Origin of the sequence: Aeromonas sp. A04, assembly GCF_047780465.1 — a bacterium.
Taxonomy (GTDB): Bacteria; Pseudomonadota; Gammaproteobacteria; order Enterobacterales; family Aeromonadaceae; genus Aeromonas; species Aeromonas bestiarum.
Genome location: NZ_JBLNHP010000004.1, coordinates 282,306 through 337,678, shown reverse-complemented (window position 1 = coordinate 337,678; position 55,373 = coordinate 282,306). Strand labels below are relative to the sequence as shown.

Annotated in this window: 55 protein-coding genes and 6 tRNA genes (1 of these 61 only partly in view); 18 read left to right on the top strand and 43 right to left on the bottom strand. The window is 57.5% G+C overall.

The genetic code is table 11. The features are described from left to right. A protein-coding gene (gene glgB / locus ACM3N8_RS15210; protein WP_290019418.1) for a 1,4-alpha-glucan branching protein GlgB crosses the window boundary here: on the bottom strand, positions 1-138 show its 5' portion. Its footprint begins 2,040 nt before the window's first position; the window shows 138 of its 2,178 coding nt (coding positions 1-138); the start codon lies at positions 136-138; its stop codon lies off the left edge, out of view. Between the two features lie 82 nt (positions 139-220). After that, on the bottom strand, positions 221-2,410 hold the full coding sequence (gene malQ / locus ACM3N8_RS15205) for a 4-alpha-glucanotransferase (RefSeq protein ID WP_416016279.1): 2,190 nt from the start codon (positions 2,408-2,410) through the stop codon (positions 221-223). Positions 2,411-2,755: 345 nt separating this feature from the next. Between malQ and gap the strand changes: the two genes are divergently transcribed. Together gap and ACM3N8_RS15195 are read left to right on the top strand one after the other, a co-directional pair. Then, positions 2,756-3,751 (top strand): type I glyceraldehyde-3-phosphate dehydrogenase, encoded by a 996-nt coding sequence (gene gap / locus ACM3N8_RS15200; protein WP_043138590.1) that lies wholly within the window; start codon positions 2,756-2,758, stop codon positions 3,749-3,751. Positions 3,752-3,866: 115 nt separating this feature from the next. Continuing rightward, positions 3,867-4,733, top strand: a complete 867-nt coding sequence (locus ACM3N8_RS15195; protein ID WP_416016278.1) for a D-hexose-6-phosphate mutarotase — start codon at positions 3,867-3,869, stop codon at positions 4,731-4,733. Between the two features lie 69 nt (positions 4,734-4,802). Here the strand turns inward: ACM3N8_RS15195 and nadA are convergent, their stop codons facing one another. Beyond that, entirely contained in the window at positions 4,803-5,876 is a 1,074-nt protein-coding gene (gene nadA / locus ACM3N8_RS15190) for a quinolinate synthase NadA (protein WP_290019415.1), read from the bottom strand. Positions 5,877-6,017: 141 nt separating this feature from the next. Between nadA and ACM3N8_RS15185 the strand changes: the two genes are divergently transcribed. Further along, positions 6,018-8,123, top strand: coding sequence for a methyl-accepting chemotaxis protein (locus ACM3N8_RS15185; RefSeq protein ID WP_290019414.1), 2,106 nt, complete (start codon positions 6,018-6,020; stop codon positions 8,121-8,123). A 48-nt stretch (positions 8,124-8,171) separates the two neighbouring features. Here ACM3N8_RS15185 and ACM3N8_RS15180 read toward each other — a convergent pair. The 20 genes from ACM3N8_RS15180 to ruvA all read right to left on the bottom strand — a co-directional run bounded on the left by ACM3N8_RS15180 (position 8,172) and on the right by ruvA (position 20,481). After that, positions 8,172-8,247 (bottom strand) — tRNA-Val (locus ACM3N8_RS15180). A gap of 17 nt (positions 8,248-8,264) precedes the next feature. Next, positions 8,265-8,340: transfer RNA gene (locus tag ACM3N8_RS15175), tRNA-Lys, on the bottom strand. Between the two features lie 21 nt (positions 8,341-8,361). After that, a tRNA-Val gene (locus tag ACM3N8_RS15170) sits at positions 8,362-8,437 on the bottom strand. Positions 8,438-8,458: 21 nt separating this feature from the next. After that, positions 8,459-8,534, bottom strand: a tRNA-Lys gene (locus tag ACM3N8_RS15165). 59 nt (positions 8,535-8,593) lie between these two features. Beyond that, positions 8,594-8,669 (bottom strand) — tRNA-Val (locus tag ACM3N8_RS15160). A gap of 30 nt (positions 8,670-8,699) precedes the next feature. After that, a tRNA-Lys gene (locus tag ACM3N8_RS15155) sits at positions 8,700-8,775 on the bottom strand. A gap of 174 nt (positions 8,776-8,949) precedes the next feature. Further along, positions 8,950-9,750, bottom strand: a complete 801-nt coding sequence (gene ybgF / locus ACM3N8_RS15150) for a tol-pal system protein YbgF (RefSeq protein WP_043142335.1) — start codon at positions 9,748-9,750, stop codon at positions 8,950-8,952. A 234-nt stretch (positions 9,751-9,984) separates the two neighbouring features. Beyond that, positions 9,985-10,509 (bottom strand): peptidoglycan-associated lipoprotein Pal, encoded by a 525-nt coding sequence (pal, locus tag ACM3N8_RS15145; RefSeq protein WP_005304908.1) that lies wholly within the window; start codon positions 10,507-10,509, stop codon positions 9,985-9,987. Between the two features lie 49 nt (positions 10,510-10,558). After that, positions 10,559-11,884, bottom strand: coding sequence for a Tol-Pal system beta propeller repeat protein TolB (gene tolB / locus ACM3N8_RS15140; RefSeq protein WP_042865600.1), 1,326 nt, complete (start codon positions 11,882-11,884; stop codon positions 10,559-10,561). 82 nt (positions 11,885-11,966) lie between these two features. After that, entirely contained in the window at positions 11,967-13,133 is a 1,167-nt protein-coding gene (tolA, locus tag ACM3N8_RS15135) for a cell envelope integrity protein TolA (protein WP_043554540.1), read from the bottom strand. A 5-nt stretch (positions 13,134-13,138) separates the two neighbouring features. Continuing rightward, positions 13,139-13,585, bottom strand: a complete 447-nt coding sequence (gene tolR, locus ACM3N8_RS15130; RefSeq protein WP_042036135.1) for a protein TolR — start codon at positions 13,583-13,585, stop codon at positions 13,139-13,141. After that, positions 13,585-14,262: a protein TolQ gene (tolQ, locus tag ACM3N8_RS15125; RefSeq protein WP_216640196.1), complete on the bottom strand. Its 678-nt coding sequence runs from the start codon at positions 14,260-14,262 to the stop codon at positions 13,585-13,587. Before tolQ ends, tolR begins: the two co-directional genes overlap by 1 nt. A 1-nt stretch (position 14,263) precedes the next feature. Next, positions 14,264-14,671 (bottom strand): tol-pal system-associated acyl-CoA thioesterase, encoded by a 408-nt coding sequence (gene ybgC, locus ACM3N8_RS15120; protein WP_043554537.1) that lies wholly within the window; start codon positions 14,669-14,671, stop codon positions 14,264-14,266. A 105-nt stretch (positions 14,672-14,776) separates the two neighbouring features. Continuing rightward, the gene (locus tag ACM3N8_RS15115; RefSeq protein ID WP_043554536.1) at positions 14,777-15,088 is read right to left on the bottom strand and encodes a cyd operon YbgE family protein; all 312 of its coding nucleotides are present in this window, start codon (positions 15,086-15,088) and stop codon (positions 14,777-14,779) included. Further along, the gene (gene cydX, locus ACM3N8_RS15110; RefSeq protein ID WP_043142346.1) at positions 15,075-15,191 is read right to left on the bottom strand and encodes a cytochrome bd-I oxidase subunit CydX; all 117 of its coding nucleotides are present in this window, start codon (positions 15,189-15,191) and stop codon (positions 15,075-15,077) included. Before cydX ends, ACM3N8_RS15115 begins: the two co-directional genes overlap by 14 nt. A 14-nt stretch (positions 15,192-15,205) precedes the next feature. Then, positions 15,206-16,342, bottom strand: a complete 1,137-nt coding sequence (gene cydB, locus ACM3N8_RS15105) for a cytochrome d ubiquinol oxidase subunit II (RefSeq protein ID WP_098982327.1) — start codon at positions 16,340-16,342, stop codon at positions 15,206-15,208. A 12-nt stretch (positions 16,343-16,354) separates the two neighbouring features. Further along, a complete protein-coding gene (gene cydA / locus ACM3N8_RS15100) occupies positions 16,355-17,911 on the bottom strand; it encodes a cytochrome ubiquinol oxidase subunit I (protein WP_042865605.1) in 1,557 nt (518 codons plus the stop codon). 349 nt (positions 17,912-18,260) lie between these two features. Next, the gene (locus ACM3N8_RS15095; RefSeq protein WP_416016277.1) at positions 18,261-18,407 is read right to left on the bottom strand and encodes a hypothetical protein; all 147 of its coding nucleotides are present in this window, start codon (positions 18,405-18,407) and stop codon (positions 18,261-18,263) included. A 440-nt stretch (positions 18,408-18,847) separates the two neighbouring features. Continuing rightward, entirely contained in the window at positions 18,848-19,858 is a 1,011-nt protein-coding gene (gene ruvB / locus ACM3N8_RS15090; RefSeq protein WP_042865606.1) for a Holliday junction branch migration DNA helicase RuvB, read from the bottom strand. Between the two features lie 8 nt (positions 19,859-19,866). Continuing rightward, positions 19,867-20,481 (bottom strand): Holliday junction branch migration protein RuvA, encoded by a 615-nt coding sequence (gene ruvA / locus ACM3N8_RS15085; RefSeq protein WP_043142349.1) that lies wholly within the window; start codon positions 20,479-20,481, stop codon positions 19,867-19,869. Positions 20,482-20,720: 239 nt separating this feature from the next. On the opposite strand from ruvA, the gene ACM3N8_RS15080 reads away from it, so the two are divergent. Both ACM3N8_RS15080 and ACM3N8_RS15075 read left to right on the top strand, forming a co-directional pair. Then, positions 20,721-22,730, top strand: a complete 2,010-nt coding sequence (locus ACM3N8_RS15080; RefSeq protein WP_416016276.1) for a methyl-accepting chemotaxis protein — start codon at positions 20,721-20,723, stop codon at positions 22,728-22,730. Between the two features lie 136 nt (positions 22,731-22,866). Then, complete coding sequence (locus ACM3N8_RS15075) at positions 22,867-24,591, top strand: proline--tRNA ligase (protein ID WP_416016275.1); 1,725 nt, start codon at positions 22,867-22,869, stop codon at positions 24,589-24,591. 95 nt (positions 24,592-24,686) lie between these two features. Here the strand turns inward: ACM3N8_RS15075 and ACM3N8_RS15070 are convergent, their stop codons facing one another. The 3 genes from ACM3N8_RS15070 to ACM3N8_RS15060 all read right to left on the bottom strand — a co-directional run bounded on the left by ACM3N8_RS15070 (position 24,687) and on the right by ACM3N8_RS15060 (position 26,561). Continuing rightward, entirely contained in the window at positions 24,687-25,367 is a 681-nt protein-coding gene (locus ACM3N8_RS15070; protein WP_241326599.1) for an SDR family oxidoreductase, read from the bottom strand. A 31-nt stretch (positions 25,368-25,398) separates the two neighbouring features. Further along, a complete protein-coding gene (locus ACM3N8_RS15065; RefSeq protein ID WP_042865656.1) occupies positions 25,399-26,028 on the bottom strand; it encodes a TIGR04219 family outer membrane beta-barrel protein in 630 nt (209 codons plus the stop codon). Positions 26,029-26,120: 92 nt separating this feature from the next. Next, positions 26,121-26,561, bottom strand: a complete 441-nt coding sequence (locus tag ACM3N8_RS15060) for a copper chaperone PCu(A)C (protein ID WP_098982317.1) — start codon at positions 26,559-26,561, stop codon at positions 26,121-26,123. A gap of 89 nt (positions 26,562-26,650) precedes the next feature. Here ACM3N8_RS15060 and ACM3N8_RS15055 point away from each other — a divergent pair, with 89 nt between their 5' ends. Beyond that, a complete protein-coding gene (locus tag ACM3N8_RS15055) occupies positions 26,651-27,400 on the top strand; it encodes an enoyl-CoA hydratase-related protein (RefSeq protein ID WP_290018606.1) in 750 nt (249 codons plus the stop codon). 3 nt (positions 27,401-27,403) lie between these two features. Here the strand turns inward: ACM3N8_RS15055 and ACM3N8_RS15050 are convergent, their stop codons facing one another. Continuing rightward, complete coding sequence (locus ACM3N8_RS15050; protein ID WP_241326602.1) at positions 27,404-27,832, bottom strand: DUF2753 family protein; 429 nt, start codon at positions 27,830-27,832, stop codon at positions 27,404-27,406. A gap of 301 nt (positions 27,833-28,133) precedes the next feature. On the opposite strand from ACM3N8_RS15050, the gene ACM3N8_RS15045 reads away from it, so the two are divergent. Then, positions 28,134-28,796: a CatB-related O-acetyltransferase gene (locus tag ACM3N8_RS15045; protein ID WP_416016274.1), complete on the top strand. Its 663-nt coding sequence runs from the start codon at positions 28,134-28,136 to the stop codon at positions 28,794-28,796. A gap of 55 nt (positions 28,797-28,851) precedes the next feature. On the opposite strand, the gene ACM3N8_RS15040 is transcribed toward ACM3N8_RS15045, so the two are convergent. After that, positions 28,852-29,559 (bottom strand): ParB-like protein, encoded by a 708-nt coding sequence (locus tag ACM3N8_RS15040; RefSeq protein ID WP_241326604.1) that lies wholly within the window; start codon positions 29,557-29,559, stop codon positions 28,852-28,854. Positions 29,560-29,740: 181 nt separating this feature from the next. Between ACM3N8_RS15040 and ACM3N8_RS15035 the strand changes: the two genes are divergently transcribed. Together ACM3N8_RS15035 and ACM3N8_RS15030 are read left to right on the top strand one after the other, a co-directional pair. Beyond that, complete coding sequence (locus ACM3N8_RS15035; protein WP_416016273.1) at positions 29,741-31,345, top strand: peptide ABC transporter substrate-binding protein; 1,605 nt, start codon at positions 29,741-29,743, stop codon at positions 31,343-31,345. Between the two features lie 115 nt (positions 31,346-31,460). Further along, positions 31,461-31,760 (top strand): hypothetical protein, encoded by a 300-nt coding sequence (locus ACM3N8_RS15030; RefSeq protein WP_103472542.1) that lies wholly within the window; start codon positions 31,461-31,463, stop codon positions 31,758-31,760. A gap of 68 nt (positions 31,761-31,828) precedes the next feature. Here ACM3N8_RS15030 and ACM3N8_RS15025 read toward each other — a convergent pair whose 3' ends face one another. The 5 genes from ACM3N8_RS15025 to ACM3N8_RS15005 all read right to left on the bottom strand — a co-directional run bounded on the left by ACM3N8_RS15025 (position 31,829) and on the right by ACM3N8_RS15005 (position 34,762). Further along, the gene (locus ACM3N8_RS15025; protein WP_043142382.1) at positions 31,829-32,248 is read right to left on the bottom strand and encodes a DUF4426 domain-containing protein; all 420 of its coding nucleotides are present in this window, start codon (positions 32,246-32,248) and stop codon (positions 31,829-31,831) included. 18 nt (positions 32,249-32,266) lie between these two features. Then, a complete protein-coding gene (gene yggU, locus ACM3N8_RS15020) occupies positions 32,267-32,566 on the bottom strand; it encodes a DUF167 family protein YggU (protein ID WP_043554521.1) in 300 nt (99 codons plus the stop codon). Next, complete coding sequence (locus ACM3N8_RS15015; RefSeq protein WP_043142388.1) at positions 32,566-33,117, bottom strand: YggT family protein; 552 nt, start codon at positions 33,115-33,117, stop codon at positions 32,566-32,568. The genes yggU and ACM3N8_RS15015 overlap by 1 nt, the downstream gene beginning before the upstream one ends. A gap of 28 nt (positions 33,118-33,145) precedes the next feature. Next, positions 33,146-33,970 carry a pyrroline-5-carboxylate reductase gene (gene proC / locus ACM3N8_RS15010; protein WP_378081233.1) on the bottom strand — a complete coding sequence of 275 codons (825 nt, stop codon included), beginning with the start codon at positions 33,968-33,970 and terminating at the stop codon, positions 33,146-33,148. A 90-nt stretch (positions 33,971-34,060) separates the two neighbouring features. After that, entirely contained in the window at positions 34,061-34,762 is a 702-nt protein-coding gene (locus tag ACM3N8_RS15005; protein ID WP_290018599.1) for a YggS family pyridoxal phosphate-dependent enzyme, read from the bottom strand. A gap of 39 nt (positions 34,763-34,801) precedes the next feature. On the opposite strand from ACM3N8_RS15005, the gene tapT reads away from it, so the two are divergent. The 3 genes from tapT to yaaA are packed head-to-tail and all read left to right on the top strand — an operon-like array spanning position 34,802 to position 37,779. Beyond that, positions 34,802-35,836 carry a type IVa pilus ATPase TapT gene (gene tapT / locus ACM3N8_RS15000; RefSeq protein WP_005320466.1) on the top strand — a complete coding sequence of 345 codons (1,035 nt, stop codon included), beginning with the start codon at positions 34,802-34,804 and terminating at the stop codon, positions 35,834-35,836. A 28-nt stretch (positions 35,837-35,864) separates the two neighbouring features. Next, the gene (tapU, locus tag ACM3N8_RS14995) at positions 35,865-36,974 is read left to right on the top strand and encodes a type IVa pilus ATPase TapU (protein WP_043142397.1); all 1,110 of its coding nucleotides are present in this window, start codon (positions 35,865-35,867) and stop codon (positions 36,972-36,974) included. Between the two features lie 31 nt (positions 36,975-37,005). Beyond that, positions 37,006-37,779 carry a peroxide stress protein YaaA gene (gene yaaA / locus ACM3N8_RS14990; protein ID WP_043142400.1) on the top strand — a complete coding sequence of 258 codons (774 nt, stop codon included), beginning with the start codon at positions 37,006-37,008 and terminating at the stop codon, positions 37,777-37,779. Between the two features lie 190 nt (positions 37,780-37,969). Here yaaA and srmB read toward each other — a convergent pair whose 3' ends face one another. Further along, a complete protein-coding gene (gene srmB / locus ACM3N8_RS14985) occupies positions 37,970-39,193 on the bottom strand; it encodes an ATP-dependent RNA helicase SrmB (protein WP_043142402.1) in 1,224 nt (407 codons plus the stop codon). A 128-nt stretch (positions 39,194-39,321) separates the two neighbouring features. Between srmB and ACM3N8_RS14980 the strand changes: the two genes are divergently transcribed. The 3 genes from ACM3N8_RS14980 (at position 39,322) to brnQ (ACM3N8_RS14970) (ending at position 43,201) form a co-directional block, all read left to right on the top strand. Beyond that, the gene (locus ACM3N8_RS14980) at positions 39,322-40,032 is read left to right on the top strand and encodes a tRNA1(Val) (adenine(37)-N6)-methyltransferase (protein ID WP_378081230.1); all 711 of its coding nucleotides are present in this window, start codon (positions 39,322-39,324) and stop codon (positions 40,030-40,032) included. A gap of 191 nt (positions 40,033-40,223) precedes the next feature. After that, complete coding sequence (brnQ, locus tag ACM3N8_RS14975; RefSeq protein ID WP_290018594.1) at positions 40,224-41,531, top strand: branched-chain amino acid transport system II carrier protein; 1,308 nt, start codon at positions 40,224-40,226, stop codon at positions 41,529-41,531. A 392-nt stretch (positions 41,532-41,923) separates the two neighbouring features. Beyond that, entirely contained in the window at positions 41,924-43,201 is a 1,278-nt protein-coding gene (gene brnQ, locus ACM3N8_RS14970) for a branched-chain amino acid transport system II carrier protein (protein WP_052449149.1), read from the top strand. Positions 43,202-43,272: 71 nt separating this feature from the next. Here brnQ (ACM3N8_RS14970) and ACM3N8_RS14965 read toward each other — a convergent pair whose 3' ends face one another. The 9 genes from ACM3N8_RS14965 to mobI form a co-directional block, all read right to left on the bottom strand. After that, positions 43,273-43,503, bottom strand: coding sequence for a hypothetical protein (locus tag ACM3N8_RS14965; protein ID WP_043554511.1), 231 nt, complete (start codon positions 43,501-43,503; stop codon positions 43,273-43,275). A 4-nt stretch (positions 43,504-43,507) separates the two neighbouring features. After that, positions 43,508-43,969 (bottom strand): chemotaxis protein CheX, encoded by a 462-nt coding sequence (locus ACM3N8_RS14960; RefSeq protein ID WP_016351979.1) that lies wholly within the window; start codon positions 43,967-43,969, stop codon positions 43,508-43,510. Further along, positions 43,959-44,417: a zinc uptake transcriptional repressor Zur gene (zur, locus tag ACM3N8_RS14955; RefSeq protein WP_080741192.1), complete on the bottom strand. Its 459-nt coding sequence runs from the start codon at positions 44,415-44,417 to the stop codon at positions 43,959-43,961. The genes ACM3N8_RS14960 and zur overlap by 11 nt, the downstream gene beginning before the upstream one ends. 583 nt (positions 44,418-45,000) lie before the next feature. Further along, positions 45,001-45,249, bottom strand: coding sequence for a pyocin activator PrtN family protein (locus ACM3N8_RS14950; RefSeq protein WP_416016306.1), 249 nt, complete (start codon positions 45,247-45,249; stop codon positions 45,001-45,003). A 65-nt stretch (positions 45,250-45,314) separates the two neighbouring features. Then, entirely contained in the window at positions 45,315-46,997 is a 1,683-nt protein-coding gene (locus ACM3N8_RS14945) for a DUF927 domain-containing protein (protein WP_416016272.1), read from the bottom strand. A 12-nt stretch (positions 46,998-47,009) separates the two neighbouring features. Next, positions 47,010-47,198 (bottom strand): helix-turn-helix transcriptional regulator, encoded by a 189-nt coding sequence (locus tag ACM3N8_RS14940; RefSeq protein WP_416016271.1) that lies wholly within the window; start codon positions 47,196-47,198, stop codon positions 47,010-47,012. A 380-nt stretch (positions 47,199-47,578) separates the two neighbouring features. Further along, a complete protein-coding gene (locus ACM3N8_RS14935; RefSeq protein WP_416016270.1) occupies positions 47,579-47,926 on the bottom strand; it encodes a hypothetical protein in 348 nt (115 codons plus the stop codon). Between the two features lie 272 nt (positions 47,927-48,198). Continuing rightward, entirely contained in the window at positions 48,199-49,056 is an 858-nt protein-coding gene (locus tag ACM3N8_RS14930; protein WP_416016269.1) for a hypothetical protein, read from the bottom strand. Positions 49,057-49,717: 661 nt separating this feature from the next. Further along, positions 49,718-50,293, bottom strand: coding sequence for a conjugative transfer protein MobI(A/C) (gene mobI, locus ACM3N8_RS14925; protein WP_416016268.1), 576 nt, complete (start codon positions 50,291-50,293; stop codon positions 49,718-49,720). 1,222 nt (positions 50,294-51,515) lie between these two features. Between mobI and ACM3N8_RS14920 the strand changes: the two genes are divergently transcribed. The 3 genes from ACM3N8_RS14920 (at position 51,516) to ACM3N8_RS14910 (ending at position 55,358) form a co-directional block, all read left to right on the top strand. Beyond that, on the top strand, positions 51,516-52,046 hold the full coding sequence (locus tag ACM3N8_RS14920; protein ID WP_416016267.1) for a fimbrial protein: 531 nt from the start codon (positions 51,516-51,518) through the stop codon (positions 52,044-52,046). A 105-nt stretch (positions 52,047-52,151) separates the two neighbouring features. Beyond that, positions 52,152-54,581 carry a fimbria/pilus outer membrane usher protein gene (locus ACM3N8_RS14915; RefSeq protein WP_416016266.1) on the top strand — a complete coding sequence of 810 codons (2,430 nt, stop codon included), beginning with the start codon at positions 52,152-52,154 and terminating at the stop codon, positions 54,579-54,581. Between the two features lie 51 nt (positions 54,582-54,632). Next, the gene (locus ACM3N8_RS14910) at positions 54,633-55,358 is read left to right on the top strand and encodes a fimbria/pilus periplasmic chaperone (protein WP_416016265.1); all 726 of its coding nucleotides are present in this window, start codon (positions 54,633-54,635) and stop codon (positions 55,356-55,358) included. The last annotated feature ends 15 nt before the right edge of the window (positions 55,359-55,373 follow it).

The following is a 55,373-nucleotide window of genomic DNA, read 5'->3' as shown; positions in this document are numbered from 1 at the left end:
GAGATCCCTGACACGCACCTCAAGGGCATCCGGCAACCAGGCGGTCAGTTTGAGGCCAGGCCCATCCGGGTTGGCCTGCAGGCCTAAATGAGAGAAGGGATCGGCACAGCGGGCAGCAACCAAACGTTCAACGAGCATCGAGATTTCCTTTCATAGCTGAGCATCCGCTCCGGCCAGGGCCGAAGCGGATGTAAGTGAGTCACGTTTTGTCGGCAGTGGCTCAACGACTGGCCTCATCACGGGCCTGGCTCATCTTGCCTGCCAGCGCCTTGAGCGCTTCATTGGCAAAAATATCCTCCAGATCGGTGGACAGCTTGCGACGCCAGTTGGGGTATTCATAACTGGTGCCCGGCACGTTGACCGGCTTGTCCATCTCCAGCCAGTCTTCCAGCTGGGTGCTGAACAGGGCACAACTGCCGCGGGACATATGCAGTTGCAGCCCATGGTTGAGCTCGGTATTCATGCCGACCCAGTTCACGTCATGACTGACGCTGTCAGAGATGACCCCATGAGCGTGCAGGCTGTCGAGGATCCGCTGTTTTGCCTGGTGGCGATCAGCATACAGGGTCTTGAGCACGTCTTCATCCGGATACAACCCCAGCTCGCGGCCCAGCGCCAGATCGTCGCAATGCCAGAAGCCCTTGAGGGTCGGCATGTCGTGAGTGGTCAGGGCAGACATTGCCTGCTCGGTGTAGTGAGCGGGAGAGATGAAGCCGCCGTCGGCCTTGGAGCGCTCGAAGAAGAACACCTTGTAGGAGTGGACGCCGTTCTCTTTCAGGGTCACGTCTATGCCTTCCGGCACAGTGCCCAGATCTTCACCGATCAGCAGGCACTGATTGCGGTGGGATTCGAGCGCCAGGATCCCCAGCAGATCGTTGACCGGATAATAGATGTAGGCCCCCTTGGCGGCTGACTCTCCGGGCGGCACCCACCACAGGCGCAGCAAGGCCATCACGTGGTCGATGCGCAGCGCGCCGCAGGAGCGCATGTTGGCGCGGAACAGATCCACCATGGGCTGGTAAGCCTCTTCAAACAGCTGGTTCGGGTTCATGGGGGGCAGACCCCAGTTCTGGCCGAGCGGGCCCAGAATATCGGGCGGCGCACCGACCGAGGCTTTCGGGCAGTAGAGATCCCGGTTGGCCCAGATCTCGGTGGAGCCTTCGGAGACACCGACCGCCAGATCCCGGTAGATCCCCATCACCATGCCGGCAGCCTTGGCGCGGGCATCGGCTTGCGCCAGCTGCTCATCGGCCAGGAACTGCAGGTAGAGATAGAAGTTCACGTCATGCTGGTGCGCGGCGACCCAGGTGGCCACCTCGGGGTTGTGGTAATCGCGGTACGCATCGGGCCATACCGGCCAGCCCCAGGCGTTTTCGCCCTTGCCATAGAAATGGGCCTGCAGGGCATCGAAGGCCGCCTGCTGTTGCAGACTGTCGCCACCGGCCGCCACGAAGGCATCGAAGCCGGCCTGGCGCTCGGCACTGAAACTGGCCTGGTCGAACACCTGACGCAGCATGCCGATCTTGGTCTCGATGACGCCGGTGTAATCCACGTTGCTCTTGGCGCGCAGCTCGGCCAGGTGCTGCTGGAAGGCCGGATTGGCCACCTCAGCCTTGAGCCGATCGTTGGCCAGAAACTCGGGCACGATCTCCACGTTGATATAGGCCACATTGAGCCAGCGACGGGAAGAGGGGCTGTAAGGGCTGGCACTCTCGGGATTGGCCGGATAGAGGGCATGAATGGGGTTCAGGCCGACGAAGTGGGCTCCCCAGGCGGCCGCTTTCTCGACCAGCTGGCCAAGATCGCTGAAATCCCCCATGCCCCAGTTGTGGCGGCTGCGCAGGCAGTAGAGCTGCACGCTCGGGCCCCACACCTTGCGGCCTTCGGCAATCGGCGCCTGCTTGTAACAGGATTTGGGCGCGACTATGAGACGCATGCTGGCGAGCGGCTCGTCGTTGCCCTCCTCCAGCAGGGTCAGCTGGTGATAACCCAGTTCAGGCTGCGCAGCCAGCGCCACGCGATAGGCCTGGCACTCCATCTCTTCGAACTCGGCGACACCGACCAGCTCACCCTCGATGGGGGTGAGCTGGCCGGACAACACAGTCCCCTGTTCCAGCACGAGCTGCCAGGTGAGGGCGTCATTGACGAAATCGATGGGCAGACGGACTTCGAGGGTGATGGGCTCACCGCTGCGGACCACCATCACGGGATCCAGCGCGCGCAACCAGTGCTGGCGATGCTCCTGCTCCAGCTGCTGCGTCAGGGCGACCTCGTCATCGACGCGGTAACCCATGGCGCCCAGCATGGCGGCCTTGCTCTCTTCGGATACCTGGGCCGGGTGGCCCCAGGCATCAACATACTCGCTGGCGATGCCTTTGGCGGCAGCCAGCTGTTCAATCAGGGTGGTCATAGTTTGAGAATTCCCGCTGTGGATTCTATCTATACTATTTTGATTAATTTTTATGGGTGGTACTTGAACAGTGGCTTTTCGGCCATGCTAAACCGCGCACATTTTTACACATCTGTCTGGCTGGTTGTGTGACAGAACAGGCACTATTGTTGATCTCCATGACGCGAACCAGCCGATGACATTTTCGACAAAAGTTGGTAGTCAGTTACATAAACCGAAAATAAATTTCACAGTTTTTCATGATATAGCGCAATTTCAGACAGATTGTTGGTTGACTCACGGGGGAGTTCTAGTAAATTTACAAACGGAATTTTCTTTGACTACTGAACAGTTAGGTAACCAAATATGACTATCAAAGTAGGTATTAACGGTTTTGGCCGCATCGGCCGTTTCGTCTTCCGTCTGGCCGCTGAGCGTGCTGACATCGAAGTGGTTGGTATCAACGACCTGATCGACGTTGACTACATGGCTTACATGCTGAAGTACGACTCCACTCACGGCCGCTTCAAGGGCACCGTTGAAGTCAAAGACGGCAACCTGGTTGTCAACGGCAAAACCGTACGTGTTACCGCTGAGCGTGACCCGGCAAACCTGAAGTGGGATGCCATCGGTGTTGACGTTGTTGCCGAAGCCACCGGTCTGTTCCTGGACGACGCCACTGCTCGCAAGCACATCGCTGCCGGCGCCAAGAAAGTGGTTCTGACTGGCCCGTCCAAAGACGCTACCCCTATGTTCGTCATGGGTGTTAACGACGCTACCTATGCTGGCCAGGACATCGTTTCCAACGCTTCCTGCACCACCAACTGCCTGGCCCCGATCGCCAAGGTTCTGAACGATACCTTCGGTATCGAATCCGGCCTGATGACCACTGTCCACGCTACCACTGCTACCCAGAAGACCGTTGATGGTCCGTCTGCCAAAGACTGGCGCGGTGGCCGCGGTGCGGCTCAGAACATCATCCCGTCCTCTACCGGTGCTGCCAAGGCTGTTGGCGTTGTTATCCCGGAACTGAACGGCAAACTGACCGGCATGGCTTTCCGCGTACCGACTCCGGACGTGTCCGTTGTTGACCTGACCGTCAACCTGAAGAAAGCCGCTACCTACGCTGAAATCTGTGCAGCCATGAAAGCAGCCTCCGAAGGCTCCATGAAGGGCGTGCTGGGCTACACCGAAGATCAAGTGGTTTCCACTGACTTCCTGGGCGAGCGTCAGACTTCCGTGTTCGATGCCAAAGCCGGTATCGCACTGAACGACAAGTTCGTTAAAGTTGTATCCTGGTACGACAACGAAATGGGCTACTCCAGCAAAGTTCTGGACCTGATCGCTCACATCTCCAAGTAATTTGGGATGCGCAATCAAGTAGCTTGAAAAAGGCGGCCATTGGCCGCCTTTTTGTATTCTGGATCGTGGATTTTCCGACCCTCTCTTCTGAATGTGCGCGAGCACAGGAGTCCTCATGCAACCGACACGCTCTCTGACTGCCCACTGTACCCTCAGCCACAATGCGGCTGGCCAGCCCCTGCTCTCCATCGACAATGGCGATGCCAAGGCGGAGATCAGCCTGTTTGGCGCCCACGTGCTGCGCTACCAGCGCCACGGCGAACCCGCCTCGATCTGGCTCAGCGACAAGGCCGTGCTGGATGGCAGCAAGCCCATCCGCGGCGGCATTCCCGTCTGCTGGCCCTGGTTCGGCCCGGCCCCCGCCCGTGTCGGCAGCGGCAAACCGTCCCACGGCTTCGCCCGCACCAGCCTCTGGACCCTGGACGGCGTCTCCGATCATGGCGATGGCACGCTCGTCCATCTGTCTCTGCGTGACAACGAGGCGACCCGCACCCTCTGGCCTCACCCCTTCGAGCTGGAACTGGACGTCCTGGTCGGCAAGGAGCTCTCGCTGGTACTGACCACCCGCAACACTGGCAAGGCCCCCATCGCCTATAGCGCCGCCCTGCACACTTATCTGCAGATTAGCGCCCCGGAAGCCGTCAGCGTGACCGGGCTGGGCGAGCCTTACGCCGACAAGCTGACCGGCCAGGATGCGCAGCAGCAGGGCGCTCTGGCGCTCACAGCGGCCATTGATCGGGTCTACCACCAACCCGAGGCCATGATCCGGGTTCAGGATGGCGATCGCACCACTCAGGTGGTCAGCGGCAACCACGACAGTATCGTGGTCTGGACCCCCTGGCTGGAAGGCGCCACCGCCATGGCCGACATGAGCGACGACGGCTACCGCACCATGCTCTGCGTTGAAGCGGCCATCACGGCCGAGGCTGGTATCGTCATAGCGCCGGATGAAGAGCACAGCCTCTCTACCGTGATCCTCTGATCTGCACGGCACCCATAACGAAAGAGGGCACCCAACGGGTGCCCTCTTCACATCTCATGCCCCGATAGATCAGGCATTGCCCTGGGTCTTGAGCCTGAGCTCGGCGGCAAAGTCCAGCATGCGATCCAGCGGGATCAGCGCCTTCACCCGCAGGGCTTCATCCACCAGGATCTCGTGACGCTCGGCGCCATCGGTCAACGCCTCCTTGATCGCCACCAGGCCGTTCATCGCCATCCAGGGACAGTGGGCGCAGCTGCGGCAGGTGGCGCCATCGCCACCGGTCGGTGCCTCGACCATCTCCTTGTCCGGACAAGCCTGCTGCATCTTGTAGAAGATGCCGCGATCGGTCGCCACTATCAGCTTCTGCTGGGGCAGCTCTTTGGCCGCCTTGATCAGCTGACTGGTGGAACCCACCGCATCGGCCAGTTCGATGACGGAAGCCGGAGATTCCGGGTGCACCAGCACGGCCGCATCCGGGTTCTGCTCCTTGAGTTCGCGCAGGGCACGGGCCTTGAACTCGTCATGGACGATGCAGTGGCCCTGCCAGCGCAGCATCTGGGCTCCCGTCTTCTTCTCGATATAGGCACCCAGGTGCCTGTCCGGACCCCAGATGATCTTGTGACCCTGGCTGTCGAGGTGCTCGACTATCTCAAGCGCGATGCTGGAGGTCACCACCCAGTCGGCCCGCGCCTTCACCGCCGCCGAGGTATTGGCGTAGACCACCACTATGTGGTCGGGGTGGGCATCGCAGAAGGCCGAGAATTTCTCGATGGGGCAGCCCAGATCGAGGGAACACTCGGCCTCTAGGGTCGGCATCAGCACCCGTTTGTGAGGGCTCAGGATCTTGGAGGTCTCCCCCATGAAGCGCACCCCGGCCACTATCAGGGTCTGGGCGGCATGATCCCGACCGAAACGGGCCATCTCGAGGGAGTCACCGACGAAACCACCGGTGGCCTCGGCCAGCGCCTGGATCTCGGGATCCGTGTAGTAGTGGGCAACCAGCACGGCCTGACGCGCTTCAAGCAGTGCCTTGATGTCTGCGATCAGGGTCGTTTTCTGCTCGGCGGTCAGCGGGGCCGGTTTGACCGGGAACGGGTAGTCCATCTCGACCACCGGAGGGATATTGCTCAGTGCATTGCTCATTGCGACTGTTCCATCAAGGCTCGGAAAGGCAAAAATTATAACCAGAAGCTGGCCACAAACCCATCAACAAATCGGGTGGTACGCAAGTGTCCGAATATACTCAAGTAATTCGTTGTCATTCTTGCCAAAAGGAGTTGTCGAATGAAACAACGCTCGCTCAAAACCAAGCTGCTGCTGCTCACCATGGGACTCTTCCTGTTCAGCGGCATCGCCATGACGCTGATACAGTCCTCCTCCCTGCAATCCCTGCGCAGCAACATCATGAGCCAGACCCGCCAGGCACTGGAACAGGAGGTTTCCCGTACCCTGCAGTTCCAGGCCGAGCGCTACGCGGTGCAGATAGCCGCCTTGCTGCAGCAGTCCTATCAGGTGCCGCTGGGAATAGCCGCCCAGCTTGAGGGCAGCATGGCCCAGCCGGATCGCATCCTCTCCCGCCCCCAGGTAGAGACCCTGCTGGGCAGCCGCTTGCAGCAGGCGAGCGGCATCAGCTCCATCTATGCCCAGTTTGAGCCCAATAGCTACGATGGCCAGGATGCTGCCTGGCCGTCCGGCGCATCCCACTCAGTCCCCAGCAAGGGCAGCCTGGAGATCTACTTCGTTCGCGATCAGAGCGGGAAAGTGTCGCAACAGCAGGTGGATGCCGCGGCCAGTGACGCCAAATACGATACCTCGGTCAATGAATTCGGCATTCGCAACAGCGAGTGGTACCTGTGTGGTCGCGATACCCGCCGCCCCTGCCTGATGGAACCCTACCTCTACGAAATCAGCCCGGGCAACAAGGTGTTGATGACCAGCCTGACGGTTCCCATCCTCAAGGAGGGCAAGTTCGTCGGGATCACGGGTGTCGATATGAATCTGCCCATCTTCCAGCAGCTGGCAGAAAGCCTGGGCAAAAGCCTGTATGACAACCAGGCCGACGTGACCCTGGTCAGCAAGCTGGGACTCATCGTCGGCAGCAACCGTTACGCCGACAAGCTGGGTCGCCCGTTGACGGAGGCAGGGCTGACCGCGCCAACCGGACAAACGCGGGATACCGACACCGATTTCATCTTGCAGCAACCGGTGCGGATCGAGGCGGCCGATACCCAGTGGTGGCTGATGATCAAGGTGCCCAAGGCGCTGGCACTGAGCCAGGCCAACACCATCAGCAACCAGCTGGGCGACCTGCTGCAAGCCGCCCAGCAGCAACAGCTGATTGCCGTCACCATCATCACCCTGCTGGCGCTAGGGCTGCTCATCTGGTTTATCCAGACCATCACGGCCCCGCTCTCGCTCATCAGCCGCCACGTCGCCCACCTCTCCAGCAACGAGGGGGACCTGACCCAGCAGATGCAGGTAGACACTCATCAGGAGCTGATCGAACTGGCCGGCCAGCTCAACGCCTTTCTTGGCAAGCTGCGCGGCATGGTGCAGGGCAGCAAGCAGATTGGACAGCAAGTGCGCCAGCAGGCACAGGGGATGAAGCAGACGGCCGATACCATGCGCACCAGCCTGGATGAACAGAGCATAGAGCTGGAGAGCGTGGTCAGCGCCATGCATCAGATGAGCACCACTGCGGTCAGTGTGGCGGGTTATGCGGAGCAGGCGGCCCAGGAGTCGGAGGCCGCCACCCATCACATCAACACGGCCCAGCAGACCCTGAGCCGCGCTCGCACCGAGATCCATACCCTGGTCGAGGACATGCACCAGGCCGACAAGGCGGTGGCCCAGGTGGCCCAGCGCAGCACCAATATCAGCCGCATCCTGGATGTGATCAGGGCCATCGCCGAGCAGACCAACCTGCTGGCACTCAATGCAGCCATAGAGGCGGCGCGGGCGGGAGACATGGGACGAGGCTTTGCGGTGGTGGCAGACGAAGTACGGGCACTCGCCACCAAGACCCGCGAGTCCACCGACGAGATAGGCCAGCTCATCGGCAGCCTGCAAACCGAGGTGAGCAGCAGCCAGCAATTGATGAGCACAGGCATCACCCGCTCGGCCAGTACAGTCGAGGGTACGGAGCAGGCCTTCGAGGCACTCAACCGGGTGGTCGCCCAGATCCAGCAGATCCACGATCACATCAGCCAGGTCGCCACGGCGGCCGAGCAGCAGAGTGCCGTCAGCGATACCATCAACCAGAACCTGATGCGCATCGGTGATGCCGCCACCACCCTGGGACAGGAGGCCAGTGCCAGCCATCGCCTGAGCGAGGAGCTGGAGCTGGCCTCGGGCGCCCTGGCAACCCAGCTGGATCGGTTGAGAACCTGATGAGAAACAACCATAAAAAAAGCCCGCATCGTTGCGGGCTTTTCGATCTGGTGGTCGTTACTGGGATCGAACCAGTGACCCCCTCCTTGTAAGGGAGGTGCTCTCCCAGCTGAGCTAAACGACCTGGGATTCTTGAAATGATGGTGGGTCGTGCTGGATTCGAACCAGCGACCAATTGATTAAAAGTCAACTGCTCTACCGACTGAGCTAACGACCCATCTAAATCATTTTTACAAACTGGGGGTCGTTACTGGGATCGAACCAGTGACCCCCTCCTTGTAAGGGAGGTGCTCTCCCAGCTGAGCTAAACGACCTGGGAAATCTTGTTGCCAGATTGGTGGGTCGTGCTGGGTTCGAACCAGCGACCAATTGATTAAGAGTCAACTGCTCTACCAACTGAGCTAACGACCCCCACCTTCTGCCTGGCACTGTTCGCCTTCGGCAAACAGTTTCAACTCTACTCACAAAACTGGTGGTCGTTACTGGGATCGAACCAGTGACCCCCTCCTTGTAAGGGAGGTGCTCTCCCAGCTGAGCTAAACGACCTGGGAATTCTGTCTCCACCTGGTGGAGAAATGGTGGGTCGTGCTGGATTCGAACCAGCGACCAATTGATTAAAAGTCAACTGCTCTACCGACTGAGCTAACGACCCTCACCACGACCAGGACCGGATGCAATACTGCACCGGCTCTGACGGCGGCCTATATTACGGATTTATCATCCCGGCGCAATAGAAAATTCTTAAATTCAATCTGATTGTTCACTGCGCATACAAAGCGGGGCCGTATTTACAAGACTGTTACGAAAACAGTGACATACGGCAATGCTACAACTTGCTCAGACTCTGCTTGGCCAACTGGGCCGGCGAGGTGTTGGGATAGCCCTTGATCACCTGTTCATAGAAGGTCTTGGCTTCCGCTTTCTTGCCATCGAGCTGTGCCAGCATGCCCAGTTTCAGCAGGGCATCGGCCCGCTTGGGAGACTTGCTGAACTTGTTCGCCACGGTAGAGAACTGGGCCGCGGCACCGGTTCTGTCACCCTTGTTGAACAGCAGCTGGCCGAGCCAGTAGTGGGCATTCGGCACATAGCCCGAGCTTGGGTACTGCTTGATGAACCCTTCGAAGGCGGGAATGGCCTTGTCGTAGTTCTTGTCCTTGAGCACCATGTTCACGGCAGCGTCGTAGGCCTGATTCTCATCCAGATTGGCGGAGTAGTTGGCCGCAGCAGCCGGGGCTGCACTCGCACCGGCCGCCGGTGTGGCGGGGGCTGCGGCAGGCTGGCTGTTGGCCACCTTGTCGAGCTCCTGGTAGAGCTGGCGCTGACGCTCTTGCGACTGCTCCATCTGGTAGGTTTGCTGTTCCAGCTGGCCGCGCAGTTCGGAGACCTCCCCTTGCAGGGAATCCACCTGTTGCTGCAACTCGGCCTGCAGGCGCAGACGGGCATTCAGGGTACGCTCCAGCAAGGCGACCCTGTCTTCCAGGCTGCCTGTGGGCATGATGGCGCCATTGTTGCCGCTGAGGGCCACGCCACCACCGCCACTGAGATCGCTCACGGGCGCAGCCGCCTGAGCGCTCAGTGCAACTAACACTGACATCACAAGAGTTGCTTGCTTGTACACAGATTTCATTCGGATCAAACCTTAGCGTTTAGTGCAAATAAAACGGCCATCGCAATAGTCGCTTGCTTATACACAAATTTCATTCGGATCAAATCGGTAGCCTCTGTGTATATAAAACGGCCATCGCAATAGTCGCTTGTTTATACACACATTTCATTCAGATCAAACCGGTAGCTTCAGTGTAAATAAAACGGCCATCGAAATGGCCGTTTGCATATACACGAACTTCATTCGGATCAAACCTTAGTAAACCAGAACCGCACGGCGGTTTTTGGCAAAGGCATCCTCGGTATGAGACATGTCCAGCGGCTTCTCTTCGCCATAGCTGACGATGGAAAGCTGCTCGGCCTGCACACCCAGGGTTTGCAGATACTTGGCTACAGCCTTGGCACGACGCTCGCCCAGCGCGATGTTGTATTCCGGAGTACCGCGCTCATCGGCGTGGCCTTCGATCAACACCTTGACGGACGGACGCTCACGCAGGTAGCTGGCGTGTGCATCCAGCAGATCAGCGTACTGACCCTGAATGTCATAACCATCAAACGGGAAGTAGATCACGTTGTCGCGTTGCAGTGCTTCGAACTTCTGACGCATCTGCTCTTCCGGGGACAACATGCCGTTTGCGCCACCAGTTTGTACACCGCCCATGCCGTCGGTCATGCCTGACTCGGCGCCAGCGGCATCGGAATCAGAAGAGGAGCTACAAGCGGCCAGGGTGAACAGTGGCAGTGCGATGGCCAAACCCTTGAGCAGTTTATTGAGTTGCATGCTATTTCCTTAAACCTTTATAACAAAACAAAAAACAATCGAATTTTTATCAATTCAAGAAGGGCGACCAAGCTGGTGCACGAATTTCACCGCTACTGGTCGGAAGCACAGCCTTGAAGCGACCATCGGTCGATACCAACGCCAGACTCTTGCGACCTTGATAGATGGTGGCATAAATGATCATGCTGCCATTGGGAGCCACACTTGGCGACTCATCCAGAGCACTCTGGGTAAGGACCAACAGGGCATTGTTTTCCATGTCCTGACGGGCAATACGGTATTGTCCCTGGACACGGGTCACCATCACCATGATTTTGCCATCAGGAGTAATGGATGCACCCTGGTTGGATTCACCTTCCCACGTCATCCGGTGAGTCATACCAGTCGCCAAATTTACGCTATAAATCTGGGGTTTGCCACCACGTTCAGAGGTGAACAACAAACTTTGCCCGTCCGGCATCCAGGAGGGTTCTGTGTCGATCACACGGCTGGTGGTGACCCTGGTCAGCTGCTTGCTTGCAACATCAATCACATAGAGGTTCGGTGAACCATCTTTGGAGAGCACGATAGCCAAGCGACGACCATCCGGAGACCACTCAGGCGCCCCGTTGATACCACGGAAACTGGAGATCAGGCTGCGCTGCTGGGTGTAGATGTCCTGCACATAGATTTCGGACTTCTGGTTCTCGAAGCTCACGTAGGCCAGCTTGCTGCCATCCGGCGACCAGGCCGGAGACATCAGCGGCTCGCGGGAGCGCAGCAGGGTCTTCTCGTTGTAACCGTCGTAGTCGGCGATCCGCAGCTGGTACGGGAACTGGGTCCCCTGTTGCACTGAGACGTAGGCCAGACGGGTCAGGAAGGCGCCACGCTCGCCGGTCAGACGCTCATAGACGATGTCGGAGATGCGGTGGGCAAACTGGCGCATCTGGGCACCCGGAATGGTCGCCATGCGGCTATCCAGGATGTAACCATTGCTCTCGCCGCCCTGGGTCTTGGCCAGCTGGCCCTTCAGCACGTCGACCAGCTCGAAGTTGATCTTGTAAGTGCCGTCGCCAACAGCCGAAATGGAACCCACCACCACGGCCTCAACCCCTTGGGACGCCCAGGGCGCGAAGTTGATCTCGCCACTGGAGCTCGGGGTCTGTGGCATCTGGCCACGGGCCAGCGGTTTGAACTTGCCACTGCGCATCAGATCGTTGGAGACCACTTCCGCGATGTCCTGCGGCAGTTGCCCGTTCCCTTCCCACTTGAAGGGGGCGACGGCGATGGGACGTGCGCTGTCAATACCGCCGGTGATGACGATGTCCAAGGCCGCCTGGGCACTCTGGCCCAGCAACAAACAGCCAACCAAAGCAAAAAATACTTTTCTGATCATGGCTTAAATACTCGGTTCCAATAAAAATGAGAGGTTAAATTCCTTTCTCAGCAAGACGCTGCCTGACCCCGTTTTATCATGCTTAGATGCTAGGTTCTAACTTGAGGTTGAACTCCTTCAACATCTCGAATGCCGCAGGATCCTTCGGCACTGGCAGTTGATTGGCCTTCAATACCGCCGCTTTGCCGGAACGGCATACCGCCGGGTCACCCTGGCCGTTATCTACCGATATGACAAAGCCTGTGCTGGCAAGACGTACGCCGATAGTACATGTTTTGCCCCGCATGGTGGGATCCAAAATCATGTAGCGCTCGACCGTGGCCTTGATCAAGGCGGCATATTTATCGACCTCGCCCTGCGCCTGCGCCGATGCGGCCTGACTGCGGGCATTGGCCTCAGCCGACAGCTGCTGCTGCATCATGTCTTCCATCTCTTTTTGCAGCTTGGCCTCCTCGGCCGCCTTGCGCTTGCGCTCCGCCGCTATCTTGGCTTTCTTGTCAGCCTCGGCCTTGGCCTTCTTCTCTGCGTCAGCTTTTGCCTTCTTGGCAGCCTCTTCCTTGGCCTCCTTGGCTTTCTTGTCCGCTTCAGCCTTGGCCTGTTTCTCGGCCTCTGCCTTGGCTTTCTTGTCCGCCTCGGCCTTGGCTTTCTTCTCAGCCTCCTGCTTGGCCTTCTTGTCGGCTTCCGCTTTCTTGGCCGCCTCCGCCTTGGCCTGCTTCTGTTCGGCCTCTTTCTTCTCTTCCTGTTCCTTTTTCTTCTTCAGCGCCAGCGCCTTGCTCTCGGCCTCTGCCGCTTTGCGCTCAGATTCCGCCTGCTTGGTTTTCTGCTCTTCCAGCTTGCGGGCTTGCTCGGCTTTCTGGGCCTTCTCTTCCGCCTGCTTCTGCTCGGCTACCTTCTTCTGCTTCTCGGCCTCTGCCTTGCGGGTCGCCTCTTCGGCTTCCTTGCGCTTGGTTTCGGCGATGCGCAGCCGCTCCTGCTGCTGGGCCAGCTCACGCTTGGCGATATCCGTGTCTTCCTTGTCCTTCTCTTTCTCTACCTTCTGAGGCTTGGGCTGAGATTTCTGCTGCTGGATCTGCTTGGCCTGCTCATTGAGGAAGTTCTCGTCGAGCATGACGGCATTGACGATCTGCCCCTTCGACTCGGGCCGCTTCGGTTTGCTGAAGTCGACCCCGACCAGCAAAATGATGCCGATGATCAGGTGCAGCAGCAGCGACGCGATGAGATAACCGGAAATACCACGCTTCACGTCCATCTCCGTCAGTTCACCGGATCTGTCATCAGGCCAACCTGAGGCACGCCCGCATTCTTGAGGGCCACCATCAGCAGGATCACCTCTTCGTAGCGCACGGACTTGTCACCGGCCACCACCACGGGAGCGTTCTGGTTGATGGCCAGATAGCCCATGGCTTTCTCGGTGATGTATTGCTGCATCGCCTCGGGCGTGCCGCTCGGCACCGGCTCATCATCGGCCTCACCGGCCTTGATGACGTACTCGCCTTCGGTGTTGACGCTGACGATGAAGGGGGGCTTGGCATCTTCCGGCAACTGCTCGGATTCCGCCTGCGGCAGGTCAACCTTGACCCCTTGCGTGATCACGGGCGTCACCGCCATGAAGATGATAAGCAGCACCAGCATGACGTCGATATAGGGAACCACGTTGATCTCGCACACCTTCTTGCGCCGGATCCGCTGATAGGTTTGCATTACTGATCACCCTGCTGCTGTGCAATCTGACGGTTCAGTATGGTGGTAAACTCGTCCATGAAGTTGGCGTAGGCGTTCTCCAGCTTCTCTACCTTGTTGGTAAACCGGTTGTAGAAAATAACCGCGGGAATGGCCGCGAACAGGCCCATGGCGGTGGCGATCAGCGCCTCCGCGATACCCGGTGCCACCATCTGCAGGGTGGCCTGCTGCACCTGACCCAGGGCGATAAAGGCGTTCATGATGCCCCATACGGTACCAAACAGACCGATATAGGGGCTGATGGAGCCGACGGTCGCCAGCACTGGCAGGTTGGATTCCAGCTCGTCCACCGCGCGGGAAAGCGATACCCGCATGGCACGATAGGTACCGTCCATCACCGCATCCTGGCCACGAGCGCCGGCCTTGAGCAGGCGGGCATACTCCTTGAAGCCGGAATAGAAGATGTCTTCCATGCCTTCGATGTCATCGCGGCGGGAAGAGGACTCCTGATAGAGACGGTTCAGATCGACCCCGGACCAGAATCTGTCCTCAAACTGCTCCGATGCGATATTGGCCGCCTTGATGACCTTGGAGCGCTGTATGATCAGCGCCCAGGAGACGACCGACATACCCATCAGGGTCATCATGACCAGTTTTACCAACAGGCTGGCTTGCCAAAACAGGCCAATAAACGAAATTTCAGCGTGCACTTAACAGCACTCCCTTCACATTTTCAGGTATTGCAACAGGTTTCATATGCGGATGACTGACACAGGCTATCTGTACCATGGCCTGGGTGATCAGTCGTCCATCAGCCGCCAGTATCCGTTGTGAGAAGCGCATGGAGGCGCGTTTCACTTCAGTCACTTGCGTTAACACAGTCAAAAGCTCATTAAAACGGGCCGCCGAGCGGAAATCGATCTCTGTTCGACTCACCACAAACGCGTGTCCGTCACGCAGCAGGACATCCTGTTCGATGCCACCAGCGCGCAGAAACTCGGTGCGAGCACGTTCCATAAACTTGAGATAATTGGCGTTGTAGACGATGCCCCCGGCGTCCGTGTCTTCGTAGTAGACACGCACCGGAAACTCAGAGACTTCCCCCATAACAATCTGTGATCCATTCGACAGTCAGATGGGGGGCTATCATAGCGCAGGGCTGAATAGGAAAGAAGCAGGGGGAGGCAGGGAAATCCTGCCTCCCCCCGTTTTTTATGAAAGGAAATAGCCTTGAGTCAACCAGAGTCCATATAACAAACTGGGCCAGGCGAGCCAGGGGCAAAACAGTACGCGACCGATGAGGCTGCGGGGATGGAATCCCAGCCCGTGCATCACGCCACAACAGACCGCCCACATCAGCCAGGGCGCGAGCCAGAGGCCGTGCTCACTGGTGTTGGCGGCCACCAGATTGGGGGCCTGCAAAATAGCGACGGCCAACAGGGCCGCCGCTACCAGTATCAACCCCTGCCAGGGTTGGCGCTCCAGAGGAGCCGCCAACCGGGCGAGTCGATCACTTGTTTTCATCGATCTTGCGATCCATGTTCTCGGTGTGTTCCAGCCAGAGCGCATTGATGATGCCAAACGCACAAGCCAGCAGCAGACCCAGGATCCAGGTGAAATACCACATATCAGGGCACCTTCTTAGTAGAGCGATTGTTGGTTGTCTTCGATGTGCTTGTTGCTCACCCGGCCAAACATCTTGATGTAGGTCCAGATGGTGTAACCCAGCACAGTCGGGACAAAGATGGCCGCGACCACTGTCATCACCTTGAGGGTGTTGAAGGAGGCGGTGGCATCCCACATGGTCAGACTCTGCGATGGCTCCAGGCTGGACGGCATGATGAAGGGGAACATGGAGAAGCCCGCCGTCAAGATGATGCCCGCAATGGCCAGGGAGGAGCAGAGGAATGCCAGCCAGCCCTTGCCAATCTTGGCAGCCGCCGCCGTCAGCACGCACATCGCCAGACCCAGCGCGGGAGCGATCATCATCCAGCTATAGAGGCTGTAGTTCTGCATCCAGGCACCGGCCTGCACCACGACTTCCTTGTGCAGGGGGTTGGTCACGGCATCGGTCGCGGCACCGCTGACCACCACATAACCGTCCATGCCACTGACCCAGACACCGGCCAGCGCGAAGGTGACCAGCGTCAGCAGGGAGAAGATCATGGCGGCGGTACGGGAACGAGCCAGCACCTCACCCTCGGTCTTCATCATCAGCCAGGTAGCGCCCTGGGTCACAATCATGAACAGGCTCACCAGACCGGCCAGCAGACCGAACGGATTGAGCAGGCCGAAGAAGTTGCCGTGATAGGTCAGCATCAGGAACTGGTTGAAGCTGAACGGTACACCCTGCAGCAGGTTGCCAAAGGCGACCCCGAAGATGACGGGGGGAACGGCACTGCCGATGAACAGGGCCCAATCCCAGTTGGTACGCCACTTGGCGTCTTCACGCAAGGAACGGTACTTGAAGCCGACCGGACGGAAGAACAGCGCCATCAGGGTCAGGATCATGGCGATGTAGAAGCCGGAGAAGGCTGCCGCATACACTATGGGCCAGGCCGCGAACAGGGCTCCGCCCGCCGTGACCAGCCATACCTGGTTGCCTTCCCAGTGCGGGCCCATGGTGTTGAGCATCACCCGACGCTCCACATCCTTCTTGCCGACGAAGGGGAGCAGTGCGCCCACCCCCATATCGAAACCGTCGGTGATGGCGAAACCGATCAGCAAGACACCGACCAGCACCCACCAGACCAGACGCAACATTTCGTAATCAAACATGGGTTACTCTCCTTATGCCTTGCTCTGTTCGAAGTGGTACTTGCCCGTCTTCAGGCTGCTTGGGCCCAGACGCGCATACTTGAACATCAGGTACATCTCTATGATGAGCAGCACCGTGTAGAACAGGCAGATCCCGATCAGGGAGAACCAGATCTCGGACGCAGGCACGTTGGATGCAGAGACCGAGGTCGGCAGCACTTCGGCTATGGTCCAGGGCTGACGGCCATATTCCGCGACGAACCAGCCACACTCGATGGCGATCCAGGGCAGCGGGATACCCCACAGCAGCGCCTTGAGCAGCCATTTGCGCTCACCGATCTTGTGGCGAGTGCTGTCATAGAAGGCCAGGCCGATCAGCAGCAGCATCAGCATGCCGCAGGCAACCATGATGCGGAAGGCGAAGAACAGCGGTGCAACCTGCGGGATGGAGTCATCCACGGCGGCCTTGATCTGTTCGTCGGTCGCGTCGGTCACGTTGTTGGTGTAGCGCTTGAGCAGCAGACCGTAGCCCAGATCCTGCTTCACTTCATCGAAGCGGGCACGGGTATCGTCGGACTTGTCGCCGGATTGCAGCTTGGTCAGCAGGTCATAGGCGGTCATGCCGTTGCGCACGCGCAGCTCATGCTCGCTCTTCAGATCCTTGAGGCCGGTCACCTGGCCATCCAGGGAACGGGTGGCGATGATGCCGAGCGCGTACGGGATCTTGATGGCGTAATCGGTGCGCATCTCTTCCTGGTTCGGGATACCGAACAGGGTAAAGGATGCCGGAGCCGGTTCTGTGTTCCACTCGGCCTCGATGGCCGCCAGTTTCACCTTCTGCACTTCACCCGTCTCGTAGCCGGACTCGTCACCGAGGATCAGCACGGAGAGGATGGAGGCCATACCGAAGGCCGCTGCGATGGCGAAGGAGCGACGGGCGAAGGCCACATCACGATTCTTCAGCAGGTAATAGGAGGAGATGCCCAGCACGAACATGGCGCCCGTGGTATAGCCGGCCGCGACCGTGTGGACGAACTTGACCTGGGCAACCGGGTTGAACACCAGTTCGGCGAAGCTCACCATCTCCATCCGCATGGACTCAAAGTTGAACTCGGCACCGACCGGGTTCTGCATCCAGCCGTTGGCGACCAGGATCCAGAGGGCGGAGAGGTTGGTCCCCAGCGCCATCAACCAGGTCGAAGCCAGATGTTGACGCTTTGTCAGGCGATCCCAGCCAAAGAAGAACATGCCGACGAAGGTGGATTCCAGGAAGAAGGCCATCAAGCCTTCGATGGCCAGCGGGGCCCCGAAGATATCGCCTACATAGTGGGAGTAATAGGCCCAGTTGGTACCGAACTGAAACTCCATGGTCAGCCCTGTGGTAACCCCGAGGGCGAAGTTGATACCAAACAACTTGCCCCAGAACTTGGTCATGTCCCGGTAGACAGGGTTGTTGGTCATCACATAGACAGATTCCATGATCGCCAGAATGAAGGCCATTCCGAGCGTCAGGGGTACAAACAGGAAGTGATAAAGGGCCGTCGCAGCGAATTGGAACCGCGATAGGTCTACCACATGCTCAGCAATCATGATGTTTCCTCACCGATTATTGGCACGGCTATTTTAAGTTTTAAGGACAAAGCTTCCGTTGGAAGTCCCCGAATTATCGGTCACGCTCCAGTTTGCACTGGCGACCGGATTCGACTGCTACCAGCATTAACAACAAGGCAATACACAGGAACAAAAAAAGCTAATGTTTAACAATTACAAAACAATCAGACTTGCTTTATTCCCGCCCATAATGACCGATGTTTTATATCACCTTTATTTGATTGAAATCAATGTAAAACCATCATCAATACATGCCTTTCAAAGGCATTTTCACGGCGCGTTCCATTTAATTTGGAGAGCTGCGTCACAAAAAACACTAAATCGCAAATCATTGATTTAAATCAAATTTAATATCACCACCAATAAGTGACACTTCTGTTAAAAAACAATGTTCAAGCGGATTTTCATAATGTTTTCCCGCCCTTGGCTGTCCGCCGGCAACTCCAATTAAAAACCAGTAAAAGCGCATGTTCATGCTAATTCGACAACCCAGACAAATGATTAGTTAATCTAATCTGATATAGGTAATTTTTCTTGTTTGTCCGAGTCCGACAGAGCTCCTACAATGCGCCTCGCAGTGAGGGCATACCCTTGGATACAGGCCGGTCAATCTGGGTTCCCGGTACGTATTCGATGAACATTTCGAACCTGTCTATTGGAATTTAAGATGAAAAAGTTTGTTGCTAAAACCATCCGTTACTACAAGCTTTCGTTCGTTCAGCTCTATCAAATGAACCGACTCTGAGGCCTCGCGACGGCTCCTCTGTTTTTTTTCCGGTCTGTGTCCAGACGCACTCACTGTCTGTGAACATCCATCCTGAATTGTCTTTGCCCACCGCATCCGCCGTGGGCTTTTTTTTGCCCGGATAATAAAAAACCGCCCTTGATGGCGGTTTTTTGTTCAAACAGCTGTTTTCACCTTTCATCTGGCCGTTGCAAGCCAAAATGCGCATACGCTCTCGGTGTCGCCATCCGCCCTCTGGGTGTACGTTGCAGATAGCCCTGCTGGATCAGATAGGGCTCCAGCACATCCTCGATAGTGTCTTTCTCTTCACCTATGGCAGCCGCCAGGTTATCGAGACCCACAGGGCCCCCCAGAAACTTGTCTATCACAGCCAACAATAGCTTGCGGTCCATGAAGTCGAAACCTTCATTGTCTACGTCCAGCATGTCCATGGCTCGGGCCGCTATGGGTCCGTCTATCCGGCCATCAGACTTGACCTGGGCAAAGTCGCGCACGCGACGCAACAGACGGTTGGCAATCCGCGGGGTACCGCGGGAACGACGGGCCAATTCCAGGGCGCCGTCACTGGTCATCTCCAGCCCCAGGCAACGGGCGCTGCGGGAGACGATGTCGGTCAGATCCTTGACGTTGTAGAACTCCAGCCGCTGCACTATGCCGAAACGATCCCGCAGCGGGCTGGTCAGGGAGCCGGCCCGGGTAGTGGCGCCTATCAGGGTAAAGGGAGGCAAATCGAGCTTGATGGATCGGGCGGCAGGGCCCTCCCCTATCATGATGTCGAGCTGGTAATCCTCCATCGCCGGATAGAGCACCTCCTCCACCACAGGGCTCAGCCGGTGGATCTCGTCGATAAACAGCACATCATTGGGTTCGAGGTTGGTGAGCAGCGCCGCCAGATCGCCGGCCTTTTCCAGCACAGGGCCCGAGGTGGTCTTGATGTTGACCCCCATCTCGTTGGCCACTATGTTCGCGAGCGTGGTCTTGCCCAGACCCGGCGGGCCGAAGATCAGCAGGTGATCGAGTGCCTCGCCACGCTGGCGTGCCGCCTCGATGAAGATCTCCATCTGCTCGCAGACGGGATCCTGACCTGTGTAATCGGCCAGCATCTTTGGCCGTATGGCCCGATCGATGATCTCATCCTCACGCACGCCAGTGGCGGAGATGAGACGGTCCGCTTCAATCATTGCCTACCTCACACCAGACTACGCAGGGATTCACGGATGATATCTTCCACCGACATACCATCGATGGCTATCTTGCTGACGATCTGGCTGGCCTGCTGCGGCTTGTAGCCCAGAGCCACCAGCGCGCTGGCCGCCTCTTCGCTCGCATCGGGCGCTCGCAGCCGGCTCTCCTTGGCCGGCAGGCTGATCTCGGCCGGCGAGAAGAGATCGTGGCTGACCCAGCCCTTGAGCCTGTCCTTCATCTCCACCACCAGCCGCTCGGCTGTCTTCTTGCCCACGCCAGGCAATTTGACCAGGGAGCTTATCTCCTCGCGCTCGACACTCAGCACGAACTGGGTGGCCGTCATGCCGGAGAGGATGGCCAGCGCCAGCTTGGGGCCGACGCCGTTGGTCTTGATCAGCTCGCGAAACAGCGCCCGCTCCTGCTTGTGGTTGAATCCATACAGCAGCTGGGCATCCTCACGCACCACGAAGTGGATGTGAATGGTCGCTTCCTTGCCGATCTCGGGCAGATCATAGAAGCAGCTCATGGGCATCTGTACCTCATAGCCCACGCCCCCGACTTCCAGCAGCACCTCGGGGGGTTGTTTCTCAATGACTACGCCTCTCAAGCGACCAATCACGGCTCTCTCCTCGCCAAACCATCTATCTGTAAATTGGGTCATAGCATAAAGAATAACTGGATAAGTATCCAGCATAGGGCGGCGGAGTACGGCAGAGGATTCTCGGCATTCTGGCGCTTTCGGAGCCATGCTTGGATCGGATCTGAGCAGTAACTTTATTTTCCACCGGGAATGGCGAATGTTTGCCATTGAGAGAACACTGAATTGGGTTTGTTCGGAACCAAGGAAGGTCCTGCATCATGAAAATTGTCACTACATCGAATCTGGGACTGACGATCCTGCTCGGCTGCACGCTGGGCATGGGGGCCATCGGCTGGTATGGCAGCCAGCGGCTGGCCGATCTGCTCTCCTATGTACTGGGGGCCGCCTGGCAGACCGCCGATGGCGCCATGGAGGGATCCATAGAGCTGGGCAACCAGTCGCTCTATATCCAGAAAATGCTCAGAGGCATGCCCCTCGACGAGCCCGAGCTGCAACGGGCCAGCGCGGCCACCACAGATGCCCTGCGCCGGGTGGGTGAAGGCAGGCTCATCGACGAGACGGCGATCAGCACCATGAACCAGCGCCAGCAGGATTATCAGCAACAGCAGGACAAGCTGCTGGCGCTCTATCGCACCTATACCGGCGTCGATCAGGCGCTGCGCGCCAGTTCGGAACGCATGTCCCGCCTCTCCATCCAGCTGGAAGTGGTCGGCGATGGCGCTGTCGAGAGCCTCACCCAGTCGCCGGATCAGGCCATCAGCTGGAATGGCGGCCTCGCCACCCGCTGGCAAGCGGCCGACGGCGGCATGGAAGCCAACATCGGCTTCCTGCGCCAACTCTATGCGCTGGAGAAGATGCAGAGCGAGGGCCCGACCCCCGCCATCCAGGCCGAGTTGAAGGAGGCGACCCGCTTCTATCAGGAGGCGGTCGACGGCATGCTGGCCACGGGGCTGTTCGATATCCCGGGTGAGGGGGAGTTCGCCGGCCAGTCGCTGGCGACGCAATACAGGGCCCTGCAGGCCGACGATCAGCGGCTGATGAGCCAGTGGATTGCAGCCCTGAGCGATTACCAGAGCCAGCTGGCGCGATACGAGAGCAGTGCCGAACAGCTCAAGCAGGTACTGGTCGAAGTCGAGGCCAAGGGGGATGCCACGGTCGAGGATCAGGTAAACCAGCTCAATACCATCATCGGTCATACCAAAAACCTGATCCTGGGTGGTCTGGTGCTGAGCCTGCTGATCGTCGCGCTCTGCGGTTTCTGGCTGGTTCGCACCATAGTCAGGCCCCTGCTGCAGGTCAATCAGCGCATGCAGGACATAGCCGCCGGTGAGGGCGATCTCAACGCGCGGATCAATCTCAAGCGGGACGATGAGATAGGCTCGCTGGCGGGCAGCGTGGATCGCTTCATCGAGAAGCTGCAGAAGATGATCAGCTCCACCATGGACAACAACCAGCACATCAGCGACCACGTCCACACCTCGGTCAACCGGGTCGAGGCCATCAGCCAGAGCAGTCGCCAGACCGCCGAGCATGCCCAGGCACTGCACCACGACAGCGAGCAGATGGTGCAGGTCGCCACCTCCATCTCTGACAACTGCAGCCTGGCGGCGCAAAACGCCAACGAGGTACGCCAGCTCACCGCAGAAAGCAGCCAGTACGTGACCTCCGCCAGCAACGGCATGCAGCGGGTCGTGGTGGAGGTGGGCGAGTGCGCCAACGCCATCAACGCCCTCAAGGAGCAGGCGAGCCAGATTGGCCAGATCATCTCCACCATCAGCAGCATCTCGGAGCAGACCAACCTGCTGGCGCTCAACGCCGCCATCGAGGCAGCCCGGGCCGGCGAGATGGGCCGGGGCTTTGCCGTGGTGGCCGACGAGGTGCGTACCCTGGCCAACCGTACCGCCTCCTCCAGCGCCGAAATAACCGAGGTGATCAACAACATTCAGCAGCAGACCGAGAAAGCCTATCTGATGATGCAGCGCAACCTGAAAACCGTGGAGTCGGGCATGCAGGATTCCGACAACACCAAACAGATCCTGTTCAAGGTGGAAGAAGCCATCGACCATCTGGCCGACATGGTGCAGCAGGTGGCGGATGCCACAGGCCAGCTCTCCCACACCCTGAGCCACACCTCGGACAAGGTCTCCGGCATCAGCCTGCAGGCCCAGACAGGTGAGCAGGAGGCGCAGGAGTGCCTGCAACTCGCCTCCTCCCTCCATCAAGCCAGCCTGCTGCAACAACGACTGCTGTCGCAATTTCGGGTCTGACACGGGCGGGGGCCCGGCCCCCGCTTTCTCCCGCTGCGCTAAATTTAGCCCTTGGGCCGCAGGGCCCTCCCTGTTAAAATTCCGCTCTTGAATTTATCCAGGGCCCCGCGGCCCGTCTTATCTAAGGTCACGAGCGATGCGTACCAGCCAATATCTGCTTTCCACTCTCAAGGAAACCCCGTCCGACGCCGAAGTCGTCAGCCATCAGCTGATGCTGCGCGCCGGCATGATCCGCAAACTGGCCTCCGGCATGTATGCCTGGCTGCCGTCCGGCCTGCGGGTCCTGAAAAAGATCGAGAACATTGTTCGCGAAGAGATGAACAATGCTGGTGCCATCGAAGTCTCCATGCCGGTGGTGCAGCCCGCCGAGCTGTGGCAGGAGTCCGGCCGCTGGGATGACTACGGTCCCGAGCTGTGCCGCCTGACCGACCGTCACAACCGTCCCTTCGTGCTGGGCCCGACCCACGAAGAGGTGATCACCTCGCTGATCCGTTACGAGGTGAACAGCTACAAACAGCTGCCGCTGAACCTCTATCAGATCCAGACCAAGTTCCGCGATGAAGTGCGCCCCCGTTTCGGGGTGATGCGTGGTCGCGAGTTCCTGATGAAGGACGCCTACTCCTTCCACATCGACAAGACCTCGCTGATCGAGACCTACGAGCGGATGCACGCCGCCTACTGCGCCGCCTTCACCCGCATGGGGCTGAATTTCCGTCCGGTACAGGCCGATACCGGCTCCATCGGCGGTACCGGCTCCCACGAATTCCAGGTGCTGGCCGAGAGCGGTGAAGACCTGATCGCCTTCTCCGACACCTCCGACTACGCCGCCAACATAGAAATGGCCGAAGCGCTGGCACCGGCCGGTGAGCGCGCCGCCGCGACCAAGGCTCTGACCAAGGTCGCCACCCCGGCCGTTCACACCATAGACGAAGTGGCCGCCTTCCTGAGCGTGGCGCCGACCGCCATCGCCAAGACCCTGCTGGTGCTGGCCGAGGCGGACGAGCACGGCAACCAGGCCGTCGTGGCCCTGGTGCTGCGTGGCGACCACGAGCTGAACGAGATCAAGGCCGAGAAACTGCCGGGTGTCGCCAACCCGCTGACCTTCGCCAACGAGGAGCAGATCAAGGCTGCCGCCGGTTGTGATGCCGGCTCCATAGGCCCGGTCGGCTTTGCCGGTCGCATCATCGCCGATCGCAGCGCCGCTCATCTGGCAGACTTCGTCTGTGGCGCCAACGAGACCGGCTTCCATCTGACAGGTGCCAACTGGGATCGCGATATCGCCTCCTATGAAGTGGCCGACCTTCGCAACGTGGTGGAAGGCGACCCCAGCCCCTGCGGCCAGGGCAAACTGCTGCTCAAGCGCGGCATCGAGGTGGGCCACATCTTCCAGCTCGGCACCAAGTACTCCGAAGCCATGAAGGCGAGCGTGCTGAACGAGGGCGGCAAGTCCGTCACCATGGAGATGGGTTGCTACGGCATCGGGGTCTCCCGTCTGGTGGCCGCCGCCATCGAGCAGAACAACGACCAGTACGGCATCATCTGGCCGGACGCCATAGCCCCGTTCGAAGTGGCCATAGTGCCGATGAACATGCACAAATCCGAGCGCGTGGCCGAGCAGGCACAGCAGTTCTACGCCGAGCTGAAGGCCGCCGGTGTGGACGTGCTGTTCGATGACCGCAAGGAGCGCCCGGGCGTGATGTTCGCCGACATGGAGCTGCTGGGGGTTCCCCACGCCATCATCATCGGCGACCGCGGTCTGGACAACGGCGTGGTGGAGTACAAGTGCCGCCGCTCCGGCGAGAAGCAGGAAGTGGCGATCGGCGAGATCGTTGCCATGCTCAAGGCCAAGCTGGGTCGTTAATTCAGCCCCCTTGCCAACATAAAAAAGCGCGCCTGATGGCGCGCTTTTTGTTTCTGCTGTACCTGACGAGAGGAAGCGGATGGCGGGGCTCTGCCTCAACCATTGCGACCGATAAAGAGATCGGTCACGTGGCAGCTGCTTCTGGCCTCCAGCGCATCCAGCATGTAGGCCGCCGCATCTTCCGGGGTCATGAAGCCACTCGGGTCCACGTGATCCGAGTTGTCCCAGAATTCGCTGCGGATCCCGCTCGGATAGAGGTTGACCAGCCGCAGGGGCGAGCTCTTGAGCTCGGCGCGCAAAGACTCCAGAAAGCCCCGCATGCCCCACTTGGAGGCGCAGTAGAGGGTCTCGTTGGCCTTGCCCACCTGAGCGGCGGAGGAGAGCACGTTGGCCAGCACGCCGCCTTTTTCGCCGATGAGGCGCACCGTCTGCTGGGCCACCAGAATGGTGGAGATGAGGTTGCTCTCTACCACCCGGCGGATCTGCTCGGCGGTGTAGACACCGACCGGGCCGAACTCACCCACGCCGGCGCAGTGCAGCACCAGCTCGGGCAAGCCGCCCCACTCCACCGCGGCGGCAAACGCCACGTCCACTTCCTCGTGGTGCGCCAGATCGGCGGCTATGCCGATCACCGCCTTGCCGAGCAGATCTTCTTGTTCCTGCAACTTCTGATAACGACGCCCCATCATGGATACCCGATGGCCGCGTTCAACCAGACCTATGGTCAGGGCGCGACCCAGACCGGATCCCGCCCCCGTCACTATGATGTGGCCCATTACCGCTCCTCGTCGTCAGCTGACGGTCAGATTAGAAAGTGAATTCGCCGCCGATGAACCAGCCATCAACCCGCTGATCAACGCGGTCGAAGTCCATGCTCGCATCACGCCAGCCGGCACGCACCTTGAGGGGGACGGAAGCGAACTTGTAGGAGCCACCCAGACGGTAGTCATAGTTGTCGGCATCCTGCACGCGGGCATCGCCGAAGGCGGCAAAGCCGGTACCCGGGATGCGCACTTCAGCACCCGTGTAAGCCATCAGCACATCCTTGTCATAGGAGTAGTGCTGGGTGTTGAAATCGCCATCGTAACGACGACCGGTCAGACCCAGGTCGATCTGGAACAGGTCGTTGTTGAACAGGCGATAGTAGAGGCTCAGGTCGTAGGCCATCAGATCGTTGTTGAGGGCGCCGCCGCTGGTACCGAAATCGGACATCTCGAACTTGGCGTTGGGCAGCAGAATGATGCCGTGCTCCAGTTGCAGGTAGCCGCTCCAGTTGTAGTTCTCGTCATAGCTGCCGTTGGCCCCGACACCGTTGATCTGGCCGCTGCCCTGCGCGTTCCATACATCGGTACCGGCAGCGATACGCCAGTCATCAGCAGCCATGGCAGCCTGGCTGAACAGGGCCAGCACACAACCGGCAATCAAGGTCTTCTTCATCATGTCACTCTCTTATGGACTGGAAAGGCCATCATTTTACCCAGTGCGACGGGAATACACAGTGTAAAAAACTGAACAAGCGTCCATTAATGTCAGTGCTGCATGCCTGCCATGGGTTCAATTGGCTTCACTGGCAGGCTCAATTTCAGCGTCTGACCGTCATCCATGGTCAGGGTCAGCGGGAAGGGCGAGCCCTGGGACAGCTCGCGCACCTCGAACAGCATGATGTGGAAACTGCCGGGTTTGAGCGCCACTTCCCCTTTTGCCGGCACTTCTATGCTCTCGACCTGGCGCATCTTCATGACCCCGTTCTCGTGCAGATGGGTGTGCAGCTCGGCCCGACCCACCTCGGGCGAGGCGGCGGCGACCAGCTTCACCGGCGTGTCTGCGTCATTTTTGAGCACCAGAAAGGCGGCTGTATTGGGAGAGCCGGGTGGCAGCAGGCGCACATAGCCATCGACGGCCTCGACCTTGGCCAGAGCAGGCGCCGCCAGACCCAGGGCCAGCAGGGAATAAAACGCACGTTTAAACATGGTTGAAATCCTTTTATGATGTTGTTAAACGCCGTGAAGATTACCGCAGCGGTAAGCTTTTGACAGCCTGTGATAACAAGGATTTAGACATGGACCCCATTATCGTTGCCGAGCAGCAGTATGGTTTGCTCACCCTGACTCTCAATCGCCCCGACAAGCGCAACGCCCTCAATACCGAGATGTATCTCGCCCTCACCGCAGCACTACGCCAAGCGACACAAGATGACGCCGTGCATGTGTTGCTGATACAGGGTCAAAGCGATTGCTTCACCGCCGGCAATGATCTGGCCGACTTTATGGGCAAGAACACGCTGGAGGCGGACGACCCCATTTTGCAGTTCCTGCACACCCTGGCGGATTTTCCCAAACCCGTCATAGCCGCGGTCGCTGGCCCCGCCGTCGGCATAGGCACCACACTGCTGCTGCACTGCGATCTTGTCTATCTGGCGGACAACGCCCGGCTGCAACTGCCGTTCGTCGAGCTGGGACTGGTGCCGGAGTTTGCCTCCAGCCTGCTCTTGCCCCGCGCCGTGGGCCATCTTAAGGCGGCGGAGTTGTTGCTGCTGGCCGAGGCCATAGATGCCGGTGAAGCGCTGCGTCTGGGCCTCGCCAACCGGGTGGTGGCCGCCGATGCGTTGCTGGCACTGGCCCGTGAGCAGGGTTTGAAACTGGCGGCCAAACCGCCAAAGGCGCTACAGAAGAGCAAGGCCCTGCTCAAGCAGGAGCTCAAACAGGCGGTGCACTTCGTCATCGATCTGGAGGCGCGCGCCTTCTCCCTCGCCCTACAGGGGGAAGAGGCGCAGCAGCGGATCGCGCACAGGCTCAAGCCCAGAGGCTGATCCTCAGTTGAGGCGAAAACGGCCGATCAGCTCGCAGCCCTGCACCTTGTCCTGCAGCTGGATCAGTCTGGCGATCTCGGGATTGGGGTGACGCTTGAGGAAGGAGATGAGCGCCGCCCGGCAGCAACCCAGCTCACTGATGAGGGCTTCACACCCCAGGTTCGGGCACTGGGGCACCAGCGCAGTCACCAGCTCGGAGGCGAGCTTGAGGTAGCGCAGCTCATAAGCGGGCTCTTCCATGGCGCGCCAGAAGTCGGCAAGCCGATGGCAGGTGGCCACCCGCATGCTGGCCAGTTCGTCCAGATCTTCATCGGCCAGTTCGTACACTTCGGCAAGGGCCTGCTGATAGAGGCAGATGGCGGTGCCGAGCGCCCCGGCCCCCAATGCGTTTTCGGCCTCCAGCATGTAGCGCTGCCAGACATGATTCGTCATGACGATCTCCCGAGTCTATGGGTGGGATACTTATCATGCCCAGTCGAGAATGAATATCAACCCGATGTTTTGTGCAGGTTTTAACCAGAAAAGCCTCGCCGGGTTGGCATAGCCCTCCTCATGCCTTACCATCCAGGTCCATCATCTGGCCTCCACCGTCAGGACACCGTCTTCATGTTGCGACCCCGTTTACCCCAGGATCTGGGCTGCTCGACCCTGTGCGTGCCCCGCCTGCTGGTCTGGATCTATTAGCTGCGCTCCTCGCGCCATTCATCCTGTCCATTCAACGAGGAACACAGCCATGACACCCTGCCAACACTGGTCGCAGGTCGAATACCTGCATCTGACGGTGACCAATCCCAACATCTGCCTCAAGGGGCGGCACAGCTACTACTCGGGGGCCTGGGACGGCCTGTTCGAGGAGGAAGCCGTGCGCTACCTCTATGGCGACGGCGTTAGCCGCAGCCCGGAGACCGGCTGGGAGCCGCTCTGGCACATAGACAGGCTCCACATAGGCGATTACGTGCAAATCGCCGCCGGCGTGAAGATCATCATGGGGGGCAACCACACCCACAACCCGGCCTTCATCAGCACCTATCCATTTGCCGATCTGGCTGCCCTCAAACGCAGCTATCGCCCCGCCGGCGATACCCGTATCGGCAACGATGTCTGGATAGGAATGGACGCCATGATAATGCCGGGCGTCACTATCGGGGATGGCGCCATTATCGCCGCCCGCAGCCTGGTGACGCGGGACGTGCCGGCCTACTGCATGGTGGCAGGCACGCCAGCCAGGGTGATCCGCCAGCGCTTTGGCTCGGACGAGATTGCCCGGCTACAGGCGCTCGCCTGGTGGGACTGGCCCGATGAACAGGTACAGGCCCTGCTGCCGCTGATCCAGCAAGGCGAGGTGGCCCTGCTGGAACAAGCCGCCGCCCGCTGGCAACCGGCCGAGCAGGAGTAACGACACCGGAGCGGGGGGCCTGGCACCCCGCTCCGGTAACTGGTTTGGCGCTTGCTCAGCTGCCACTGCGCGACTGATTGACCCGGCACTGCTTGCCGGGATAGCCGGGCAGATCCCCCGCCTTGCTGCTGCATGCCAGCCGCTTGGCCTGATAGAGACGATCCGCCAGATTGGCGCCATCGACCGGCAACCAGTCCATCTGCTGGCCGAGCCAGCTGGCCCAGGCAAACTCGACGAAATAGACCTGATCCCGCTTGTCGACATAGCCCGCATCCTGCAGCAAGCCCGCCACGGTCCGGTAGGGGTAATCCGGCAGCTCGCCAATATGGGCGGGCAACTGCTCAGGGGTCAGCGGCAGCCCCTTCTCGTCCTTGAGCCAGGCCCAGTGATTGCCCTGCATCTGGCTCCAGAAGCTGGACTTGTCCTGCAGGCGGCCGATCACCTTGACCCTGGCCTGCTTCACCCCCGCCTGCCACAGCGCCTTGGTGAGGTGATGCCTGTCCACCAGCCAGTAGCCGCCATCGGGGGCGATGACGATGGGGATCTCTTTCTTTTTCATCAACTTGTCGAGTTGCTTCGCACTTTTTCCTGCAAGCTCCGCCTGGGTATTGTCGACCTGGATCTGGCCGACTCCGCCCTGGGTCGGGTGCAGCTGATCTATGTTCACCTCGCACCAGCTGCCCACCGGACTCCCACGCTCACAAGGCGCCAGCGCCCAGGCGCCCTGACTGATGGCCAGGGCCAACAGGATCCATATTCTCATCGTTCACTCCTCTCCCCCTGACAACGGCTCAGCGGGTCAACTAAGGTTCCATCGCGTCCCTGAAATCACGGGACTCATACTGGCGGTCTGACCAGCAAACGGGATATCATGATTTCCCGTCTGCCGGCGATCATTTCTCGCCGAGTTTTCTCCCCGCTTCACACTATTTGAAGGATCAACCATGAAAGGATGGAGTCCCTTGCTGGCCCTGCTGGGCTGTGCCTGTGTCCAGGCCGCCGATGTTCCGCCCGGCACTCAACTCGCTGCCGAACAGGCCGTCGTACGTCATCTGAAAGATGAACCGGCGAGCCTGAGCCCGCTCAAACTGGTCGGCCTGCCCGAACTGCAGGTATTGCGGGATCTCTACGAGGGGCTGCTGACCCAGGGGCCGGACGGCAAGGTGCTGCCAGGCGTCGCCGCCAGCTGGGACAACAAGGACAATCAGCAGTTTACCTTCCATCTGCGACCGGATGCGCGCTGGTCCAACGGCGACAAGGTCAAGGCCGCCGACTTCGTCTACGGCTGGCGCAAACTGGTTGATCCGAAAGAGGCCGCGACCTTCGCCTGGTTTGCCCAGCTGGCCCGCTTCGACAAGGTGGACGAGATAGTGGCCGGCAAGCTGGCCCCCAGCGAGCTTGGGGTCAAGGCGCTCGACGAGCACACGCTGCAGGTGACCCTCTCCCAGCCTGTGCCCTATTTCCTGAGCCTGCTGACCCACCCCAGCCTGTCACCGCTGCATCAGGCCAGCATGGAGCAATATGGCAACCAGTGGACCCAGCCCGGCAAGCTGGTCGGCAACGGCGCCTTCGTGCTGAGCCACCGGGTGGTGAACGAGAAGCTGGAGCTGACTCCCAACCCCTATTACTGGGATCGCGCCCATACGGTGCTGACCAAGGTCACCTTCGTGCCCATCAACCAGGAAACCGCCGCCACCAACCGCTACCTGGCAGGGGATCTGCACATCACAGAGTCTTTCCCCAAGGAGCAGTATCACAAGCTGATGCAGCAGATCCCGGGGGAGGTCCATACCCCGGATCAACTCGGCACCTATTACTACGCCTTCAACACCCAACAGCCGCCGCTGAACGATGTGCGGGTGCGCAAGGCGCTCTCCTACACCATCGACCGCGGCCTCATCGCCACCAAGGTGCTGGGTACGGGCGAGAAACCGGCCTATCACTTCACCCCGGACGTGGTGGCCGGTTTCGAGCCCAAGGCCAACCTGCTCTCCAGCAGCAGCCAGCAGGCGCTGGATGAGAAGGCCAAGGCGCTGCTCAAGGAGGCCGGTTACGGCCCGGGCAAGCCACTCAAGCTGACCCTGCTCTACAACACGGCGGAAATTCACAAGAAGATGGCGCTGGCCATCGCCAACCTCTGGAAGCAGAAACTGGGCGCCCAGGTCGAGCTCACCAATCAGGAGTGGAAAACCTATCTCGACAGCCGCCAGAGCGGCCAGTTCGAGGTGATCCGCTCCTCCTGGGTGGCCGATTACAACGACCCCTCCGCCTTCCTCGGCCTGTGGGGCTCCCACCACAGCGGCAACATGGCCCGCTTCGCCAACGCCGGCTACGATGCCCTGCTGACCAAGGCGGCCAGCAGCCAGGATCCCCGCGAGCGGGCCCGACTGTTCGATCAGGCCGAAACCATATTGCAGGATGAGGCGCCGATCGCTCCCATCTATCAATACACCAACGCCCGGCTGATCAAGCCCTGGCTCAAGGGCTACCCCATCAACAACCCGGAAGACGTGGCCTACAGCCGCCAGCTCTACCTCATCAAGCACTGATCCTGCCCGGGGCCGGCCATGCCGGCCCCCACCATTCCCCCCTGTTCATGCTCATGTTTTCGGCCTAGAATGCCGCCCTTTCACCCTGTCCCCACCCTATCGTCGTCGGTTTGTTATGCGCTATGTATTGATGATCGCCCTGTTGATGACACTGCCCGCCCAGGCGGCCAGCGAGGCGCAGTGCCGTCAGGCATTCACGGACTGGATGCTGGCCCAGCAAAAACAGTTCAGCGATCGCAAGGCGAGCAAGATGGAACGGCGCAGCGCCGAGCGGGCCATCGATCAGGTGCGCGACGAGTTTGCCAGGCAAGAGAGCTTCTGCCAGACCATGGAGTGGGTGGAGCACAACCGGGATCAGGATCCGCGCTTCACTCCGCGTTCGGGCGAGATCCACGACTTCGCCCCGGCCAGCTGACGCCACCCCATGAAAAAGCCCCGAACCTGAGTTCGGGGCTTTTTCATTCGGCAAGCAGGGCAACAGCCTCAGTCGACGTAGAAGGTCTGCTGGAAGGTCAGCGTCTGTTGCTGCCCCTCCCCCATGATCTTCAGGGTGAACTGGTAGGTATCCTCGTTGCGATAGGGCAGCACCGCCAGATAGTAGATGGCGTCTCCCTCCCTGACCTCCTGGAAGGTCAGGGTACGCAGGGTGCCGGTGAGGTTCTTGGCCTCGCCCGTGATACCTACCGCCTGCGCCACGCCCTGCTTGTTCTGTACGGCGATATTGATGATTCCGTTGTAGCGACTGCGCTCCAGACCGTAGGCCTTGGCCACGTCCGGGGTGAGGAAGCTGGAGTTGAAGGCGCTGTAGTGCACCTGCCAGGGGCCCAGCTCCTTCATCTGTTCCGCCCGCAGCGGCAAGGTCATCAGCAGTGCCAGCAGGCAGCTTATCCAGGCTGTTTTCATGGTGTCATCCTTCTCGTGTTAACCCTGAGTCTCCAGCAGGGCACTGATCTCGGCAGGGATCTGCCTGGGCGCCTCGATGGCAACCGTCTTGTGCCGCCCCAGCTCCCCGCGCACTATGCGAACCTGCCCCTTGGCCACCTTGAACTGCTTGGCCAGATACTTGATCAAGTGGCTGTTGGCCTGGCCATCCACCGGCGGCGCCGTGATGGCCACTTTCACTTCCTCACCGTGCAGTCCGACGATCTGATCCCGGCTCGCCTTGGGCTGGATCATCAGATGCAATATCAGCTCATCCCCTTCCCGCAGGACGGCTGGCATCAAATCATCCACCACAGCTGGCCGAACAGATCACCCAACAGATAGTTTATGGCCTGCAGCCCGATAAAGGCGACCAGCACGGAGAGATCCAGCCCGCCCAGCGCCGGCAAAATGCGACGAATGGGGGCAAGGAAAGGCTCGGTCAGCTGGTGCATCACGTATTCGATGGGATTGCGCCCCTGGCTGACCCAGCTCAGGATGGCGCGAACCAGCAGCACCCAGAAGATCATGGAGCCCGCTTTCTTCAGCACGGTCAGGGCGGCAAACAGGCTGAGGGTGAGCCAGTCGGCCAGCAGCACGTTCATGCTCTTGAGCAGCGCCAGCTTGGCGAAGGCGATGATCAGCGCCAGCAGCACCGAGGCCATGTCCAGCCCGCCGAAGCCCGGAATGACCCGGCGCAGCGGTATCACCAGCGGATTGGTCACCTTGACCACCATCTGACTCATGGGGTTGTAGAAATCGGCGCGGGCCCACTGCAGCCAGACGCGCAGCAGCACCACCATGAGGTAGATATCAAAAATCGTGTTAATCAGAAAATAAGCTGTGTTCATCTGAGCTCCAGCGGTAAGAGAAGAGTGTTCAGAAAAGAGTTTCCATCTCGGCGGCCCGTGCGACGGCCGCCTGCATGGCGTGAGCGGTCAGCGGCATCAGCCCCTGCGCCTGGAATGTCTTGATGGCCTCGGCGGTCGTGCCTCCCTTGCTGGTCACCTGCTCGCGCAGGGTTTGCAGCGACAAATCGGGATTTTGCTCCACCATGGCAGCGGCACCAAGGGCGGTCTGCTGCACCAGCAGGCGCGCCTGCTCGGGCGAGAAGCCCATGGCCTGCGCCTCCTCGGCTATCGCCTGCATGAACAGGAAGAAGTAAGCCGGGGCACTGCCCGCCGCGGCTATGACGCCGTTGATGCCAGACTCCTGCGCCACCCAGAGGGTCTTGCCCACGGCCTGCATCATCTGCTCGGCGAAGTCGCGATCGGCCTGCTCAACCCCGGGGGGGGCATAGAGGCCTGTCATGCCCAATCCCAGCAAGGAGGGAGTGTTGGGCATGGTGCGGATGATGCGAGCGTGACCGCCCGCCATCTCGCCAAGGCGTGCCACCTTGATGCCGGCGGCGATGGAGATGAGCAGCTTGCCCGCCAGCGACCCCAGCTCATCGACCAGTGCGCTCAGCATGCCGGCCATCAACTGGGGCTTGACCGCCAGCACTATGACGTCAGCCTCACGAGCCGCCTCGGCATTATGCTGGGTGATGCGGATGCCGTAGTCGCTCGCCAGCGCGTCCAGTTTGGGACGGCTGGGATTGGCGGCTATGATACGCTCGGCCGGATAACCCGCCTGGAGCAGGCCGGCAATGATACTGCGGCTCATGTTGCCTGCGCCGATAAAGGCGAGGATTCTCTGCTGCATCAAACACTCCTGTTGCTGAAATAGCTGCTGATACCGGCACGGCCTGCGCCGATGAAGGCGAGGGTTCCATATTGCATCAGGTGGTCTTGCTTATGAATAGTCACGGGCACCGAAGATGGCGGTACCGACCCGCACCATGGTGCTGCCATGGGCGATCGCCAGCTCAAGATCCTCTGTCATGCCCATCGAGAGGGTATCGACACTCGGGTATTGTCGCGCAAGCTCGGTGAACAGAGTCTGCATGCGCACCATCTGGGCGGCCAATACCGCCTCGTCACTGGTATGTTCCGGGATGGCCATCAGCCCCCGCAATACCAGCCGTTCGCTGCGGGAGACCAGCTCGGCCAGCCGGAAAATCTCTTGCTCCGACGTTCCGGATTTGCTGCTCTCTCCGCTAATATTGATTTGCAGACAGACATTTAGCGGCGCCAACCCGGCAGGACGCTGGTTGTTGAGGCGCTCGATCAGCTTGTCTCTGTCCACGCTCTGTACCCAGTCGAACCGTTCGGCCACCAGCCTGGACTTGTTCGATTGCAGCGGGCCGATAAAGTGCCACTCTATGTCTGCACAGAGGGCCCGCTCGCGCAGTGTATCTATCTTGGTGGCCGCTTCCTGGGCATAGGACTCACCGAAGCGGCGTTGACCGGCGGCATAGGCCTCGCAAATGGCCTCAAGTGGCTTGGTTTTACTGACCGCAAGCAGGTGGATGTGATCGACACAACGACCCGACTGGCTCGCGGCTTGTACAATACGCTCCTTTACCTGAAGCAGGTGCTGGGCAATCTGGCTCATATTTCGTTAGTGATCTTGTGATGGGAGAATGACAAATCTATGGATATCACAGAGTTATTGGCTTTCAGTGTAAAGCATAAAGCCTCGGATCTACACCTCTCGGCCGGGGTTCCCCCGATGATCCGGGTTGATGGCGAGGTTCGCAAGATCAATTTGCCCGCCCTGGAACACAGGGAAGTGCATGCCCTCATTTACGACATAATGAACGACCACCAGCGCAAGGAGCTGGAGGAAAACTTCGAGGTCGATTTCTCGTTCGAGGTGCCCAACCTGGCCCGTTTCCGGGTCAACGCCTTCCAACAATCGCGCGGTTCGGGCGCCGTGTTCCGTACCATCCCCAGCACTGTGCTGAGTCTGGAGGATCTCGATGCCCCCGAGATCTTTCGCAAGATCTCCGAATACCCCCGCGGCCTGGTGCTGGTGACAGGGCCGACCGGCTCGGGCAAATCGACCACCTTGGCGGCCATGGTCAACTACATCAACGAGAACTTCCACCACCACATACTCACCATCGAAGATCCCATCGAATTCGTGCACGAGAACAAGCGCTGCCTGGTGAACCAGCGGGAAGTACACCGCGACACCAAGAGCTTCAGCAACGCCCTGCGCTCGGCACTGCGGGAAGACCCTGACATCATACTGGTAGGTGAGATGCGTGACCTCGAGACCATACGCCTGGCCATGACGGCGGCCGAGACGGGCCACCTGGTGTTTGGCACCCTGCACACCTCGTCGGCGGCCAAGACCATAGACCGTATCATCGACGTCTTCCCCGGCGCGGAAAAAGACATGGTGCGATCCATGCTCTCCGAATCCCTGCGGGCGGTCATCTCCCAGACCCTGCTCAAGCGGATCGGCGGTGGCCGGGTGGCGGCGCACGAGATCATGATGGGCATACCCGCGGTGCGCAACCTCATCCGGGAAGACAAGATCGCCCAGCTCTACTCGGTGATCCAGACCGGGATGACCCACGGCATGCAGACCATGGATCAGAGCCTCAAGCAGCTGGTCAGCCGTGGCGTGGTGGCCTCCCTGGATGCCAAGGCCAAGGCGGTCGACCCCAATAGCGTTTAAGCACAACGAATCTAAGGAAGGAGTCGTTATGAGTCTGGATGCCCTGTTGACCGAACTGGTCGCACGCAAAGGTTCGGATCTGTTCATCACGGTCGGCACGCCCCCCACCCTCAAGGTGAACGGCCATCTGCAGTCCCTGGGGGGAGAGCCGCTCGACAAGAAGAGTGCCCTGACCCTGGTCAAGGAGACATTAAGCCAGGATCACTTCGAGCGTTACATCCGCACCAAGGAAGCCAACTACGCCATCCACCGCGAGGATCTTGGCCGCTTTCGGGTCAGCGCCTTCTGGCAGCAGGATCTGCCGGGCATGGTGTTGCGCCGTATCGAGACCCGGATCCCGACCTTCGACGAGCTGACCCTGCCCCCCATCTTGCAGGAGGTGGCCATGGCCAAGCGCGGGCTTGTGCTGTTCGTCGGCGCCACAGGTGCGGGCAAGTCCACCACCCAGGCCGCCATGATAGGGTTTCGCAACCAGCACGCCGATGGCCATATCCTGACGGTGGAAGATCCTGTGGAGTTCGTGCACCAGCACGGCCGCAGCCTGATCACCCAGCGGGAGGTGGGGATAGACACGGAGTCGTTCGACGTGGCGCTGAAGAGCTCGTTGCGCCAGGCGCCGGACGTGATCCTCATCGGCGAGATCCGCAGCCAGGAGACCATGGAGTTTGCGCTGCAATTTGCCGAGACGGGTCACCTCTGTCTCGCCACCCTGCACGCCAACAATGCCAACCAGGCGCTGGATCGCATCCTCCACCTGGTACCGCAGGAGAAACACCGCCAGTTCCTGTTCGATCTCTCCTTCAACCTGCGCGCCATAGTGGCCCAGCAACTGCTGCCGAGCGTGGACGGTCGCCGCCGTTTTGCGGCCTTCGAGGTGCTGCTCAACACCCCGCTCATCACCGACATCATCCGCAAGGGGGAAATGCATCGCCTCAAGGAGGTGATGACCAAGTCCACCGAGCTCGGCATGCAGACCTTCGATCAGGCGCTGTTCACCCTGTTCTGTGCCGGCCAAATTGGCTACAGTGAGGCCCTTGCCCATGCCGACTCGGCCAACGACCTGCGACTGCTGATCAAGCTGTCAGGCCGTGAACAGCTGGGTGCAGGCACACTCGACAACGTCACCCTGGATGAATGAGGGGCGTGTGTCACCGCTATAAAGGATCGTTATGCTGATTGTGGTTTCCCCGGCAAAGACGCTGGATTACGAGTCGCCTCTGGTGAGCTCCCGTTTCACCCAACCCGAATTGCTGGATCACTCGGCCGAGCTGATCACCCGGGCCCGCCAGCTGACGCCGGATCAGATCGCCAGCCTGATGAAGATCAGCGACAAGCTGGCCGGTCTCAACGCCGCCCGCTTCGCCCAGTGGCAACCCGACTTCCATCCTGGCAATGCCCGCCAGGCACTGCTGGCCTTCAAGGGGGATGTCTACACGGGTCTGGCGGTGGAGGATTTCAGCGAAGCGGATCTCGACTTCGCCCAAGGGCACCTGCGCATGCTGTCCGGCCTCTACGGCGTGCTGCGCCCGCTCGATCTCATGATGCCGTATCGGCTGGAGATGGGGATCCGGCTCGATAACGCGCGTGGCAAGGATCTCTATCAGTTCTGGGGGGACATCATCACGGAGCGACTCAACCAGGCGCTGGCGGCCCAGGGGGATGAGGTGCTGATCAACCTGGCCTCCGACGAGTATTTCAAGTCGGTACGACCCAAGCGCCTGCAAGGGCGGATCGTCACCCCGGTGTTCAAGGACGAGAAGAACGGCCAGTTCAAGATCATCAGCTTCTACGCCAAGAAGGCGCGCGGCATGATGGCCCGTCACATCATCAAGCACCGGCTGACCGAGGTGGAACAATTGACCGGCTTCAACGTCGATGGTTACTACTTCGTGCCAGAAGAGTCCGACGCTCAGACTCTGATGTTTAAACGCGCCGAAAATTAATTACAGAAAGAGGGAACCAAATTCAGGATCCCCGGGTCTGAATACGTGAATCCTCTGTTGTAAGCACTTTTTATCAGCCGACGTCTATGCGTCGGCTTTTTTCTGCGCGCGATCCGCGAACACAGCCACATTCACCGCAGGCAGCAAGCAAAACGGCCATCCGAGGATGGCCGTTGCAGCAGGCATGAGCTTATTTCTTTTTCTTCTTGGCGTTCTTCTTCTTGCCATCCTTCGGCTTTTTCTTCTTCACCGGTACCCGCGCCTCTTTGTGCTTGGGACGCAGTTCGTCGATCACCCGGCGCTTGAGACGCTCCTCGGTGTAACGCTCTATCTTGGCGACCATGCCCATGTCGTGGGCTTCCACCAGGCTGATGGCGCAGCCACGGTTGCCGGCGCGGCCGGTCCGACCGATACGGTGCACATAGACGTCTGTGCCATAAGGCATGTCGTAGTTGATGACATGGCTGACGTTGGGCAAGTCGATGCCACGGGCGGCGACGTCGGTGGCGATGAGGAAGGGCACTTCTCCCGCATGGAACTTGCGAATCGATTCGATGCGCTTGCTCTGCTCCATCTCGCCCCGGATCCAGGCGCAGGAGACGCCGGCCGCCTGCAACTGGCCTGAGAGCTCCGCCAGCCGTTCACGGGTTCTGACGAAGACGATGGCCTTCTGGGTTTCCGGATCCTTGAGGATATGCACCAGCAGGGCCAGCTTGTGGGCGGCGTCATCGGCCAGATGCACCCACTGGGTGATGGGACGACGCTCGCTGCGGGGCGGCTCGGCATGCAGCTCCACCGGCTCGTTGAGGATCTCGTTGGCAAACTTCTCGAGACCGGCCCCTTCCAGGGTGGCGGAGAACAGCATGGTGTGCTTGCGATAGCGCGCCTCGGCCACGATACGGTTCACATCCTTGATGAAGCCCATGTCCAGCATGCGATCCGCTTCATCCAGCACCAGTACCTCGATGTCGTGGCTCTCGAACTCCTCTTTCTCTATGTACTCGAGCAGACGACCCGGGGTCGCCACCACTATGTCGGTGGTCTTGGTCAGGGCAGGCAGCTGCTCGTCGTGGCTGACGCCACCGATGATGGTCTCGATGCTGAGGTTGGTGTGCACCGCCAGCGCCTTGGCGTGGGCGGTGACCTGCAGGGCCAGTTCGCGGGTCGGGGTCAGGATCAGCATGCGGCATGGGCCCGGCTTGCGGCGCGGGAAGTCCAGCAGATGTTGCAGGGCGGGCAGCAGGAAGGCAGCCGTCTTGCCGGTGCCGGTCGGAGCGGATGCCAGAATATCGCGGCCGTCCAGGGCTGGCTCCAGCACCATCTGCTGGATGGTGGTGGGGCGGGTGAATCCCATCTCGGCCAAGGCCCGGTTGAGGGCTGGATTCAGGTCGAAATCATCAAAGGACTGGCTCATGGCAATACTCGGTCATTAAGGAAACGGCAGATTATAGGCGATTATGTCGTCGGCTCCTATGGTGACTGTGGCTTAGTCGCTATAATCGCCGACCATTTTCTGTGTAGCCGGCATATGGTGGGGGTCAGATGGGACGAAATAGTGGTTTTACCTTCAAGCAGTTTCACGTCGAGCACGACCGCTGCGCCATGAAGGTGGGCACGGACGGCATACTGCTGGGCGCCTGGGCTCCGGTTACCGACGCCCGCCGGGTGCTGGACATTGGCACCGGCAGCGGCCTGATCGCCCTGATGCTGGCCCAGCGCAGCCATGCCGACTGCCTCATCGACGGGGTGGAACTGGATATGGGTGCAGCGACGCAGGCGCGCGAGAACGTGGCGGCCTCCACCTGGGTCTCACGGGTCAACATAGTGGAAAACGCCATTCAGGACTATCAGGCCCCTCCCTACGATCTCATCGTCTCCAACCCGCCCTATTTCGTGGCAGGCCAGTCATTCAGCGATCCGGCTAGGGCGCTGGCCCGCCATACAGGAGCACTCGACAGCCGGGATTTGCTGGCTGCGTGCCACCGTTTGCTGAGCGCCACCGGACAGGTAGCCCTGGTGCTGCCGACCGCCATGGCCGATGAAATTTTAGACATCTCGGCGGATTATGATCTGCATGGCGTTTGTTATACAGCTGTTATCACCAGGGCAGGCAAAGAGGCAAATCGTGTTTTATTGCTACTTGGCAGAGGATTAAGCAGGTGTGAGCAGGATGAGATTGTGATCCATTCTGCTGATGGAGCCTATTCCGACAGATACATCCAACTGACCCACCCCTTCTATTTGAAGATGTAAATTTCGTCTTGAACTATTTTTTCACACCATTATGCTGACTCTTAAACGAGCGCCCGCTCCAGACCAGCTAAAACCACTGGTTGCGATGAAAAAACAAGCGGGGCTCCTTTTTTTTACCCCGGCACAACACTGGTCACTGACCAATAAAAAACTATAACAAGCAATAGTTTACAAGACAGACGAGGTTGAACTTGACGAAATCACTCACATTATCCGATGTACTCGGATTGGGCTTCATGACCTTTGCCTTCTATCTGGGCGCCGGCAACATCATTTTCCCGCCGCTGGCCGGCTACATGGCTGGCGAGCACCTCTCCCTGGCCATGCTGGGCTTCCTGGTGACCGCCGTGGGCCTGCCCCTCATCACCATCCTCGCCGTCGCCAAGGCGGGCAATGGCTGGGCCGGCATGACCAAACTGCTGCCTGCCGGACTGGCAACCGCACTGGCGGTCGCCATCTACATCATCATTGGCCCGGCCTTCGCTGCTCCCCGAACCGGTCTGGTGGCCTACGAGATGGGCCTCAAGCCCTTCATTGGCGACATGGGTCAGGCCGGTCTGGCTGCCTACACAGTGATCTTCTTCGGGATCGCCGTACTGGTCTCCATGAACCAGGGCAAGCTGATGGATGCCATCGGCAAGTACCTGACCCCGGTGTTGATGCTGCTGTTGCTGACCCTGGCCATCGGCGTCTTCGTCGCGCCGCAAGGTACAATGCCGGCCGCGTCCGGTGACTATCAGAACGGCCCCTTCGTGAAAGGGATCCTGGAAGGCTACAACACCATGGACACCCTGGCGTCCCTGATGTTTGGCGCCCTGATCGTCGATCTGCTGCGTCAGAAAGGCATTCACGACTATAAGAGCCAGTTCAAGTATCTGGCCATCGCCGGCGTCATCTCCGCCATCGGCCTGTCCGTGGTCTATGTCTCCCTGTTCCAGCTGGGCAACACGGCTGCCGGCGTCGCCACCGACGTCAGCAATGGCGGTGCCATAGTCAACGCCTACGTGCTGAGCCTGTTCGGCCAGCCGGGTCAGTTCATTCTGGCGGCCATCATCACCCTGGCCTGCTTCACCACCGCCGTGGGCCTGATCTCCGCCTGCTCCGACTTCTTCCACAACCTCACGGGTGTGGCTTACAAGAAGCTGGTGCTGCTGCTGGGTGCCATCTGCGCCGTGGTCGCCAACGTGGGTCTGAGCCAGCTGATCAGCCTCTCCATCCCTGTGCTGGTTGCCATCTATCCGGTCGCCGTGGCCCTGGTGCTGGTTACCTTCCTGAAGGGTTACTTCGGTCGCCCGCGCCTGGTGTTCCGCTCCGTGTTGATGGTCGCCTTCCTGTTCGGTTGCCTGGATGGCCTGGGCGCCGCCGGCATGAAGATGGATGCCTTCGCCTTCCTGCCGCTGTTTGACAAGGGCCTCGCCTGGTTGCTGCCGACCCTGCTGGCCTGTGGCCTTGGCGTTGTGATGCGTTCCAGCGAGAAGCTGGCTGCCGAAGCCGCCTGATTTCACTCCCGTCCATCTCAAAGAGCCTGCCTTGCGCAGGCTCATTTGTTTGTCTGTCAACAGCCTTCTACCACCCGTTACCCCTTTCCTGCGGCCAGCCCCTGCCGCCATGTCGACCGCCTTCACTGATGCCAACCGCTGGCTAATCGGTGATTTATTCTGGCCAATTAAATTGTTTCAAAATATTAATGTGTGATTGAGATCAAATTTCTCTTCTTTATGCTCAGAAGAGTGCTCCTTCGCCGATGTGCTCATCGTGGAGGAGAGGGAAGCATTGTTATCCGGTTATCTGCCAGGCAGTGGGTGCAATCAACAAGAACAAGCTGATAAGGCAGATGAGGTCAGGTTTGACGAAATCACTTAAGTTGTCCGACGTATTTGGACTGGGTTTTATGACGTTTGCCTTCTATCTGGGGGCAGGCAACATCATTTTTCCGCCGCTCGCCGGCTTTATGGCCGGTGAACATTTGATGCCAGCCATGGTCGGCTTTCTGCTGACGGCTGTGGGTCTCCCTCTGCTGACGCTGGTCGCCGTTGCCAGAGGCAGCGCTGGACAAGGCAGCAGCGGCTGGACGGCGATGACCCGCTATCTGCCGACCTGGGCGGCCACGGCGCTGGCCATCGCCATCTACATCATCATGGGGCCGGCCTTTGCCACCCCCCGCACCGGGCTGGTGGCTTATGAAATGGGGCTCAAACCCTGGCTAGGCGAAGCCGGCCAACACGGACTGCTGCTCTACAGCCTGCTCTTCTTCGCGCTGGTGATCATGGTATCGCTGGATCGGGGCAGGCTGCTCGATGCGGTGGGCAAGTACATGACACCTGTCTTGATGGTGATGTTGCTGATCCTGGCGGTCGGGGTCTTGGTTGACCCGCAAGGCACCCTGCCAGAGGCCAGCGGCGACTACACGGATACGCCGTTCATCAAGGGGATGCTGGAGGGGTACAACACCATGGATACTCTCGGCTCGCTGATGTTCGGTGCTCTCATCATCGGTCTGCTGCAACGCAGGGGTATCGAGGACTACCCAAGCCAGTTCAAGTACCTGACCATCGCCGGCCTCATCTCAGCAGTTGGCCTCTCGGCGGTCTACATCTCCCTGTTCTATCTGGGCAACAGCGCGGCGGGCGTGGTCACCAACGTCGACAATGGCGGCGCCATCGTCAACGCCTATGTACTGAGCCTGTTCGGCCACTACGGCCAGTTGATCCTGGCCGCCATCATCACCCTGGCCTGCTTCACCAGCGCAGTCGGCCTGCTCTGCGCCAGCGCCGACTACTTCCACGGTCTGGCCGGCTGGACATACCGCAAGTGGGTACTGCTGATGGGATGTGTCTCCATCCTGGTGGCCAACGTCGGGCTGAGTCAGCTCATCAGCCTCTCCATCCCGGTGCTGGTCGCCATCTACCCGGTCGCCATCGCACTGGTGCTGGTGACCTTTGTACAGGGTTATTTTGGCCGGCCACGACTGGCGTTTCGCGCCGTGCTGCTGGTGGCGTTTCTGTTCGGCTGTCTGGACGGGCTGGGAGCCGCCGGCATGCAGATGGATGCCTTCGCCTTCCTGCCGCTGTTTGACAAGGGCCTCGCCTGGTTGCTGCCGACTCTGCTGGCCTGTAGCCTTGGCATGGTGACGCGTTCCAGCGAGAAGCTGGCTGCCGAAACCGCCTGATCACTCTCAAACCAATAAAAAAGAGGCCAGCATATGCTGGCCTCTTTCATTTTCTGATTTTGTCGTCGACTTCACAGCAGAGGCTCTACCGGTTTGGGCCTGCCTTCCAGGCCATACCAGTGGGTCTCGACCCGACCGGCATGCCACTGGAAGGTGCCCCAGGGCCTGTCTGCCTGCCAGCGTGGAAAACTCACCACCACCTTGTTGTCGTTGTACTTGTAGAGCGAGGTGTTGATCTGGATATCAGACAGTATGAGCAGCAGAGTCCAACCGATGAAGAACCATTTCAGCGCTTTCCACATAGGGTTACTCGAAGCAGATTTCGATGGTGGCCCGGCCATAATCTGACTCGAACGGCATCATGATCTTGGTGCCATCGGCCCTGTGGGTGATGGTGTGGTTGGGGCCCGAGACTATGATGGGGGTCGCCATATCGAACTCGTAGCCTTTCTCCCCCAGCATACGCTTGGCGCCACCGGTGACCATGTTGGTGATCTCGCCCACCATGTCGGTCACTTCTTCATTGATGGTGGCGGGGGCCTCCCCCAGCATGCGACGCATGATCTCGAGCGCCAACCCCTTCTCGAAGCTGATGGAAAGCGAGCCACGGGTCTGCGGGCCCACCATGCCGATGAGGCCTGAGACATCCCCTCGCGCCAGCTCATCCATCTTGCGCTTGGGTTTACCCGGTTTAAGCTCCAACTGTGCCATGGTGGAGAGCACATTGAGCAGGGAAAGCAGGAACGGGTTTACAAAATCAGCCTTCATGTTGATTTCCTACGGTGGGCGTACAGCGAGCACATTGGCCATGTGCCTCTATTGTCTTATTGGTAATAGTAAAACCATGCTGATGGGCCTGCTCGGAAAACGCGCTGTCGATCGCCGTGTCATGGAGTTCGACCACCTCGCCACACCGATCGCAGATCAGCAGTTGCATCGGGTGGGCATGGTCAAAGTGACAACAGAATATGAAGGCGTTGAGCGACTCCACCTTGTGGGCAAAGCCCTGTTCGAGCAGAAAATCGAGTGCCCGATAGACAGTAGGCGGCTTGGCATGAGCCTCGGTTTGCTGCAGCTGGGCTAACAAATCATAGGCGCTGATGGCGTTGCCGTGAGCAGCCAGCAGAGTGAAAACCTGGCGCCGGGTAGGGGTGAAGCGGATCCCGCGTTGTTCGCAGAGTCGTTCGGCTCGTTGTAAAAGTTGGTCTTGATTCATGATCACGCAAATACCCTTTTTATTAGCCGGATACTATCACAGGGCCCCCAGTGGCGCGGCGACAAAATTCATTTTCTGGGGCTGCCTCACGTTGTGATAAAATCCGGCCCCTTTGTTTAGCCAACCCGGATGATTTTTATGCAGGCGCAGCGTTTTTCCATCGCCCCCATGCTGGATTGGTGAGATTTTTTCTCTAGCCCTTACCAGGCGTGGCCTTCAATTTCCATGGGGCAGATATGGGGCAGGTGGCTGCCAAAACGGCTTTAATCAGGGGTTTTCTCAAGCCTTTCAGCTCTTCTTGTCTACTCTGCGAATATGTCCCAACAACTTTGTTCGTTAAAGACAAAAGTCAACATCATCAACAGGTTATGTTGATGTTGGTGGCCATTTGATTATACCCACTCGAGATCTTAAGAGCGAATAGGAGGGAACATGGGTAGCAGCATCGTCATTCGGTTCTGCCTATGTGCCTTCCTTGAGCTGTTTGCTGTGCTGGCAGGAGCGTCTACCACCTGACCCAGACCACTGACAAAGACAAAAAATGAAAAAAGCCCGCGATTCGCGGGCTTGCCCTTCCAGAAGATTATCTTCGAGCCTCCATCTTCGTGATCGCCATTAACCTGCGTGTTTCTTTCTCCCTCTGCTGATCTATATAGTTGGCCAAGTCAGTCAGGTGCACTAGATAGTCGCTCTTTTGGCTGGTTCTGAACGTTGGGATGGGTAACATCCCGGCATTTGCCCGCTGTCTGGCTGTTTGATATGACAGACCAAAATAGTCACTACAAATGTCTTTAAGCGGCACGACAGGTTTCTCGTATTGCGCCAAGAGCATAAAAACGGTTTGCATGCTGTCACCTCACAACAGAGTCGGTGGAACTGGGAAAACCGGGAAATCCATTAATCCACCTCCAGCTCGGTCAGGCCTCTCTTGATACGTTCTGGCCAGATGGCAAAATAGCGGGCCGATTTTTTCTCCTGTACGACTTTGAGAGTCAATCTATCTAACTCATTGAATTGCAACCAATCTCTTTTTACTAATCGCAGCATCTGTGAGCGGTATTGAGGGCGCAAATTCAGCGCTTGTTTCAGCACGTCAGTTTTGACTAACCATTGCGACTCCCCTTGATACGTTCGACTGTAACCAACACTAGAGCTCAGTCGGCCTTCCAGGGGTCTTATATACGGACCCCAGCCCTGTATGGCTGCTTTCAGCATACAGAACAGCCGGTAATCCTCAGTGTCCAGACCATGACCGCGGTTTTTTAGCCATAGATTAAAACAGTGCTCAACAGCATTCGCAGAATGGTGATCGAGCCACGGCAGGAGATTGAACTGGTTAGCCATGACCAATGCGGCCTCAACTAGGGCAAACCGACGAATTACCCGCATCACCTGGGGGCTAATATGGTAGCCCAAGAGAGTCTCGGCATTCTCCTTCATGAGTGCACAGCGATACGAGTGGTGCTGCAAAACCTTGCGAGTGAGTTCAGCTTCATCGTAGCCAGCTAGTCGATTTATCCATGCTGAAAACAGGGAGCCATAGTAACGCTTGCAGCGTCGCTGCAATTCATCTGCCAGCAAATCTGGCCCATTGTGACCATGGAGCGTATCAAACACGCCGTGTTGACCAACAGCGGGTATTTCAACCACCCGACTCAGCTGTCCAGCCAGCGGTACTTTACCCAGTTGCGCCATATGCTCCTCCAGTGTCACCTCTCCGTTAGATAAGGCAATGGTTCGCCAAGGTTCGCCTATGGCCAGCTGGCCAGTTTCGTTGGCTCTAAGCTTGGGTCGACCGTTGCATATGGAGTAGACGGCAGCATCCACATCCTCGGCCCTTGCTTGAGATAATTCATCCAGAAAGAGGGGGACATCGTGGTGAAGTGCTGCGGCCGCAGCTAGACCATTCGCAGTACTCAACCATGTTCTCATGATCGATTCATCACCTAGCACTGACGTTGCGACCTTCAAGGCCGTAGATTTGCCTGACCCTGAATCACCATATATGTGGAAAATCGTGTTTTCGACACCTGAGCTGCTGAGCAGAGGTGCACTCAGAGCGGCTCCACAGCAAAAAATCAGCAGCGGATTACCAATGCAGACCTCGCCAATTTCTTCCTGCCACTGTTCCAGCGAGCCAGATGACCGCAGTTCCATATCCATCCCCTTGCGGAGCAGGTACAACTTTGTGCGATCTCTGTGGGCGCTCCAGCCAGGAGTGACAAAACCTTCTTGATGCCACCCGGTTCGTTCAACACAGATCGCAGGTTCCGCACGTTGGATCTCATCGAGTAGATAACGCTGGATACGTGGCCAAGCGTGAGGGTTTAGCTCCAATGGATAGCCTGAGTCGAGCAGCATTTCCCGAACCTGCCTGCTGTTATCACCCTGGAGATTCCGAATGAGGACAATATCTTGCAACTGAACACCGTCCAGGTTCTTCCACTCCAGTAAAATGCCGTAGCTGCGTCTCTGATCTGAAGAGCGGGTTCGAGCCAGCACGTTGATATAACCCCCGAGCTTGACCCAGCGTTCGGATTCCCTGCATTCCAGTGCATCCGGCAGTAATCGAAATTCCATAAGCACCTCCTGTCAAATATTCTTCAGATACAGCTGGATATCAGATAGTTTGAATCTGATTGAACGTCCGGTGGGGCCTAGCCTGATGGGGGCTGGTATGTTTCCAGATTTAACTAGACGTCGTATTGTTGATGGCGAAAGAGCCGTCAGTTCGACCACCTCAGCAACTGTTATCAATTTTTCTTGCGGTGTTTCAGCCATACATCCTCCTGATGCTTCATGTGTTGGCAGGAGCATTCTGCATGTTGTTTTCAGAAAACATCGTCGCTGGAAGTGCCTTTTTGGGGCGAATTTAAAAAACAATTTCCACTATAAAAACAGAGGGTTAAGATACAATCCCTCTTGATGCCGACTATTCCACCATTTATTGGCTATTACCGTATTATTTTTTGATTCGCTAATCTGACGGAAATTTCACATGTGAAATTTTTTGCGTCATCTTGGTCCGTAACCCAGAGTGAGTTCACAGACTGGTGTAATAGGTTAAAAAAATCCCCGGGCGATGACCGGGGACTTGTGTATAAGATATTTACATAAAGTGGTATCTAGTAGGACGGCTACTGCCTCAACTGACCGAAGCATTACCAAAAAGGTGAGCCTACGTACTCCCCGGTCTGTATGTCATAGCCATTGGAAACAAGCCGGATCGAACTTTTTTTTCTGACTACATTGCCCGTAGCCTCGTTCTTTGGTGCAGCGAGCAAGCCATAGAACATCCCTCCAATAAGAGCTCCCTGCCAAGCAAAAAAAGCCACCACCCCCCAGAAGGCAAGGCCCACCCAGTAGTTCTTGTGGAGCAGATCAAGCAAGGGTTTGAGCCAGTAAACAACAGGGATGGCTAAAACGGCATAACACCAGCCAGTGACCTCAAGCAGTGCCCAGCCAAGGACGACAACAGCCATCAAAAATATATTAATTAAATCTTTCATGGTGACCTCCTTTAATGTGTCACATTCATATTATCGTGATTTGATAAAATGCAATCTTAAGCAAGCAATTATTTAATTATTTTTGAGTTAAGGGATCGGGCAATGCTTATTAGTAAAGTCGGTAGCATTAGTACTCACAGCTGAAAATTTTCACATATGAAGTTATCTGAGCTGCATTGGTTGCTGCTTAAAGAGAGTACATATTTATTGAGCGCCACAACGTTTGCAAACGAGAAAAGCTGCACGAAGGCGGCCAGTGGTGCGATGTTTTATCAGAATGAGTAGACAAAGAGCTCTGGTTTCCCTTGTTCAAGCAGGTGGGGAAATACGATCTTGTCGCTATTATTCATTTTGACTTGTTGAGGGGCTAGGTACAGGAAGGCCCAAACTGGTAGCTTCTCACTGATCTTGCTGTATACGGCTTGTTCTGGTGCGTGGCTAGCCGCTCCATTCGTAACGTTAATAAAATTAAAATCCGTGTCATGGCCGGAAGTGAATGCATAAGCATCCCCTTGAACTCCAGTAATAAAGGCTGGTGCCTTGTCTTGATTCGGCTCTACGATTCGTACCTTAATAGAGCACATATCCGAGACCTTGTTTTTACCGTTGGTCCAGGTCGGACAATCCCATTCGTTGCTGTAAAAATGATATGTCAGGTTGCCATCTTTGTCGTACAGCAGGTCGAATTTTACACCCAGTTCGGTCAGAGATGACTCGATAGAAAGCTTCACATTCGAAATCAATTTGGTCTGAGCATCGGCTGACGATGCGGCCTCATTTACAGGCATCCAGGCTATCAAGCTATTCCGGGCGCCATGCTGCTTGGGGCCAAACGCCCAATTAGCCATGTTGACTACCCCACCTTGCCAGTTTGATAGGCCTCCCACACTGGGAGCGATATAGCCGGACATCACATAAGCTGCACCAAAGGTTTTGGTATCTGTCATGCGTTCCAACTGCTCACGTGGTACGGCAGTATCCTTAATTCCAGTAATCAAACCACCAGCCTCGGCAATATTGTAGGCGCGGCTGTGGTCTGTCTTGTACTGGTAGCTATTTGATGTCATGGCACAACCAGAGGCCAGCCCCAGCCCGGTTGCAACGATTATGGTGGTTAGTTTTTTTATCATTGAAGTGTCTCGTTTGGTTCTTCTTATAGGCTGCCATGAATCCTATAAAAAGCAACAAAATCAAGCTATCCAATTGAAATTATTGAATATATGTACATAGCGAACATTTTTACTCTTACTGGGTAGAACGCCTAAGTGGTGCGCAACATTAATGACCTGAGGTGTTGTAGCTGCCCACTGCGAGCTACATAGGTACTCTGATTTGGATGTTTTACCGGTTTTTTCGATCCGTATCTTTCACCTGTGAAATTTTAAGTTTCTCTCTGTAGAGATATGCAGCAGCTACCGCAAAGCCGAGAAGAAAAAGGAATAGAGTGACCAAAATTACGATGCTGTTCATAAAGCGTCCTCCATATGGTATGGAAAACTATGTATCACGCGGTCAGATTGATCAATAACTTGTTGATTTTTATATAACTTTGTCTTTTCGAAACAAAGTTCAATTGTAGGCTTTTACAAAAGTGCTGCTCGGTGTTGTGGGGCCTGCCAGTTGACTAGCTTTATATTAGTTTTCATATAGATAGCCCCAAGGGGGCATTCCGATACCATCGTAGCCGATAGCTCATTAATCCCTCCCTGAGGCTGTACGGGAAACTACCTACACGATGACTTGGTCAGGAACAGCGGCCGTTTTTGTAATTCGTTTGCGCTGAGAGCCGCGTCATGACAGAACGCCCATCTCATCGAGGTGCTGGATTAGTGTGCCTAGTAGACGTTGGCTGCTGCGAGAAAGCCGACGCAACTGCATCAACTGATCATTGAGTTGGCGTATCAGGGCAAAGCCTTCCTCTGTGGCCAAAATGACTGGTTTTTCCCAGTCATGTGCAGGTGTAAATGTCGCTTTGTAATACGAAAACTGACCATTGCGCGGCAGGTAATGGCTAAGAACCTTGTGCTTACCCGATCCTTTTGGCTGTTCAATGAATTGGTTGTAGTACCAGTGGCATTCCAGCTTGAATTGACGAACTCGAGCCCTGCAACCGAAATGTCCCGGATAACCGGAGGTCTGCCTGGTTCTGTGTGCTCGATTGTGTTGCCAAAAATAGTCGCACAGTCGATTCGCTAAAAACTCGTAACGTCTCTGCTCAATCTCCGCCATGTCATGGATGGCGATGAGGTACTCCCCGCACTGCTGTAGTGCCATACGGGTGGCGTTATCCCGATCTGCTTGAGTCGTCTGTTTACGACTGATTGTTCGCCATGCTTCTGCCATGCGGGAAATGTTCTGCTGTGTCATGCATCCTCCTGATCTTGGTTATGACACCACAGATGTTAAACATGAGGCTGCAAAAACCTACGCTCTGTATCTGCCCTTTTGGGGCGTTCTGAGAGATATTGCAGGTCCCAAGATGATTACTCCCGATCCAAAGACCTATCCAATTCCTTTCCAATAGCTTATCTGATGTGGGACCCATCAATAATGAGCAATCGAGATCAGCTACTTGGTACTGAGACCTTGGACCGTTCGTTCCATAAAGGATATGGGACCTGCCTGTCATGCGGCTGGGAAGATTCTGACCCTGAAGGAGTTGCTGCCCAATCGTTGCAGCTTGAATGGAACTTACTGAGAGTGCGGTGATCTGATCACCTCCATCCCCTTAAACTCTGCATCATGGGCAAGTCGCTTCACCCCATCACCAACTGGTCTCAATACAACAGGGGCATAGCAGCACCACCATTGATATAACAGGATTGCTGTTACGTATACATAATAAATAACGTTGGCGCGCCAATTATTGTCTGCATTGATAATATTCTGTCTTTCCTGGTTTTAGTGACCGTCCCGACATATATATGGATATAATTTCACCAACCCCACCTCTGCATTCTCAAAAGTTGTCACATAATCACCCTAGCTATGCAAAGAAAGACTCTCAGCGAATGATTAGCCAATTCTGGCTTAGTCGTGTTTATAAACTGTGGCATGAGATAACTGTTTTCATAAAGGTAATGCGCTTACAACATGCTTCATTTTGCAGTAACAGAAAATGCCATTCATCGTAATGACTCGAGTTGATGATGCCGTCCTAGTGATTATTGGTGTTGTTGGGGGCTGGTTGGGGGTCAGGCAACTGGACGACAGGCAATGTTATTGAACTGACTTTGTAAAAATTTACTATATAAATCCGCATAAGCATATTTATGTAGGTTTGCATGGCTCTTCGTGTACGTTGCGGGGAGGGTGGCTTATTAATTTAAATGACACGCACAAATTAAGCTATTGATTTTAAATGTAATTTATTTTTTTTTGAAGTTTTATTTTTTTTTTAATTATATCTGGATGGTCATTTTTTTATCCACATAATTGCTCCTGTCATCGGGTGGCCTTATTGCTCAAGCAGCAATACACAATACACCTAGAGATGCAGTAACAGCTATTAGTCTCACGATGAGATGAACAACATAACCCGATATTTGTTGTGTGTCGGATACCTATTTTTAATTGAGAGTTAAATTTCATGATGAAAAAAACTACCGCAGCTGCAGCCATGCTGTGCGCCCTCTGCACCAATGTAAATGCAGCTCCTGCCCAGGGTAGTGGTACAGTCAACTTTGTTGGCGAAATTATTGATGCACCTTGCAGCATCACTCCCGAGTCGGTTGACCAGACTGTACAGATGGGATCAATCTCCAATGCCACTCTGGATACCTATGGTGAAAGTGCTTCGCAGCAGTTCAATATCAAGCTAGCAGGTTGCGCTCTTGAAACAGCCAAATCTGTTGATGTGACTTTCACTGGTGCTGCTGATAACACTGCAAAGGACCAACTGCAACTGCAAGGTTCTGCCAAAGGTGCGGCCATTGAAATGATGAATGTGAATAGCGGCGAAAAAATAGTGCTAGGCAAGGCCAGCAATTTTGATGGTCTGGTAGATGGTTCCAACACTCTGAAATTAAGTGCCAAGCTGGTTAAAACTGCTGCAGACAAAGATGATATTGTCCCTGGTAATTTCACCGCAACTACCAACTTCGTACTTGCTTATAAGTAATTAGCGATTTCACGGCGCCATGGCCGCATCAAGCGGCCATTTTAGTCTTTACGAAATATTTCGAGGAAGTGAATGAGAGTTCTATCTGCAATTGGGCTGTGTTCAATGCTGCTGTTCACTTCCCTATTTGGTTCTGTCTCTGCGGTCGAATTCAATACTGATTTGATTGATTCGGTTGATAAAGACAGTATTAATTTTGAACAATTCAAAAGCGTTGGCTATATCGTGCCAGGGCAATACAAGATGCAGATGCAGGTCAATGGCCGCGCGCTGGGCGAATTCGAAGTAAGCTATCTGGCTACTGATGATGGCAACTCGGCAGTCTGCTTTTCTCAGCAACAACTGGAGGCGATTGGCCTTAAAGAAAAGCTGTTGCAAGACGTGCTGGCATCGAAGAGTGAGCAGGGGTGCTACGATCTGCTGCAACTGCTGGGGGTGACAGCACAAGGGAGTTTGACCAGTTATTCTCTGACGCTGGCTGTGCCGCAGGCCTACCTTGATTATGTCGCCGATGGCTGGGATCCCCCCTCGCGCTGGGATGAAGGGGTCAATGGTGCCATGCTCGATTATGGTATCAACCTGCAGCAGAACCATGCCGCCAAGACCAACGTCAATCTTACCAGCCTAAGTGCCTATGGGGTTGCTGGATTCAACGTCTCGGCATGGCGAGTACGTGCCGACTGGCAGGGGCAATACAGCCAGGCCGATGGCGAGCACGAAAACAGCGAGTTTAAGATCAATCGGGTTTATAGCTATCGGGCGTTGCCAGATATGACCGCGCAATTGAAGATGGGTGAGATCGACTTGGGCATGTCCGTATTCGATTCATTCCAGTTTTTAGGTGCATCCCTGACTACGGATGAGAGCATGTTGCCGCCCAATCTGCGCGGTTATGCGCCAGAGGTGGTTGGTATCGCCAAAACCAACGCCAAAGTAGTGATCTCCCAGCAGGGGCGCACTATATATGAGACCCAGGTTGCCGCAGGCCCCTTCCGCATTCAGGACTTGAATTCCTACGTATCGGGAACCCTGGATGTCCGAGTCGAAGAGCAGGATGGCACACTGCAAACCTTTCAGGTCAGCACAGCTGCAGTTCCTTACCTCTCTCGTCCCGGCTTTGTTCGCTACAAACTGGCCAGTGGCAAGGCAAGTTCGGTTCAGCGGGAACATGATGGCCCTGCCTTTGCCAGTGGCGAATTCTCATGGGGGGTGAACAACGGTTGGTCGCTGTTTGGGGGCGCGCTGTTGAGCGACAACTACCAGACCACCGCTATCGGTATGGGACGGGATCTCTACGACTTTGGCGCCATCTCGGTCGACATGACCCAGTCCTGGGCCGAGTTGCCCAGAAATGAGCGAAAATCTGGCGCCTCCTATCGGGTCAACTACTCGAAGAATTTTGAAGAGCACAGCAGCCAGGTCACCTTTGCCGGCTATCGCTTCTCCGAACGTGATTTCATGAACATGAATGACTTTATTGAAGCCAGCAAAGAGGGATCCTACTACCGAGGTGGCCAGAAGGAGCTCTATACCGTGATCCTGAGCAAACAGTTCGCCGATCCATCGGTGGGGGCATATCTCGACTACTCCCACCAGACTTATTGGAATGAGCAACCCCGTGAGCGGGTCAGTCTCTCCCTCTCCAGCAACTTTGATCTGTTGAATTTTAAGGGGATCACCAGCTCTGTTACGGCGTACAGCTCCAAGCAAAGCGATGAACGTGACAATGGCTTTTATCTGTCGTTTACCGTGCCGTTTGGTTTAGCCAAGTCGGTGGGTTACAGCGTATCGAGTAACTCGGCGAGCACCAGTCACAACGTGCATTTCAACAACCGGCTCGACGATCGCAACAACTACTCGCTGACGGCGGGCACCTCCAGCGAGGGGGGCTCAGACAGTATCAGCGGCTTTTACTCACACAGTGGCGACATTGTCGACATGAGCGTCAATGCCAGCCACCAGTCCGGCTCCTCGTCCGGCATCGGTCTCTCCCTCAATGGCGGGCTGACCGCCATTGCCGAGGGGGCTGCACTGCACCGAGGTTCGACCTACGGTGGCAGCCGAATCATGATCGACACGAAGTCCGCAGATGTCCCGATCAGCAGCTTTGGCCCTTCGACTCGCACCAACCGCTATGGCAAGGCAGTACTGGCCAATGTTTCCAGCTACTACCGTAACCAAACCAATATTGCGGTGGATGAATTGAGCGACGAAGTGGATGTGATTGGCAGCCCGGTGCGCAGTGTAACCCTGACCGAAGGTGCCATCGGTTACCAGCAGTTCGATATGTTGAGTGGGGGCAAGCGGATGTTTCAGCTCAAGCGTGCCAACGGCAAATACGTGCCGATGGCGGCCACCGTATTTAATCGCAAACAGCAGCAGCTGGGTATGGTGGCAGATGAAGGCATGGTCTATCTGGCTGGCCTCCAACAGGGGGAATCCTTGCTGGTTAACTGGGGCAGCGAGCAGTGCGAATTGGCCCTGCCGACTCCTTTGCCTGCGATGGACAACATCTCCATGCTGGCATGTCGCTAAACCATTTTTCAATAATCATCCAAGGGTAAGACAGAATATATGAACAAAAAGATGCAATTGGCCCTGTTGGCCATCTGTGGCTTGTCCACATCGGCGGTCAATGCAGCGATAACCCTGGATCGTACCCGGGTTATCTTCCCCGGTGACAGCAATGCGCTCAGCATGAAGGTAACAAACCAGAATAAAGAGCTACCGTATCTGGCTCAGGCCTGGATGGAAGATGAGAACGGCAACAAGATCAACAGCCCCTTTACCGTGCTGCCTCCCATCCAGCGGGTCGAGCCAGACAGTGCCACCATTCTGCAGGTTCGCTCCCTGCCGGTGGTCAACCTGCTGCCGCAGGATAAGGAGAGCCTGTTCTACTTCAATGTCCGGGAAATACCGCCCAAGAGTGACAAGGCAAATGTATTGCAACTGGCGCTGCAGACCAAGGTGAAGTTCTTCTACCGCCCGCAGGCGCTGGTGGTGGCCCCGGACAGCAACAAGGCCCCATGGCAAGAGCAGCTGACCCTCCATCCGGAAGGGGGCAGCTACCGGCTCGATAACCCGACGCCCTATTACGTCACCGTGGTCGAAGCCGCCACCTCGGCAAAGGGGGAGGCCCTCGCCGGTTTTGAAGGGGTGATGCTGGCGCCCAACAGCCGCAGCCAGCTTAATCTGGGTGGCAAGACGCTCGGCAGCACTCCCAGCTTTATCTATGTCGATGACTACGGTGCTCGTCGTCAGCTCAACTACCAGTGCGCGGCCAGCTGCAAGGTCCTGCCTGCCAAGTCATAGCAGATTGACAGGCCA

What these genes read in the sequence shown, in the direction of transcription:
- brnQ (WP_052449149.1), top strand. Translation starts at nt 41,924, where the DNA reads ATGACGTTTGCCTTCTATCTGGGGGCAGGCAACATCATTTTTCCGCCG.
- ACM3N8_RS15070 (WP_241326599.1), bottom strand. Translation starts at nt 25,367, where the DNA reads ATGGGCCACATCATAGTGACGGGGGCGGGATCCGGTCTGGGTCGCGCC.
- ACM3N8_RS15015 (WP_043142388.1), bottom strand. Translation starts at nt 33,117, where the DNA reads ATGAACACAGCTTATTTTCTGATTAACACGATTTTTGATATCTACCTC.
- yggU (WP_043554521.1), bottom strand. Translation starts at nt 32,566, where the DNA reads ATGCCAGCCGTCCTGCGGGAAGGGGATGAGCTGATATTGCATCTGATG.
- yaaA (WP_043142400.1), top strand. Translation starts at nt 37,006, where the DNA reads ATGCTGATTGTGGTTTCCCCGGCAAAGACGCTGGATTACGAGTCGCCT.
- ACM3N8_RS15185 (WP_290019414.1), top strand. Translation starts at nt 6,018, where the DNA reads ATGAAACAACGCTCGCTCAAAACCAAGCTGCTGCTGCTCACCATGGGA.
- ACM3N8_RS15025 (WP_043142382.1), bottom strand. Translation starts at nt 32,248, where the DNA reads ATGAAAACAGCCTGGATAAGCTGCCTGCTGGCACTGCTGATGACCTTG.
- ACM3N8_RS15080 (WP_416016276.1), top strand. Translation starts at nt 20,721, where the DNA reads ATGAAAATTGTCACTACATCGAATCTGGGACTGACGATCCTGCTCGGC.
- srmB (WP_043142402.1), bottom strand. Translation starts at nt 39,193, where the DNA reads ATGAGCCAGTCCTTTGATGATTTCGACCTGAATCCAGCCCTCAACCGG.
- proC (WP_378081233.1), bottom strand. Translation starts at nt 33,970, where the DNA reads ATGCAGCAGAGAATCCTCGCCTTTATCGGCGCAGGCAACATGAGCCGC.
- ACM3N8_RS14915 (WP_416016266.1), top strand. Translation starts at nt 52,152, where the DNA reads ATGCTGCTGTTCACTTCCCTATTTGGTTCTGTCTCTGCGGTCGAATTC.
- ACM3N8_RS15095 (WP_416016277.1), bottom strand. Translation starts at nt 18,407, where the DNA reads ATGAACATGCGCTTTTACTGGTTTTTAATTGGAGTTGCCGGCGGACAG.
- ACM3N8_RS14950 (WP_416016306.1), bottom strand. Translation starts at nt 45,249, where the DNA reads ATGCTCTTGGCGCAATACGAGAAACCTGTCGTGCCGCTTAAAGACATT.
- ACM3N8_RS14935 (WP_416016270.1), bottom strand. Translation starts at nt 47,926, where the DNA reads ATGAAAGATTTAATTAATATATTTTTGATGGCTGTTGTCGTCCTTGGC.
- mobI (WP_416016268.1), bottom strand. Translation starts at nt 50,293, where the DNA reads ATGACACAGCAGAACATTTCCCGCATGGCAGAAGCATGGCGAACAATC.
- tapU (WP_043142397.1), top strand. Translation starts at nt 35,865, where the DNA reads ATGAGTCTGGATGCCCTGTTGACCGAACTGGTCGCACGCAAAGGTTCG.
- pal (WP_005304908.1), bottom strand. Translation starts at nt 10,509, where the DNA reads ATGCAACTCAATAAACTGCTCAAGGGTTTGGCCATCGCACTGCCACTG.
- ACM3N8_RS14980 (WP_378081230.1), top strand. Translation starts at nt 39,322, where the DNA reads ATGGGACGAAATAGTGGTTTTACCTTCAAGCAGTTTCACGTCGAGCAC.
- ACM3N8_RS15050 (WP_241326602.1), bottom strand. Translation starts at nt 27,832, where the DNA reads ATGACGAATCATGTCTGGCAGCGCTACATGCTGGAGGCCGAAAACGCA.
- ACM3N8_RS14910 (WP_416016265.1), top strand. Translation starts at nt 54,633, where the DNA reads ATGCAATTGGCCCTGTTGGCCATCTGTGGCTTGTCCACATCGGCGGTC.
- gap (WP_043138590.1), top strand. Translation starts at nt 2,756, where the DNA reads ATGACTATCAAAGTAGGTATTAACGGTTTTGGCCGCATCGGCCGTTTC.
- cydB (WP_098982327.1), bottom strand. Translation starts at nt 16,342, where the DNA reads ATGTTTGATTACGAAATGTTGCGTCTGGTCTGGTGGGTGCTGGTCGGT.
- cydA (WP_042865605.1), bottom strand. Translation starts at nt 17,911, where the DNA reads ATGATTGCTGAGCATGTGGTAGACCTATCGCGGTTCCAATTCGCTGCG.
- ACM3N8_RS15005 (WP_290018599.1), bottom strand. Translation starts at nt 34,762, where the DNA reads ATGAGCCAGATTGCCCAGCACCTGCTTCAGGTAAAGGAGCGTATTGTA.
- tolR (WP_042036135.1), bottom strand. Translation starts at nt 13,585, where the DNA reads ATGCAAACCTATCAGCGGATCCGGCGCAAGAAGGTGTGCGAGATCAAC.
- tolB (WP_042865600.1), bottom strand. Translation starts at nt 11,884, where the DNA reads ATGATCAGAAAAGTATTTTTTGCTTTGGTTGGCTGTTTGTTGCTGGGC.
- tapT (WP_005320466.1), top strand. Translation starts at nt 34,802, where the DNA reads ATGGATATCACAGAGTTATTGGCTTTCAGTGTAAAGCATAAAGCCTCG.
- ACM3N8_RS14945 (WP_416016272.1), bottom strand. Translation starts at nt 46,997, where the DNA reads ATGGAATTTCGATTACTGCCGGATGCACTGGAATGCAGGGAATCCGAA.
- ruvB (WP_042865606.1), bottom strand. Translation starts at nt 19,858, where the DNA reads ATGATTGAAGCGGACCGTCTCATCTCCGCCACTGGCGTGCGTGAGGAT.
- zur (WP_080741192.1), bottom strand. Translation starts at nt 44,417, where the DNA reads ATGAATCAAGACCAACTTTTACAACGAGCCGAACGACTCTGCGAACAA.
- ACM3N8_RS15195 (WP_416016278.1), top strand. Translation starts at nt 3,867, where the DNA reads ATGCAACCGACACGCTCTCTGACTGCCCACTGTACCCTCAGCCACAAT.
- ACM3N8_RS14965 (WP_043554511.1), bottom strand. Translation starts at nt 43,503, where the DNA reads ATGTGGAAAGCGCTGAAATGGTTCTTCATCGGTTGGACTCTGCTGCTC.
- tolA (WP_043554540.1), bottom strand. Translation starts at nt 13,133, where the DNA reads ATGGACGTGAAGCGTGGTATTTCCGGTTATCTCATCGCGTCGCTGCTG.
- ACM3N8_RS14960 (WP_016351979.1), bottom strand. Translation starts at nt 43,969, where the DNA reads ATGAAGGCTGATTTTGTAAACCCGTTCCTGCTTTCCCTGCTCAATGTG.
- ACM3N8_RS15060 (WP_098982317.1), bottom strand. Translation starts at nt 26,561, where the DNA reads ATGTTTAAACGTGCGTTTTATTCCCTGCTGGCCCTGGGTCTGGCGGCG.
- ybgC (WP_043554537.1), bottom strand. Translation starts at nt 14,671, where the DNA reads ATGGGGGAAGTCTCTGAGTTTCCGGTGCGTGTCTACTACGAAGACACG.
- cydX (WP_043142346.1), bottom strand. Translation starts at nt 15,191, where the DNA reads ATGTGGTATTTCACCTGGATCCTGGGTCTGCTGCTGGCTTGTGCGTTT.
- ACM3N8_RS15040 (WP_241326604.1), bottom strand. Translation starts at nt 29,559, where the DNA reads ATGAGAATATGGATCCTGTTGGCCCTGGCCATCAGTCAGGGCGCCTGG.
- ACM3N8_RS15045 (WP_416016274.1), top strand. Translation starts at nt 28,134, where the DNA reads ATGACACCCTGCCAACACTGGTCGCAGGTCGAATACCTGCATCTGACG.
- ACM3N8_RS15035 (WP_416016273.1), top strand. Translation starts at nt 29,741, where the DNA reads ATGAAAGGATGGAGTCCCTTGCTGGCCCTGCTGGGCTGTGCCTGTGTC.
- ACM3N8_RS15075 (WP_416016275.1), top strand. Translation starts at nt 22,867, where the DNA reads ATGCGTACCAGCCAATATCTGCTTTCCACTCTCAAGGAAACCCCGTCC.
- ACM3N8_RS15030 (WP_103472542.1), top strand. Translation starts at nt 31,461, where the DNA reads ATGCGCTATGTATTGATGATCGCCCTGTTGATGACACTGCCCGCCCAG.
- ACM3N8_RS14930 (WP_416016269.1), bottom strand. Translation starts at nt 49,056, where the DNA reads ATGATAAAAAAACTAACCACCATAATCGTTGCAACCGGGCTGGGGCTG.
- ACM3N8_RS15055 (WP_290018606.1), top strand. Translation starts at nt 26,651, where the DNA reads ATGGACCCCATTATCGTTGCCGAGCAGCAGTATGGTTTGCTCACCCTG.
- nadA (WP_290019415.1), bottom strand. Translation starts at nt 5,876, where the DNA reads ATGAGCAATGCACTGAGCAATATCCCTCCGGTGGTCGAGATGGACTAC.
- ACM3N8_RS14920 (WP_416016267.1), top strand. Translation starts at nt 51,516, where the DNA reads ATGATGAAAAAAACTACCGCAGCTGCAGCCATGCTGTGCGCCCTCTGC.
- malQ (WP_416016279.1), bottom strand. Translation starts at nt 2,410, where the DNA reads ATGACCACCCTGATTGAACAGCTGGCTGCCGCCAAAGGCATCGCCAGC.
- ybgF (WP_043142335.1), bottom strand. Translation starts at nt 9,750, where the DNA reads ATGAAATCTGTGTACAAGCAAGCAACTCTTGTGATGTCAGTGTTAGTT.
- ACM3N8_RS14940 (WP_416016271.1), bottom strand. Translation starts at nt 47,198, where the DNA reads ATGGCTGAAACACCGCAAGAAAAATTGATAACAGTTGCTGAGGTGGTC.
- ACM3N8_RS15115 (WP_043554536.1), bottom strand. Translation starts at nt 15,088, where the DNA reads ATGAAAACAAGTGATCGACTCGCCCGGTTGGCGGCTCCTCTGGAGCGC.
- ACM3N8_RS15065 (WP_042865656.1), bottom strand. Translation starts at nt 26,028, where the DNA reads ATGAAGAAGACCTTGATTGCCGGTTGTGTGCTGGCCCTGTTCAGCCAG.